This window comes from Micromonospora sp. HB375 (genome assembly GCF_017872985.1).
GTDB lineage: Bacteria > Actinomycetota > Actinomycetes > Mycobacteriales > Micromonosporaceae > Micromonospora > Micromonospora chalcea.
In genome coordinates this window covers 4,086,802-4,143,840 of record NZ_JAGGJO010000001.1, presented here as the reverse complement: position 1 = coordinate 4,143,840, position 57,039 = coordinate 4,086,802, and the positions used below count along the sequence as shown (strand labels likewise).

At 74.3% G+C, this 57,039-nt stretch carries 46 protein-coding genes and 2 riboswitches (2 of these 48 cut by a window edge); of the genes, 14 read left to right on the top strand and 32 right to left on the bottom strand.

All coding sequences use genetic code 11. The features are described 5' to 3' along the window. The 3 genes in view from J3R08_RS19020 to J3R08_RS19010 are tightly spaced (at most 45 nt apart) and all read left to right on the top strand, a layout consistent with a single transcriptional unit that may run on beyond the window. Positions 1–974, top strand: the 3' portion of a protein-coding gene (locus J3R08_RS19020) for an iron-siderophore ABC transporter substrate-binding protein (protein ID WP_043323338.1). 16 nt of this gene lie to the left of the window's left edge; the window shows 974 of its 990 coding nt (coding positions 17–990); the start codon falls outside the window, past its left edge; the stop codon is at positions 972–974. Positions 975–979: 5 nt separating this feature from the next. Further along, complete coding sequence (locus J3R08_RS19015; RefSeq protein ID WP_069088447.1) at positions 980–3,082, top strand: iron ABC transporter permease; 2,103 nt, start codon at positions 980–982, stop codon at positions 3,080–3,082. A gap of 45 nt (positions 3,083–3,127) precedes the next feature. Then, positions 3,128–4,030: a siderophore-interacting protein gene (locus J3R08_RS19010; RefSeq protein ID WP_209962312.1), complete on the top strand. Its 903-nt coding sequence runs from the start codon at positions 3,128–3,130 to the stop codon at positions 4,028–4,030. Positions 4,031–4,076: 46 nt separating this feature from the next. On the opposite strand, the gene J3R08_RS19005 is transcribed toward J3R08_RS19010, so the two are convergent. From J3R08_RS19005 to J3R08_RS18990, 4 genes are read right to left on the bottom strand one after another with little or no spacing between them, the layout of a single operon-like run. Beyond that, positions 4,077–5,861, bottom strand: coding sequence for an IucA/IucC family siderophore biosynthesis protein (locus tag J3R08_RS19005; protein WP_064445629.1), 1,785 nt, complete (start codon positions 5,859–5,861; stop codon positions 4,077–4,079). Then, complete coding sequence (locus J3R08_RS19000; RefSeq protein WP_113972947.1) at positions 5,858–6,442, bottom strand: GNAT family N-acetyltransferase; 585 nt, start codon at positions 6,440–6,442, stop codon at positions 5,858–5,860. Before J3R08_RS19000 ends, J3R08_RS19005 begins: the two co-directional genes overlap by 4 nt. Beyond that, positions 6,439–7,713 (bottom strand): lysine N(6)-hydroxylase/L-ornithine N(5)-oxygenase family protein, encoded by a 1,275-nt coding sequence (locus J3R08_RS18995; protein WP_043323345.1) that lies wholly within the window; start codon positions 7,711–7,713, stop codon positions 6,439–6,441. The genes J3R08_RS19000 and J3R08_RS18995 overlap by 4 nt, the downstream gene beginning before the upstream one ends. A 27-nt stretch (positions 7,714–7,740) precedes the next feature. Further along, positions 7,741–9,294, bottom strand: a complete 1,554-nt coding sequence (locus tag J3R08_RS18990) for an aspartate aminotransferase family protein (protein WP_245254772.1) — start codon at positions 9,292–9,294, stop codon at positions 7,741–7,743. A gap of 228 nt (positions 9,295–9,522) precedes the next feature. On the opposite strand from J3R08_RS18990, the gene J3R08_RS18985 reads away from it, so the two are divergent. Both J3R08_RS18985 and J3R08_RS18980 read left to right on the top strand, forming a co-directional pair. Continuing rightward, positions 9,523–11,559 carry a penicillin acylase family protein gene (locus J3R08_RS18985; RefSeq protein WP_209962311.1) on the top strand — a complete coding sequence of 679 codons (2,037 nt, stop codon included), beginning with the start codon at positions 9,523–9,525 and terminating at the stop codon, positions 11,557–11,559. Then, positions 11,556–12,113, top strand: coding sequence for a GNAT family N-acetyltransferase (locus J3R08_RS18980; RefSeq protein ID WP_064445634.1), 558 nt, complete (start codon positions 11,556–11,558; stop codon positions 12,111–12,113). Before J3R08_RS18985 ends, J3R08_RS18980 begins: the two co-directional genes overlap by 4 nt. 13 nt (positions 12,114–12,126) lie before the next feature. On the opposite strand, the gene J3R08_RS18975 is transcribed toward J3R08_RS18980, so the two are convergent. Next, a complete protein-coding gene (locus J3R08_RS18975) occupies positions 12,127–14,352 on the bottom strand; it encodes a hypothetical protein (protein WP_043323352.1) in 2,226 nt (741 codons plus the stop codon). A gap of 174 nt (positions 14,353–14,526) precedes the next feature. Here J3R08_RS18975 and J3R08_RS18970 point away from each other — a divergent pair, with 174 nt between their 5' ends. Both J3R08_RS18970 and J3R08_RS18965 read left to right on the top strand, forming a co-directional pair. Then, complete coding sequence (locus J3R08_RS18970; protein WP_113972942.1) at positions 14,527–15,444, top strand: redoxin; 918 nt, start codon at positions 14,527–14,529, stop codon at positions 15,442–15,444. Positions 15,445–15,466: 22 nt separating this feature from the next. Next, the gene (locus tag J3R08_RS18965; protein ID WP_051610913.1) at positions 15,467–16,696 is read left to right on the top strand and encodes an epoxide hydrolase family protein; all 1,230 of its coding nucleotides are present in this window, start codon (positions 15,467–15,469) and stop codon (positions 16,694–16,696) included. A 53-nt stretch (positions 16,697–16,749) separates the two neighbouring features. On the opposite strand, the gene J3R08_RS18960 is transcribed toward J3R08_RS18965, so the two are convergent. Together J3R08_RS18960 and J3R08_RS18955 are read right to left on the bottom strand one after the other, a co-directional pair. Further along, positions 16,750–17,715, bottom strand: a complete 966-nt coding sequence (locus tag J3R08_RS18960) for an N-acetylmuramoyl-L-alanine amidase (RefSeq protein ID WP_030499177.1) — start codon at positions 17,713–17,715, stop codon at positions 16,750–16,752. Beyond that, complete coding sequence (locus tag J3R08_RS18955) at positions 17,715–17,867, bottom strand: hypothetical protein (RefSeq protein ID WP_166456009.1); 153 nt, start codon at positions 17,865–17,867, stop codon at positions 17,715–17,717. Before J3R08_RS18955 ends, J3R08_RS18960 begins: the two co-directional genes overlap by 1 nt. A 210-nt stretch (positions 17,868–18,077) precedes the next feature. On the opposite strand from J3R08_RS18955, the gene J3R08_RS18950 reads away from it, so the two are divergent. Further along, a complete protein-coding gene (locus tag J3R08_RS18950; RefSeq protein ID WP_209962309.1) occupies positions 18,078–19,313 on the top strand; it encodes a glycoside hydrolase domain-containing protein in 1,236 nt (411 codons plus the stop codon). Positions 19,314–19,368: 55 nt separating this feature from the next. Here the strand turns inward: J3R08_RS18950 and J3R08_RS18945 are convergent, their stop codons facing one another. After that, on the bottom strand, positions 19,369–20,259 hold the full coding sequence (locus J3R08_RS18945) for an SGNH/GDSL hydrolase family protein (RefSeq protein ID WP_043323357.1): 891 nt from the start codon (positions 20,257–20,259) through the stop codon (positions 19,369–19,371). 411 nt (positions 20,260–20,670) lie between these two features. Between J3R08_RS18945 and J3R08_RS18940 the strand changes: the two genes are divergently transcribed. Continuing rightward, the gene (locus tag J3R08_RS18940; protein ID WP_064445638.1) at positions 20,671–21,744 is read left to right on the top strand and encodes a hypothetical protein; all 1,074 of its coding nucleotides are present in this window, start codon (positions 20,671–20,673) and stop codon (positions 21,742–21,744) included. Between the two features lie 63 nt (positions 21,745–21,807). On the opposite strand, the gene J3R08_RS18935 is transcribed toward J3R08_RS18940, so the two are convergent. The 13 genes from J3R08_RS18935 to J3R08_RS18875 form a co-directional block, all read right to left on the bottom strand. Then, on the bottom strand, positions 21,808–23,661 hold the full coding sequence (locus J3R08_RS18935) for an AfsR/SARP family transcriptional regulator (RefSeq protein ID WP_209962307.1): 1,854 nt from the start codon (positions 23,659–23,661) through the stop codon (positions 21,808–21,810). A 101-nt stretch (positions 23,662–23,762) separates the two neighbouring features. Next, the gene (locus J3R08_RS18930; protein WP_209962305.1) at positions 23,763–24,719 is read right to left on the bottom strand and encodes a Gfo/Idh/MocA family protein; all 957 of its coding nucleotides are present in this window, start codon (positions 24,717–24,719) and stop codon (positions 23,763–23,765) included. Then, positions 24,703–25,548 carry an inositol monophosphatase family protein gene (locus J3R08_RS18925; protein WP_209962303.1) on the bottom strand — a complete coding sequence of 282 codons (846 nt, stop codon included), beginning with the start codon at positions 25,546–25,548 and terminating at the stop codon, positions 24,703–24,705. Before J3R08_RS18925 ends, J3R08_RS18930 begins: the two co-directional genes overlap by 17 nt. Then, entirely contained in the window at positions 25,545–26,078 is a 534-nt protein-coding gene (locus tag J3R08_RS18920; protein ID WP_043323361.1) for a flavin reductase family protein, read from the bottom strand. Before J3R08_RS18920 ends, J3R08_RS18925 begins: the two co-directional genes overlap by 4 nt. Then, on the bottom strand, positions 26,075–27,568 hold the full coding sequence (locus J3R08_RS18915; RefSeq protein WP_209962301.1) for an amino acid adenylation domain-containing protein: 1,494 nt from the start codon (positions 27,566–27,568) through the stop codon (positions 26,075–26,077). The genes J3R08_RS18920 and J3R08_RS18915 overlap by 4 nt, the downstream gene beginning before the upstream one ends. A gap of 61 nt (positions 27,569–27,629) precedes the next feature. Continuing rightward, the gene (locus J3R08_RS18910) at positions 27,630–28,742 is read right to left on the bottom strand and encodes an acyl-CoA dehydrogenase family protein (protein WP_209962299.1); all 1,113 of its coding nucleotides are present in this window, start codon (positions 28,740–28,742) and stop codon (positions 27,630–27,632) included. After that, on the bottom strand, positions 28,735–29,895 hold the full coding sequence (locus J3R08_RS18905; RefSeq protein WP_209962297.1) for an acyl-CoA dehydrogenase family protein: 1,161 nt from the start codon (positions 29,893–29,895) through the stop codon (positions 28,735–28,737). Before J3R08_RS18905 ends, J3R08_RS18910 begins: the two co-directional genes overlap by 8 nt. After that, positions 29,892–30,146 carry a phosphopantetheine-binding protein gene (locus J3R08_RS18900; protein ID WP_064445644.1) on the bottom strand — a complete coding sequence of 85 codons (255 nt, stop codon included), beginning with the start codon at positions 30,144–30,146 and terminating at the stop codon, positions 29,892–29,894. The genes J3R08_RS18905 and J3R08_RS18900 overlap by 4 nt, the downstream gene beginning before the upstream one ends. Before the next feature lie 4 nt (positions 30,147–30,150). Beyond that, the gene (locus J3R08_RS18895; RefSeq protein ID WP_064445645.1) at positions 30,151–31,398 is read right to left on the bottom strand and encodes an alanine racemase; all 1,248 of its coding nucleotides are present in this window, start codon (positions 31,396–31,398) and stop codon (positions 30,151–30,153) included. Then, positions 31,391–32,890 (bottom strand): class I adenylate-forming enzyme family protein, encoded by a 1,500-nt coding sequence (locus J3R08_RS18890; protein ID WP_209962295.1) that lies wholly within the window; start codon positions 32,888–32,890, stop codon positions 31,391–31,393. Before J3R08_RS18890 ends, J3R08_RS18895 begins: the two co-directional genes overlap by 8 nt. Next, positions 32,887–34,131 (bottom strand): acyl carrier protein, encoded by a 1,245-nt coding sequence (locus J3R08_RS18885; protein WP_209962293.1) that lies wholly within the window; start codon positions 34,129–34,131, stop codon positions 32,887–32,889. The genes J3R08_RS18890 and J3R08_RS18885 overlap by 4 nt, the downstream gene beginning before the upstream one ends. A gap of 76 nt (positions 34,132–34,207) precedes the next feature. Further along, positions 34,208–35,422 carry an inositol-3-phosphate synthase gene (locus J3R08_RS18880; protein WP_051610915.1) on the bottom strand — a complete coding sequence of 405 codons (1,215 nt, stop codon included), beginning with the start codon at positions 35,420–35,422 and terminating at the stop codon, positions 34,208–34,210. 39 nt (positions 35,423–35,461) lie between these two features. Continuing rightward, positions 35,462–36,736, bottom strand: coding sequence for a DegT/DnrJ/EryC1/StrS aminotransferase family protein (locus tag J3R08_RS18875; RefSeq protein WP_245254771.1), 1,275 nt, complete (start codon positions 36,734–36,736; stop codon positions 35,462–35,464). Positions 36,737–36,841: 105 nt separating this feature from the next. Here J3R08_RS18875 and J3R08_RS18870 point away from each other — a divergent pair, with 105 nt between their 5' ends. Genes J3R08_RS18870 through J3R08_RS18860 form a run of 3 tightly spaced genes read left to right on the top strand, consistent with a single transcriptional unit; the run spans position 36,842 to position 40,694 of the window. Continuing rightward, entirely contained in the window at positions 36,842–37,966 is a 1,125-nt protein-coding gene (locus J3R08_RS18870; RefSeq protein ID WP_245254770.1) for a glycosyltransferase, read from the top strand. Positions 37,967–37,980: 14 nt separating this feature from the next. Continuing rightward, positions 37,981–39,420, top strand: a complete 1,440-nt coding sequence (locus tag J3R08_RS18865; RefSeq protein ID WP_209962289.1) for a condensation domain-containing protein — start codon at positions 37,981–37,983, stop codon at positions 39,418–39,420. A 38-nt stretch (positions 39,421–39,458) separates the two neighbouring features. Continuing rightward, complete coding sequence (locus J3R08_RS18860) at positions 39,459–40,694, top strand: MFS transporter (RefSeq protein ID WP_064445650.1); 1,236 nt, start codon at positions 39,459–39,461, stop codon at positions 40,692–40,694. Between the two features lie 21 nt (positions 40,695–40,715). On the opposite strand, the gene J3R08_RS18855 is transcribed toward J3R08_RS18860, so the two are convergent. Next, positions 40,716–41,744, bottom strand: a complete 1,029-nt coding sequence (locus tag J3R08_RS18855) for a ribonucleotide-diphosphate reductase subunit beta (protein WP_043323372.1) — start codon at positions 41,742–41,744, stop codon at positions 40,716–40,718. Beyond that, a complete protein-coding gene (locus tag J3R08_RS18850; protein ID WP_209962286.1) occupies positions 41,735–44,131 on the bottom strand; it encodes a ribonucleoside-diphosphate reductase subunit alpha in 2,397 nt (798 codons plus the stop codon). Before J3R08_RS18850 ends, J3R08_RS18855 begins: the two co-directional genes overlap by 10 nt. Positions 44,132–44,243: 112 nt before the next feature. Beyond that, a riboswitch (cobalamin riboswitch) is annotated at positions 44,244–44,460 on the bottom strand. A 120-nt stretch (positions 44,461–44,580) separates the two neighbouring features. On the opposite strand from J3R08_RS18850, the gene J3R08_RS18845 reads away from it, so the two are divergent. After that, the gene (locus J3R08_RS18845) at positions 44,581–45,408 is read left to right on the top strand and encodes a PrsW family glutamic-type intramembrane protease (RefSeq protein WP_209962284.1); all 828 of its coding nucleotides are present in this window, start codon (positions 44,581–44,583) and stop codon (positions 45,406–45,408) included. Between the two features lie 35 nt (positions 45,409–45,443). Here J3R08_RS18845 and J3R08_RS18840 read toward each other — a convergent pair whose 3' ends face one another. From J3R08_RS18840 to J3R08_RS18820, 5 genes are all read right to left on the bottom strand, one after another. Then, positions 45,444–46,070 carry a LysE family translocator gene (locus J3R08_RS18840; RefSeq protein WP_209962282.1) on the bottom strand — a complete coding sequence of 209 codons (627 nt, stop codon included), beginning with the start codon at positions 46,068–46,070 and terminating at the stop codon, positions 45,444–45,446. Between the two features lie 3 nt (positions 46,071–46,073). Continuing rightward, positions 46,074–46,586: an acyl-CoA thioesterase gene (locus tag J3R08_RS18835; RefSeq protein WP_073828221.1), complete on the bottom strand. Its 513-nt coding sequence runs from the start codon at positions 46,584–46,586 to the stop codon at positions 46,074–46,076. A 130-nt stretch (positions 46,587–46,716) separates the two neighbouring features. After that, a riboswitch (cobalamin riboswitch) is annotated at positions 46,717–46,918 on the bottom strand. Positions 46,919–47,113: 195 nt separating this feature from the next. After that, entirely contained in the window at positions 47,114–47,716 is a 603-nt protein-coding gene (locus J3R08_RS18830) for a copper resistance CopC family protein (RefSeq protein WP_209962281.1), read from the bottom strand. A gap of 33 nt (positions 47,717–47,749) precedes the next feature. Further along, complete coding sequence (locus J3R08_RS18825) at positions 47,750–48,976, bottom strand: Dyp-type peroxidase (RefSeq protein WP_209962279.1); 1,227 nt, start codon at positions 48,974–48,976, stop codon at positions 47,750–47,752. Further along, on the bottom strand, positions 48,973–49,539 hold the full coding sequence (locus J3R08_RS18820) for a copper chaperone PCu(A)C (RefSeq protein WP_104113445.1): 567 nt from the start codon (positions 49,537–49,539) through the stop codon (positions 48,973–48,975). Before J3R08_RS18820 ends, J3R08_RS18825 begins: the two co-directional genes overlap by 4 nt. A gap of 214 nt (positions 49,540–49,753) precedes the next feature. On the opposite strand from J3R08_RS18820, the gene J3R08_RS18815 reads away from it, so the two are divergent. Then, positions 49,754–50,155: a Fur family transcriptional regulator gene (locus J3R08_RS18815; RefSeq protein WP_043323380.1), complete on the top strand. Its 402-nt coding sequence runs from the start codon at positions 49,754–49,756 to the stop codon at positions 50,153–50,155. 46 nt (positions 50,156–50,201) lie between these two features. Here J3R08_RS18815 and J3R08_RS18810 read toward each other — a convergent pair whose 3' ends face one another. The 4 genes from J3R08_RS18810 to J3R08_RS18795 form a co-directional block, all read right to left on the bottom strand. Further along, the gene (locus tag J3R08_RS18810; RefSeq protein WP_069088468.1) at positions 50,202–50,594 is read right to left on the bottom strand and encodes an SCO5389 family protein; all 393 of its coding nucleotides are present in this window, start codon (positions 50,592–50,594) and stop codon (positions 50,202–50,204) included. Positions 50,595–50,735: 141 nt separating this feature from the next. Continuing rightward, complete coding sequence (locus J3R08_RS18805; RefSeq protein ID WP_209962277.1) at positions 50,736–56,195, bottom strand: carboxyl transferase domain-containing protein; 5,460 nt, start codon at positions 56,193–56,195, stop codon at positions 50,736–50,738. Between the two features lie 232 nt (positions 56,196–56,427). Next, complete coding sequence (locus J3R08_RS18800) at positions 56,428–56,658, bottom strand: DUF2188 domain-containing protein (protein ID WP_030499192.1); 231 nt, start codon at positions 56,656–56,658, stop codon at positions 56,428–56,430. A 133-nt stretch (positions 56,659–56,791) separates the two neighbouring features. Continuing rightward, positions 56,792–57,039, bottom strand: partial view of an MBL fold metallo-hydrolase gene (locus J3R08_RS18795; protein WP_209962275.1) — the end only. The gene runs 1,132 nt beyond the window's last position; only the last 248 of its 1,380 coding nucleotides appear in the window; its start codon lies beyond the right edge, outside the window; its stop codon occupies positions 56,792–56,794.

Sequence of the window (57,039 nt, the reverse complement as noted above, 5' to 3'; positions counted from 1 at the left end):
TGACCCTGCTCGCCGCCGCCGCGGCGAGCGCGCTGCTGATCGCCGGCTGCGGCACCACCGAGGAGCCCGCCGCCGCACCGTCCTCCTCCGACGCCGCGCCCACCGGCCCGGTCACCGTCACCGACAGCCGGGGCAAGACCATCACGCTCAAGAGCCCCGCCACCAAGGTCGTCGGCCTGGAGTGGGGCGAGGTCGAGATGCTCGTCGGCCTCGGCGTGATGCCGGTCGGCGTGGCCGACCCCAAGGGGTACGCCACCTGGGTGACCGCCGCCCCGCTCGACCCGAGCGTCAAGGACGTCGGCACCCGGGGTGAGCCGAGCGTCGACTCCATCGTCGCCCTCCAGCCGGACCTCGTGGTGATGGAGGCCGAGCGCGGCTCCGCCGTCGTCACCCAGCTGGAGAAGTACGTCCCGGTGCTGGTCACCAAGGGCAGCGACGCCTCCGACAACATCGGCCGGATGCGCTCGGACCTGAAGATGATCGCCACCGCGACCGGGCGCACCGCGCAGGCGGACAAGCTGCTCGCCGACTTCGACGCCGCGCTCGCCGACGGCAAGAAGAAGATCGCCGACGCCGGTGCGGCCGGCAAGCAGTTCGCGATCGCCGACGGCTGGAAGGAAGGCAGCACCGTCTCGATCCGGATGTTCGGCGAGGGCGCGCTCGTCTCCCAGCTCGGCATCCAGCTCGGCCTCAAGAACGCCTGGACCGGCAAGACCGACGAGATGTGGGGCCTGGGCCAGACCGACGTCGAGGGCATGACCGTCCTCAAGAGCCAGGACCTGCACTTCTTCTACAACGCCTCGGACGGCACCGACGTGTTCGCCGACGGCCTCGCCGGCAACGCGATCTGGCGTTCCCTGCCGTTCGTCCAGCAGAACAAGCTGCACAAGATGCCCAACGGCATCTGGACCTTCGGCGGCACGCTCTCCGCCAAGCAGTACATCGACGAGCTGGTCAAGGTCTACACGGCTTGAGCGCGATGACCGCCCCCGCCCCACCGGGGCCGGCCACCCGGCCGGCCCCGGCCGGGCCGCCGCCCGCCCGGCGCAGCCGGGTCGCCGGCGCGTTCGCCCTCGCCGCCGCGCTGCTCGTCGCGATCACCGCGGTGCACCTCACCCAGGGCACCTCCTCGGTCGGGGCGCTGGACCTGCTCCGGCTGCTCACCGGCGGCGACGACGAGACCGCCCGGGTGCTCGTCGCCTCCCGCCTGCCCCGGCTGCTCACCGGCCTGGCCGTCGGCGTCGCGCTCGGCTTCGCCGGCGCGGCGTTGCAGTCGACCACCCGCAACCCGCTCGCCTCGCCGGACACGCTCGCCGTCAACGCGGGCGCGCACCTGGCGATCGTCTCCACCGCCGCGTTCGGGATCGCGCTGCCCGCGCTGCCCGCGGGCGGGCTGGCGTTCTGCGGCGGACTCGCCGCCGCCTCCCTGGTCATGCTGCTCTCGGCCGGCGGCCAGGCCGCCACCACCCGGCTCATCCTCGCCGGCTCGGCCACCGCGATGGCGCTGTCCTCGCTGACCATGCTGCTCATGCTGCTGTTCGAGCAGGCCACCATCGGCCTGTTCGCCTGGGGCAACGGCTCGCTCGTGCAGGGCGACCTGGTCGCGTTCACCCAGCTCGCCCCCGTGATCGCTGTCGCCGCACTGGTGCTCGTGGCACTCGGGCACCGGCTGGACCTGCTCGCCCTCGGCGACGACACCGCCACCGTGCTCGGGCTCAACGTGCGTCGTACCCGGCTCACGGTCGTGCTGCTCGCCGTGCTGCTCTCCGCCGCGGCGGTCACCCTGGCCGGCCCGATCGGCTTCGTCGGTCTCGGCGCGCCGGTGATCGTCCGGCTGCTCGGCAAGTGGGTGCCCGAGGTGCACCGGCACCGCGTCCTGATGCCGCTGTCCGGCATCGTCGGCGTGGTCATCGTGCTCGGCTCCGACGTGCTGCTGCGCGCCGTGCTCGGCGGCCAGGCCGGTGTCGACGTGCCGACCGGCGTGGTGACCACGCTCTTCGGCGCGGTGCTGCTGGTCTGGCTGGCCCGCCGCCACCGCGACGCCGGACCGACCCGGCAGGCGCCGGGCGGCCACGCCGCCGTGCGCTCCCGCGGCTTCGTCGCCGCCGTCGTCGCGGTCTGCGCGGTCGTCGTCACCGCCGCGCTGGTGCTCGGCATGCTCGCCGGTGACACCTGGGTGCTGCTGGGCGACATCGTCAACTGGGTGCAGGGCCGCACCGGACCGGCGTACACCTTCGTGCTGGACGCCCGCTGGCCGCGCGTCGCCGCGGCGCTGCTGGCCGGCGCCGCGCTGGCCCTGGCCGGCACCACAGTGCAGGCGGTCTGCCGCAACCCGCTGGCCGAGCCGGGCATCCTCGGCATCACCGGCGGTGCCGGCATCGGCGCGGTGTCGCTGCTGACGTTCGCGCCGATGGCCGGCGTGCTCGCCCTGTCCGGCGCCGCCGGTCTCGGCGCGGTCGTCGCGTTCGCGCTGGTCTACGGCCTGGCCCGGCGGCGGGGACTCAACTCCGACCGGCTGGTGCTGATCGGGTTCGCGGTCTGGCAGGGCGGCACGGCGATCATCACGTTCATCGTGGTGTCCTCCGACCCGTGGAACACCGGCAAGGCGCTGACCTGGCTGTCCGGCTCCACCTACGGGCGCACCGCCCCGCAGGTGCTGCCGGTGGCGATCGCGCTGCTGGTCGCGCTGCCGGTGGTCGCCGCCGTGCGCCGCGAGCTGGACCTGCTCGCGCTCGACGACGACACGCCCCGGGTGCTCGGCGTCCGGCTGGAACGCGCCCGGCTGGTCGCGCTCGGCCTGGCGGCGCTGCTCACCGCCACCGCCGTGTCGGCGGTCGGCGTGATCGGCTTCGTCGGCCTGGTCGCGCCGCACGCGGCCCGGGCGCTCGTCGGCGGGCGGCACACCCGCGTCCTGCCGGTCGCGGTGCTGCTCGGCGCCACCCTGGTCAGCCTCGCCGACACGCTCGGCCGCAGCGTCATCGCCCCCGCCCAGGTCCCCGCCGGTCTGGTCACCGCCATGATCGGCACCCCGTACTTCGTCTGGCTGCTGTGGCGTTCCCGCGCCGCCGCGGCCGCCCGTTGACCCGTTCGCCGACGAACCACCCCCCGCACGTGAGAGGAATGACGCATGACCAGCACCCTGGCCGTCGCGCCCTGGCGAGTCTTCACCGTCGAGGTCCGCGCGCTACGCCGGCTCGGCCCGTCGTTCCTGCGCGTGACGCTCACCGGCCCGGACCTGGACCGGTTCGCCGACAACGGGTACGACCAGCGGATCAAGCTGGCCCTGCCGCCGGTCGACGGCGCGCCGGGGGAGCTGCCCGACGGGCCGGACTGGTTCCCGCGGTGGCGTGAGCTGCCGGACGCGCTGCGCAGCCCGATCCGCACCTACACGGTCCGCGCGGTCCGGCCGGAGGCGTACGAGGTGGACGTGGACATGGCGCTGCACGGCGACGGCGGCCCGGCCACCCGCTGGGCCCGGCGGGCCCGCCTCGGCGACCGCATCGCCGTGGTCGGCCCGGACGCCGGCTGGGACGGCCCGCACGGCGGTGTCGAGTTCCAGCCGCCCGCCGGGGCGACGCTGCTGCTGGCCGGCGACGAGACCGCCGCGCCGGCGATCTGCGCGATCCTGGAGCGGCTGCCCGCCGACGCGCGTGGGCACGCGCTGGTGGAGGTGCCGGAGACCGGCGACGAGCTGCCCTGCCGGCCCCCGGCCGGCGTCACGGTGACCTGGCTGCCCCGCGACGGCGCCCCGCACGGCAGCCGGCTCACCCCGGCCGTGACGAGCCTGGCCGGCCGGCTGGTGCCGGTACCTGTCGCGGCGGGCGCCGCACCGCTGGCCGAGGTGGACGTGGACCGGGACATCCTCTGGGAGGTGCCGGAGCGGCCCGACGGCGCGGCGCTCTACGCCTGGCTGGCCGGGGAGGCGGCGGTGATCCGCGGCCTGCGGCGGCACCTGGTCACCGAGCGGGGCATGGACCGGCGCGCGGTGGCGTTCATGGGCTACTGGCGGGCCGGTCGCGCGGAGAACTGATCGTCTCGCGGGAGCGGGCCGGCGCACGACGCGCCGGCCCGCTTCGTCATCCGCGCGGCGCGTACGGGGCGAGCGGGTTGACCAGCGTGCCGGCGAACTGCAACGCGGCCGACGGGTCGGACAGGTCCACCATCTGCTGGTTGTTGCGCAGCTGGAGCCGGTTGAGGCAGGACAGCGTGAACTCCGGCGCGAACAGGTCGTGCCGGCGCATCCGGTCGGCCAGGTGCGGCACCGTGGCGGCGTAGTCGGCGGCGCACGCGGCGACGGTGCGCCAGAACTCGGCCTGGTCGAGCACGCCCCGGGTGTGCAGGGTGGCGCTGAGGTGCCGCAGGAAGCAGTCGAAGACGTCGGTGAAGATGGACAGGATCTTCTCGTCCTCGGGTACGGCGGCCCGGATCCGCCGGACCCGCTCCGGCAGGTCCGCGTCCGGGTCCATCACCACGATCTCCTCGGCGATGTCCTTGAACACGACCCGCTCGACGACGCCGTCGCGCAGCACCAGGATGACGTTCTCGCCGTGCGGCATGAACGCCAGGTCGTGGGCGTACAGGCTGTGCAGCAGCGGCACCAGGTAGGCGTCCAGGTAGCGGCGCAGCCAGTCGGCCGGGGCCAGCCCGGACTCGTCGATCAGCGCCGCGGCCAGTGACCGGCCGTCGCGGTCCAGGTGCAGCAGCGAGGCCATGGTGGCCAGCCGCCGCCCGGGTTCCAGCCCGGGCACCGGGCTCTCCCGCCACAGCGCCGCCAGCATCTTCCGGTACGGGGAGTAGCGATCGGTGGCCGCCTCGTACTGCCGGTGCCGGTAACCGATCGCGGCGCGCTCCCGGATGATCGACAGGCCGGTGCGCTTGAGCACCGGGTCGCCCTCGATCAGCCCGGCCAGCCAGTCGTTGATCGCCGGCGTGGCCTCCATGTACGCGGCGGACAGCCCGCGCATGAAGCCCATGTTCAGCACCGACAGCGCGGTCTTCACGTAGTGCTTCGCCGGGTCGCTGACGTTGAAGAAGGTGCGGATGGACTGCTGCGCCAGGTATTCGTCCGGCCCCTCGCCGAGGCAGACCAGCCGGCGCGCGGCCACCTCACCGGCGAACGTGACGGCGAGCTTGTTCCACCACTGCCACGGGTGCACGGGGACGAACAGGTAGTCGGCCGGGTCCAGGCCCAGCCCGGTGAGCGTGCCGGTGAACCCGGCCAGCGTCGCCTCGCCCAGCTCGGCCCGCATCAGCGTGTCGTAGTCCAGGTCGTCGGCGCAGGTGAACGTGGTGTGGTCGCGGTGCGCGGCGAGCCAGAGCAGCCGTACCGGCGCGGCGGCCTCCGGGGCGTACGCGCGGTACTCGTGCACGCCGAAGCCGAGGCGGCCGTTGTTGGCCACGAAGCAGGGGTGGCCCTCGGTCATGCCGGTCTCGATCGCCTGGAACCCGGCGGCGGCCAGCTCGGCGGCGCTCACCGCGGGCTTGGCCAGCTTGTACGCGGTTCCGGCCAGCGTGGAGGTGATCTCCTCCAGGTAGACCGGCAGGATCGCGTCGGTGAGGCCGAGCGCGCCGCGCAGCTCCACGCACAGATCCACGGCGTCCGGCGGCAGGTCCGCGCCGTCGCGGCGGCGCACGATGCTGTCCGCGTCGACCTCCCAGTGGTCCAGCGCCAGCCGCCGCGCGGCGAACCGGTACTCGACGGCGGCGTCGTCGCTGCGGACCAGCCACTGCCCGGGGCCGGTGGGCTCGGGGGTGATCAGGCGCTCGTGGGCGAACTCGGCGAGCGCCTTGCGCACCAGCAGCCGGTTGGCGGTCGCCCACGCCTCGGGGGTCAGGTGGTCCACTGCTGCGCTGGCGTTCACGCCGGTGCCCCTTCCTCGCCTGCGGGCGCGCCGGTGGCGGCCCGGAACTGGTCCCGGGTGCAGACGCTGAGCAGCGCCTCCTTCTCGGGCTTGCGGATCGGGCCGACGACGGTGAAGCCGACGGCCGCGTTGAGCGCGTGCACCGCCGTGTTGCGCACGTCGGGTTCCACCACCACGCGGCGGGTCGCCGGGTCGGCGAACAGCCAGGCCATCACCGTGGTGATGACGGCGCGGGTGAAGCCGTGCACCGGCGTGTCGGCGGGTGCGCAGAGGAAGTGCATGCCCACGTCGCCGGGCTCCGGGTCGTACAGGCCGACCAGCTCGACGTGCGCCGGGTCGTACCGTTCGGCCAGGAACGCCGGGGTGCCGCGCCACGACCCGAGGTACGCGTCGTGGTGCGGGTGGTCGGCGATGCGCCGGTACTCGGCGGCGACCGCGGCCACGTCGGCGTCCTGCATCAGCCAGAACGCGGACTTGGGATGGGTGACCCAGCGGTGCAGCAGCGCGGCGTCGGCGTCCGGGTCCAGCGGGCGCAGCGTGAACTCGCCCAGCGCGTCGTCGACGCGGGTGAACGCGCTCACGCCGGCGCTCCGAACTCCTGGAAGGCGATGCTCTTCTCCACCGGGTAGTGCTCGCGGCCGGTCATCTCCCGGATCAGCCACGAGTTGCGGTACGGGCCCATGCCCAGGTCCGGCGAGGTGATGCTGTGCGTGTGCGTGCCCCCGTTCTGCAGGAACACCCGGCGGCCGGTGTGGTCGACGCTGTAGTTGCGGGCCACGTCGAAGCGGCCGTGCGCGTCGAAGCGCAGCCGGTCGCGTACCGGCGCGAGGAACTCCGGCACCCGGTAGTGGTAGCCGGTGGCCAGCACCAGTCCTGCGGTGTCCAGCGTGAACGCGCGGTCCTGCTCGGTGTGGCGCAGCCCGAGGCGGTAGCGGCCGTCGGCGTACGCCGCCTCGACCAGTTCGGTGTTCGTCAGCAGGCGGGTGGGCGCCGGTCCGTGCAGGCTCTTGGCGTACAGCAGGTCGTAGATGTCGTTGATCAGGTCGGCGTTGATGCCCTTGAACAGCGGCTTCTGCGCGGCCTCCAGCGCGTAGCGGGTCGGCTCGGGCAGCGCGTGGAAGTAGTCCACGTAGTCCGGCGAGGTCATCTCCAGCGTGAGCTTGGTGTACTCCAGCGGGAAGAACCGGGGCGAGCGGGTCACCCAGGTGAGCTGGTAGCCGTACGTGTCGATGTCGCCGAGCAGGTCGTGGAAGATCTCGGCGGCGCTCTGGCCGCTGCCGACGATCGTGATGCTGTCCTTGGCCCGCAGCGCCTCCCGGTGTTCCAGGTAGCGCGAGTTGTGGATCATGTCACCGCCCAGCCCGGCGCAGGCCGGCGGCAGGTAAGGCGGGGTGCCGGTGCCGAGCACGAGGTGCCGGGCCCGGTGGGTGACCGGCCCGTCCGGCGTGTCGGCGCGCACCACGTACCGGTCGTCGGTCGCGTCGTACTCGACGGCGGTGACGGCGTGCCGGAAGCGCAGGTTCGGCAGCTTGGCGGCGGCCCAGCGGCAGTAGTCGTTGTACTCGGCGCGCAGCGGGAAGAAGCTCTCCCGGATGTAGAACGGGTAGAGCCGCCCGGTCTCCTTCAGGTAGCTCAGGAACGAGTACGGCGAGGTGGGGTCCGCGAGCGTGACCAGGTCGGCGATGAACGGCGTCTGGAGCCGGGTGGATTCCAGCAGCATGCCGGGATGCCAGTCGAAGCTGTCGCGGGCCTCCAGGAACAGCCCGTCGAGGTCGTCGATCGGCGCGGTGAGGCAGGCCAGGCCGAGGTTGTAGGGGCCCAGCCCGACGGCGATGAAGTCGTGGGTCGACATGGGGTTCTCGTTCTCCTCGACGGGGGGTCAGCCGACCGGGCAGGACAGCTCGGCGGCAGCGGTCCGGGCGTACCAGGCGGCGTGGTCGGCGATGAGGTCCAGCACGTGGGCGATGTCGTCCACTGTGGTCTCGGGGTTGAGCAGCGTGAGCTTCAGGTGGTGCGCGCCGTCGACCTTGGTGCCGGCGACCAGGGCGGCGCCGGAGGCGGCCAGCGCGTCGCGGGCGTGCAGGTTGGCCTCGTCGGCCAGGTCGGGTGCGAGGCCGGACGGCCGGTAGCGGAAGACCACTGTGCTCAGCTGCGACGGTGCGGCCACCTCGAAGCGCGGGTCGGCGTCGAGCCGCTGCCACGCCTGCGCCGCGAGGTCGACGACCTGGTCGAACAGCTCGCCGACCGCGTCCGGCCCCATGATCCGCAGGGTCAGCCAGAGCTTGCAGGCGTCGAACCGCCGCGTCGTCTGGATGCTCTTGTCGACCTGGTTCGGGATGCCCTGCTCGACGGCGCGGGCCGGGTTGAGGTAGTCGGCGTGCCAGGTGGCGTGGCGCAGCGCCCGGCCGTCGCGCACCAGCAGCGCGCTGGAGCTGACCGGCTGGAAGAACGACTTGTGGTAGTCGACTGTCACCGAGGTGGCCCGCTCGATGCCGTCGAGCAGGTGGCGGCGGGTGGGGGAGACGAGCAACCCGCAGCCGTACGCGGCGTCGACGTGCAGCCAGACGCCCGCATCGGCGCAGATGTCGGCGATCTCGGGCAGCGGGTCGATGCTGCCGAAGTCGGTGGTGCCGGCGGTGGCGACCACTGCCATCACCACCTGACCGTCGCGGTGGCAGCTGTCGATCGTGCGGGCCAGCTCGTCGGCGCGCATCCGGCGGGCCGCGTCGGTGGGTACGGTGAGCACCGCGTCGGCGGCGAGGCCGAGCAGCTTGGCGGCCTTCTGCACGCTGAAGTGCCCGGCCGCGGAGGTGATGACGCGCAGCCGGGACAGCACCTGCGGCCGGTCCGGCCGGGTGGCCGCGCCACCCACCGCCCGGCGGTACGCCTCCTCCCGGGCCAGCAGCATGGCCTGGAGGTTCGACTGGGTGCCGCCGCTGGTGAACACCCCGTCGGCGGTCGGACCCAGCCCGATCCGCCCGGCCGTCCACTCGATCAGACGCCGCTCCATCAGGGTGGCTCCGGTGCTCTGGTCCCAGGTGTCCAGTGAGGAGTTCACCGCGCTGAGCACCGCCTCGCCGAGCAGCGCCGGGATGACCACCGGGCAGTTGAGGTGGGCGAGGTAGCGCGGGTGGTGGAACCACACCGCGTCGCGTAGCCACACGTCGTGCAGCTCGTCCAGGGCTGCGTCGGTGTCGCCGAGCGGCCGGTCGAGGTCGATGCCGCCGATGAGCGGCGCCAGCTGGTCGGGCGTGACGCCGGTGAACGGCGTGTCCACCTCGCCGACCCGCCGGGCGACCCGGTCGACGCCGCGCGCCAGCACGTCCCGGTACCGCCCGAGCGAGCCGGCGTTGAACAGGTGGTCGCGGGCCGTGGCGGCGGCGCGGCCGGTGTCGGTGGGCGCGGCGCCGGTCGGGCTCCCGATCGAACTCATGCGACTTCCCAGCGGTCGTACGGACAGGACGTGCGGCCACAGCCGCGGCGATCAGGTTAGGTTAGGCTCGCCTAACTAGCAAGCGCGACTCGGTGCGCTTTGTCCTGGAACTACCGCCGGTTGGCGCCTGCCGCGTGTCGCGGTAAGGTCGCCCTCGGTTAGGGGAGGTTATCCTAAGTTGACTGTGGAACGGAACCGCCGCCCGGCGCGCCGAGGCGGGCCGAGACGGTGACGCACGTCGATCGCGATCAGTGGGGCGTGCCGCAACTGTGGGCCGGTGACGCCGACGCGCTGGCCCGTCTGCAGGGGCGTGTCGCCGCGACCGACCGGGCGTGGCAGATCAGCGTCGAACGATGGCGTGCCGAGGGCCGCCTCGCCGCCCACGTCGGACCGTCCGAGCTGGCGTGGGACCGGTTCGCCCGCCGCGTGCGGCTGGACGACACCGCCCGGCGCTGCTACGAACGGCTGGACCCGGACACCCGGCGGTGGGTCGAGGCGTACGTGGACGGGGTCAACGCCGGACTCGCCGAGGGCGCCGCCGCCGCGCCCGAGTTCACCGCCACCGGCGCCGCGCCCGAACCGTGGCGCCCCTGGTCACCGCTCGGCGTGTTCCTCGTTCAGCACGTGCTGTTCTCCACCTTCCCGAACAAGCTCTGGCACGCGCACGTGGCCCGCACGCTCGGCCCCGATGCGGCCGGACTGTTCGCCGTGGAGGGACCGGCGTCGTCGGGCAGCAACGCCTGGGTGCTGCCCGCCGACCCGGCCACCGGGCGCGGCCCGCTGATCGCCGGCGACCCGCACCGGCTGCTCGAACTGCCCGGCGTCTACCAGCAGGTCCGGCTGGCCTGCCCGGAGTTCGACGTGGTCGGCCTCGCCTTCCCCGGCGTGCCGGGCCTGCCGCACTTCGGCCATACCGGCCACGTGGCCTGGGCCGTCACCAACGCGATGGCCGACTACCAGGACCTCTACCGCGAGCGGCTGCGCCGCGACGGCGACCGGGTGCTGGCGCGCGACGCCGACGGCTGGACCCCGGTCGCGCGTCACGTCGAGGAGATCGAGGTCCGCGGCGGCGACCCGGAGACGGTCGAGGTGATCGAGACGCCGCGCGGGCCGGTGATCGACCACGACCGGGTCACCGGCGAGGCCATCGCGCTGCGCGCCCCGAGCCGGGTGGAGGCCCGGCTCGGCTTCGAGGCGCTGCTGCCGCTGCTGCGCGCCCGGCGCGCCGCCGACGTCGCCGACGCGCTGCGCCACTGGGTCGAGCCGGTCAACAGCGTGCTCACCGCCGACACCGAGGGCGGCGTCCGCCGTCTGGTCGCCGGCCTGGTCCCGGTACGCGACGAACGGTGCCGCCGGGAGCCGGTGCCGGCCTGGGAGCCGGCCTACCGGTGGCGGGGCGACTACGTGCCGCCGGTGGACGAGCGGGTCGACGGCGTGGCGGTGTGCGCCAACGACCGCCGCGACGACGTCGCAGCGCACGGTGTCGACTTCGCCCCGCCGCACCGGGCGCGCCGGATCCGCGCGCTGCTCGCCGAGGGCGCCGAGGCGTCCACAGTGCACACCGACGACCGGCTCCCGGCCGGCCCGCTGTACCGGCTGCTCGACCGGCTCGACCCGGGCCGGCTCGACGAACCCGCCCGCGCGCTGCTGCGGCGGCTGCGCCGATGGGACCGGGCGATGGCGGGCGGGTCGGCCGAGGCGGGCGCGTACGCGGCCTGGCGGGCGGCGCTGGCCCGGCGGCTGCGCGTACACCCGGGGTTGCGTGCGCTCGACGAGCCGTGCGGGTTCGACGAGTTGTTCGCCCCCTGGACCGACCCGGCGGCGCGGATCGGCCTGGCGCTGGATCACCTCGCGGCCGGGTTCGACCTCGCGGAACCGGCGGCCGAGGCGCTGGCCGAGGTGGCCGCCGGCCCGCCGCCCGGTGAGTGGGGCAGCCGGCACCTGCTGCACCCGGTGCACCTGGGCGTCGCCCCGGCGGTCACCGACGCGGTGACCGCGATGCGGGAGCGGGTGGCGCTGGCCGGTGACACCGACTGCGTGCTGGCCACCTCCAGCGTGCCGGGCGTCTCCGACGCCTGCTGGCGCGGCCCGGTGGCCCGCTACGTGTGGAACCTGACCGACCGCGCGGCCAGCCGCTGGATCGTCCCGTTCGGCGTGTCCGGGCGCCCCGGCGATCCGCACTTCGCCGACCAGCTGACCCACTGGGCCGCCGGGACGCTGATCCCGGTGCCCGCCGGCCCACTGACGGGAGACGAGACGACGTGATCCACCTGGAGTCGATTTCCGGCCTCGGCGCGCTGGCGCTGGAGCCGCTCCGCCCCGAGCGGGACGCCGGCCTGCTGCACGGCTGGGTGATCCGGCCCCGCAACCGGTTCTGGGGCATGGGCTCGCACACCGTCGACCAGGTACGCGACATCTACGCGTTCGTCGACGGGCTGGAGACCCACCACGCGTACCTGATCCGGCTCGACGGCGAGCCGATCGGGCTGTTCCAGACGTACCAGCCGGAGGCGGACCCGGTCGGCGAGCGTTACCCGGTGCAGCCCGGCGACGTGGGGATGCACCTGCTGCTCGACCCGCCCCGGCGGTACCCGCGCGGCGTGACCGGCGCGGTCTTCCCGGCCCTGATGCGGTTCCTGCTGCGTGACCCGGCCGCGCGTCGCGTGGTGGCCGAGCCGGACGTGCGCAACGACGCCATGCTGCGCCGCCTGCGCATCGAGGGCTTCACGTTCGGCCCCGACATCGACATGCCGGACAAGCGGGCGAGGCTGGCGTTCCTCACCCGGGAGCGGTTCGAGGCGGAGCACCCGCCCGCGTGAAGCCATGCCCGCGTCACGGCTCGGCGGCGCGCAGCCGCCCGGCCAGGTCCCGCACCGTCTCGGCGTACGCCGGGTCGTCCTCCGACGGGAGGTGACCCTTGATCGGCGGGGGGACGCTGTCCCAGGGCGGGGCGACCAGGCTCTCCGGATCCCGGAGGCGACGGTCCACAGTTGCCTCCGGGCCGGTGACGCGGGCCGGCTCGTCCGGGCGGTGCGGGGAGAAGATCCATCCGCCCAGCGCGTCGGTGTCCCGCCACAGGTTGCGCCAGCGCCAGCCGATCCGGCCGCCGATCCCGCGCAGCATCTCGCCGCCGACGTAGGCGGGGAACAGGCGGGCGTAGAGCCGGCGCAGCGGCGAGCTGTAGGTGAGCAGGGCGACCCGCGCGCTGACCTCCGCCGGTAGCTGCAGGACGGTCGCGGCGACGAGCACCGAGCCGTGGCTGTAGCCGGACAGCAGCACCCCGTTGCCGCTGTGCACCAGGTACGTGATGCGCCGGGCCAGCTCCGGCACGGCCCGCTCGGCGTAGCAGGGCGGTGCGAACGGGTGTGCCGCCCGGGGCCAGAACGTGGCCAGGTCGAAGAGCACGCCGACGTGGTGCCGGAACCCGGGACTGCGGTAGGCGAAGATCCCGGCGAGGATGAGGGCCAGCACCGCCGCCGAGATCGCCACCCCGCCCACCTCGATGCCGAACATGACCAGCTCCGCCGGGACGTGCGTGCGGTGCTCCAGCGTCTCGCCCGGATCGGGACGGACCAGCGCCATCGCGGTGGTCGCCGCGCCCAGTCCGGCCATGACGGCGAACAGCACCGCCAGCGGCACCAGCAGGTCGGTGAACCGGGCCCGCACGATCATCGTCCGGACCTGCCGCAGCCGGGGCGCCGCCTCGGCCGGCGGCGACGGGAAGTCCCGCTCGACGATCGCCCCGGCGGCCCGCATCCGGCCGCGCCGGGACACCAGCGCCACCACTGCCGCGACCACCAGGGTGACCAGCAGCGCGCGGAAGAAGCCGTAGATCGCCCAGGTGTACGCGTGCGCCGGGCCCGGTATGTCGTCCGCCGGGGACACGCCCCGGTCCAGCAGGTCGGCGGTGCGCTGGACCAGCTCGGCGGAGTACGCCACCGCGAGCCCGCCCGCCGCCGCGGCTACCACGAGCGCCCCGAGCCCGTTCGGCGGCTGGTGGCCGCGGACTCGTAGGCGGTGCCAGATCAGCACCGCGGCCAGGCCGCCGAGCAGTACCGCGTGCGTGACCAGCAGCCAGGTCAGGATCGAGCCGTAGCCGGGCAGCCCGCCGCCGGCACGCCAGCGGGCCGGGGCGAACAGCAGATACCCGGCCACCACGACGGTGAGCCCGATCGCGGTGCCGCGCAGCACCCGGGCGACCCGGTCACGTCGCGGGTCGGTGGGCGCCCGGTCGACGAGCGGCGGCACGCAGACCAGGACCAGGCAGGCGAGCAGCACCGCGCCGGTGACCGCCAGCAGCACCGCCACCGTCGGCGGGACGCCCTGCGCGGCCCGGGCGGCGAGGAGACAGCCATCGAGGGTGGCGAAGGCCGCCGCGATGTGGATCGAACGCAGCCGGCCCATCAGCGGCTCGGTGTCCCACTGGCCGATCGTGCTCAGCGGAGGCCCGGCCGTCGCCCGCTCCGGCGCCCGGAACGCGGTGAACGAGCGTCCCGGCCGCCGGGAGCCCCACCAGACCAGGCTCACCGCGGCCGCCGGGACCAGCGCCAGCACCACCAGCCGCAGCCCGACCGGCCGCCCGCCCATCCAGGACAGCCACTCCCGGTCGGCGACGCACGCCGGGACGGACAGGCACTGCCAGGCCACCAGGTCCAGCGCGACCCCGGCCCCGGCGAGCACGTACAACGCGGTCAGGCTCAACCCCAGCACCCGGCACAGCGCCCGCACCACCGCGCCGCCGACGGCGTCCCCCGGCCGCATCCACACGGCCACGTTGAGCAGCATGAAGGGCATCAGGAACAGCAGCGAGAGGGTACGCAGCGCGGTGCCGGACGGCAGGTCGTTCCACTGGTACGCCTCCAGCGTCACTCCGCTCGCGCCGCGCCCGTCGGCCAGGTCCGGACGGGGACGGTAAAAGCCGGCGCTGCGGTCGCCCGCGACCTGCCGGACCAGCGGCCGGCCCAGCACCTCGGCGGCCCCGCCCGCGGAGACCCCGTGCACCCGCAGCTCCACCACCTCGCCCGGCGGGGCCTGCGCCCGCCCTGGTCCAGCCGTCATCGACCCTCCGCGACGTCCCGGCCGCCCACGCCGCCTGGCACGGCCCGCCCTCGGGTGGCGCAGCGTCCTACCCCGCCGGGCGGCGGGCAAACGCCCGCGCACCTGCCTCGGGCGGCCGTTCGAAGCCGTACCGTCCGGGTAACCGCCGACGGTCCGCCGAGGAAGGGGTCCCGCATGACCGGCGCTTCGCGTGACGACCTTGCCGTGGCGACCCGGCTGCCGCCGATCGACGTCCGCCGGTGGGTGAACTCCGCGCCGCTGACGCCGGAGGAGCTGCGCGGGCGCGTGGTTCTGGTCGACGTCTGGGAGTACACCTGCGTGAACTGGATCCGCACCGCCCCGTACGTGCGGGCGTGGCACCGCGACTACCGGGATCTGGGGCTCACGGTGATCGGCGCGCACGCGCCGGAGTTCGCCTTCGGCCGGCTCGCGGAGAACATCGACCGGGCGGTCCGCGACCACGGTCTCACCTACCCGATCGCGATCGACGACGACTACACGTTCTGGCGCGCGCTGCGCAACGACGCCTGGCCCGCGCGGTACCTCTTCGACGCCGACGGGCGGCTGGCCGACCGCTGGGTCGGCGAGGGCGGCTACGACCGCACCGAGACGGAGATCCGGCGGCTGGTCGAGTCCGCCGCGCCCGGGACCGCGCTGCCGCCGGTCACCCCGGAGGTGACAGCGTTCGTGACGAGCCGGCAGCCCACGTACGCGGGGATCACCCCGGAGACCTATCTCGGCGCCGAGCGGGGCGTGCCCGGCACGTACGCGCTCACCGGCGACTGGCGGGTCGAGGGCGAGTACGTCGAGGTCGCGGGCGGCCACGCCGAACTGGTCCTGCCGTTCACCGCCGGGGAGGTGAACCTGGTGGCCGACCCCGGACCGGCGGGACCGGCCGGGGTTCGCGTGCTGCTGGACGGGAAACCGGCCGCTGACGCGCGCGGCGCCGACGTGGACCCGGACAGCCGGGTCGTCGTCGACCGGGCGGCCATGATCCGGCTGGTCGACGGCGCGCCGCCGGGGGAGCACCGGCTCACCCTGCGCGCCGAGCGGCCCGGTCTCCGCGCGTACGTCTTCACGTTCGGTCCCTGACCCGACCCGAGGAGGACAACCCGTGGCCGTCAAGACCCTGACGCCGACGCGTACCGGCGCCGACATCCGCGAGTTCCGCGTCGACGTGCCGGAGGCGGACCTGCAGGACCTGCGGACCCGGCTCGCGGCCACCCGGTGGCCAGAGCGCCAGACGGTGGACGACCAGTCCCAGGGTGTGCCGCTGGAGACCAGCCAGGCGCTGGCCCGGTACTGGGCGACCGAGTACGACTGGCGCAAGGTCGAGGCGCGGCTCAACGACCTGCCGAACTTCGTCACCGAGATCGACGGCCTGGACATCCACTTCATCCACGTCCGGTCCCGGCACGACGACGCGCTGCCGCTGATCGTCACTCACGGGTGGCCGGGATCGGTGATCGAGCAGCTGAAGATCATCGGCCCGCTCACCGACCCGACCGCGCACGGCGGCCGCGCCTCGGACGCGTTCCACCTGGTGATCCCGTCGATGCCCGGCTACGGCTTCTCCGGCAAGCCGGACGGGCCCGGCTGGGACCCGCAGCACATCGCCCGCGCCTGGACCGAGCTGATGCGGCGGCTGGGTTACACCCGGTTCGTGGCCCAGGGCGGCGACTGGGGCGCGCTGATCACCGACATGCTCGGCGTGCAGGCGCCGCCGGAGCTGGCCGGCATCCACACGAACATGCCGTGCGTGGTGCCGCCGGACATCGACGCGCTGCTGCAACGCGGCATCACCGGCGTGAACAACCCCCTCGCGGAGCTGCCGGCCGGGCTCTCGGACGAGGAGCGGGCCGCCTGCGAGCGGATCGACTTCTTCTGGAAGCACTCCGCGTACGCGCTGATCATGACGACCCGCCCGGAGACGCTGACGGCGCTCGCCGACTCGCCGGCCGGGCTGGCGACGTTCATGCTCGACCACGACGCAGCCAGCCTGGATCTGATCTGCGCCGCCTTCGCCGGCCGGCCCGGCGGCCTGAGCCGCGACGACATCCTGGACAACGTCACGCTCTACTGGCTGACCAACACCGGCGTGTCCTCGGCCCGGCTGTACGCGCAGAACGCGCTGTCGTTCTTCGCCGCGAAGGGCGTCCGGGTGCCGGCCGCGGTGAGCCAGTTCCCGGACGAGATCCTGCTCGCGCCGCGCAGCTGGGCGGAGCGGGCGTACCCGAACCTGATCCACTACAACCAGCTGGACCGGGGTGGGCACTTCGCCGCCTGGGAGCAGCCGGAGTTGTTCGCGCAGGAGATGCGGGCGGCCTTCCGCTCGCTGCGCTGACTGCCGGGACGGATGCGGCCGGGTGGGATGTCCACCCGGCCGCGTCCGCGGATTCAGACCTCGGTCAGCCGGACCGCGTCGGCGATGACCAGGCCGGCGGCGGAGCTCCACCGGCTGACCGCCACCCGGTTGGCGTCCCCGGCCGGCAGCGTGAACGTGCCGAGTGAGCGCCACTGCCCGCCGGTCGCCCGCTGGTCGACGGTGACCGTCCGGTTGCCGGTGGTGGTGGCGACGATGTACGGCGTGGCCGCGTTGTAGCCCGCATTCGCCGGCCACCACGCGTCGACCCGGTAGTTGCCGGTACGGGGGACGTTGAACTTGTACCAGGCGGCGTCGCTCGCGGCGACCGGGTCCGCGTACCGGTAGTCGGCGCCGTAGCGCTGCCCGGAGTAGGTCGAGGTGCCCCAGTTGGCGCTGGCGGTGAACCGGCCCGCGGTGGCGTTGTCCACCGTCGACGTCCAGCCGGTGCCGCCGCCGGCCATCTTGGCGGCCACGTCGGCGCGCATCGTGTTCAGGTCGATGAAGGACGGGTCGATCTTGCCGGTGGTGCTGGTCTCCCGGTGCCCCCGGGCGTAGCTGGAGTCCCGGCCGAGCCGCTTGAGCACGGCGGCGGTGGCCGCGATGCTCGCGTTGTACTGGGCGGTGGTCATCCGCTGGTCGACGCCGTTGTAGTCGATCTCCCAGCCGATCATCAGGGTGTTGCCGTCGCCGGCCGGGATCGGGCCGCTGCCGCCGCTGGTGCCGGCGTGGTTGCACCGGCCGGCCGAGATCACGTGGAACACGCCGTGGTAGTCCACGAGCGCCTGGCAGAGCGGGCCGGGCAGGTCGGAGCGGCCGTTGATGCAGATGTTCAGCGCCGGGTGCGGGTTGGTGGCGCTGGACGTGGCGGCGGTGTGGTGCCAGAGCACGCCGATCGGGTCGAACGAGCCGGAGCGCATCCGGTTGAGCCAGTCGCCCTCGACCACCACCTGCACGCCGGCGGCCCGCAGCACGTCAACGAGCCAGGGAATGGTGGCCATCACTGCTCCCGGAGCAGGTCGGCGAGGCACTCGGCCTTCGGCGCGGCGTGCGCCGTACCGGGACGGACGGCCACCACGAGGGCGGCGGCCGCCAGGGCGGGTACGCCGAGCAGACCTCGGCGTCGCAGACGGGGGGATCGTGACGTGGGCATGGCGCTCCTCGGGTGACGGCGCAGTATCGATCGACGCTCGTGAGTGTGGGCACGCTATCCCGGCGTCGGGCGCTCTGTCGATACCCTTCAATGATCGTTTCCATTGTGAAAACTTTCGCCACCGCCATCTGTCGTCGTTCGTCGATGCGTGGTAGAAATCCTGCCCAAGTCTCGCCGTCGAGCGAGGAATCCTTCACAGGAGGGGCGCCGATGAGAGCGTTCGTCACGGCCCTGACACTTCTCGTTGTGGCCGCGGCCGCGGCCCCGGCCACCGCGGCCGCCCCGGCCGCGGCCGCCGCCACTGTCGCCGCGGTCGGCCCGCAGCCCGGCACCTTCACCGGCAAGGGCTTCGACACGTGCACCGCGCCGTCGCAGGCCGCGATGGACGCCTGGCTGACCGCCTCGCCGTACCGCGCGGTCGGCGTCTACATCAGCGGCGCCAGCCGCACGTGCGCCCAGCCCAACCTGACCGCGACCTGGGTCGCCGACCAGACCCGCAAGGGCTGGCGGCTGATCCCGATCGAGCTGGGCTACCAGGCGCCGTGCGGCACCCGTACGCCGAAGATGTCCGCCGACCCGGCCACCGCCCGCGGGCAGGGCCGGACCGCGGCGGACAGCGCGGCCGCCGCCGCGACGGCGCTCGGCATCGGCGCGGGCAGCACGCTCTACAACGACATCGAGCAGTACCCGTCGAACGCGAGCTGCCGTGCCGCCGTGCTCTCCTTCCTCTCCGGCTGGGTCGAGCGGCTGCACACGCGCGGCTACCTCGCCGGCATGTACTCCAGCGGCTCGTCCGGCATCACCGATGTCTGCGCCGCCTACGACGACACCCGGTACCTGCGCCTGGACCAGATCTGGATCGCCTGGTGGAACGGCGTCGCGGACACCGACGGGGGCACGTACTGCGCCGACGACCGCTACGCCGACCAGCAGCGCCTGCACCAGTACGCCGGGGACGTCACCGAGACGTGGGGCGGCGTGACCATGAAGATCGACCGCAACTACCTGGACGTACGGGCCGGCACCCCGCCCGCGACGTGGAGCGTCACGGTCGACAACGCCACGTCGGGCGGGTTCAGCGCGGGCGCGGCCTGGGGCGCCTCCGCGTACTCCGGGCAGCGCTACGGCGCCGACTACCGCTTCGCCACGCCGGTGGCGGCCAGCGACGTGGCCTGGTTCCGGGCGAGCCTGCCCGCGACCGGCGCCTACGAGGTGTCGGTGTGGTACCCGGCCGACCCCGGCTACAACGACCGCACCCCGTACCTGGTCGCCACCACGACCGGCAACCGGTCGGTGGCGGTCGACCAGCGCACCGGCGGCGGACGCTGGGTCTCGCTCGGCGTGTTCACGCTCGCCGCCGGCGCCGGGGACAAGGTCGGGGTGAGCCGCTGGAGCGCCGGGACCGGGTACGTGGTCGCCGACGCGGTCCGTATCACCCGGGTGTGAGCCCGCGGGCCGTGAGCCGGTTCCGCCTCGGCGGGGCCGGCTCACGGCGTCCGGGTCAGCTCAGGTGCGCCAGCAGGGCGGTGGCCATGCCCTGCTCACCGCGGGCGTTCGGGTGGAACGGCGCGGCCGAGTTCTGCGGCACCAGCCCCTCCACCCAGCGGGTGCCGCTGCTCTTGCACGCGTCCCGGCCGATCGACGGGGTGTAGACGTCGGCGTAGCTGGCCCCGCCCGCCGCCGCGGTGTCGGCGAGCATCGTGTTGAGCGCCTTCTGGACGCCGCGCAGGTACGGCACGTCCTGGTAGGCGATCGGCACCACCGGCCAGCAGCCGTACCCGCTGTCGGGCAGGATCGCCGGATAGCCGAGCACCACCACGCGCGCGTTCGGCGCGGCCTGGCGGACCGCCCGCAGCACGGCCGTCACCTTCGGCGCGGCGGCGGCGATCCGGGCCCGCAACTGGTCGGTGCCGCCCGCGGTGAACCGGTCCTTGCAGGGCGACCCGAGCGGGCTGCTCACGCTCGCCTCGGCGCAGTCGCCGATGATGCCGGAGAAGCCGATGTCGTTGCCGCCGATCTGGACCGTGACCAGCGCCGTGCTGGCGGTGACCGCGTTGACCTGCGGTGGCAGCGCGATGCCCAGCGCGCCGTCGCCGCCGTACAGGATGTCCTCGGTGGTGGCCCCGGAGCAGCTCACGTCGGTGAACGACGACGAACCGGCGGACGCCGCGACCAGGGACGGGTAGTTGCGGTTGGAGCGCAGGCAGTTCAGGTCGACCTGGGTGGGCACGAGCGGGGCGGAGGTGTAGGAGTCGCCGAGCGCCACGTACCGCCCGGTGGGCGCGGCGGCGACGGCGGGCGCGGTGGCCGCGAGCAGCACGCCGGCGGTGGCGGCGGCGACCGCGGCGAGTCTGGTGGCGGTCCGCATCAGCGGCAGGCGGGGACGGTTCATGGGGCCCTCCCGGAGGGGTCCTGGTGGTGGTGCTGGGATTCTGTCCACGCCTATGGCGCACGTCAATATAGACAGGGCTCACTAAAGCGTGTCCCGGGATGTGGTCCGGCACTGCCTGGTGGAGGGTCGCCGACGCGGCCTCAGGTGTTGTGTGCGTCACACTTTTCGGCGTCCCCGGAGTCGGGTGCCGGGAGCCCGTAGACGGGTCGATTCGTTGCGGCGCAACGCTCCCCGGCACTGTCACTCCTGGTGGGTGGACCGGGGCCGGATTCGCGGAGGCACGCACCGGAGCCACCCCGGCACGGCTGGTGAGCGACCGATCGAACGTCGGCGATCCCGGATTTGCGGCCGTCATTACGCTGCGAAGTGGTTGATCGCCGGAACCACGGACGACAGGTGGAAGAACCTCAGATGAGTGACAATCACCCTCCCTACGGAGGCTATCCGGACCCGAACGCCGGAGCGTGGGGCAACCAGCCCGACCCGAACGCCCCGTACGGCGCGCAGCCGGCCTCCGGCGCGCCCTACGGCTCGCCACCGGCGTCAGGTGCCCCCTACGGCTCGCCGCCGGCGTCGGGCGCGCCCTACGGCGCCCAGCCGGCCTCCGGCGCACCGTACGGCGCCCAGCCCGCTTCCGGCGCGCCCTACGGATCGCAGCCGGCCTCCGGCGCGCCGTACGGGGCGCCGCAGCCCGCGGTGTCGTACCCGGGGCAGGCCGGCTTCCCGCCGCCGGCCGCGCCCTACGCGCCCGGCACGCCCCAGGGCGGCGGCGGCAAGAGCAAGGGGCTGATCGTCGGCCTCGCCGCCGGTGCGGTGACGCTGACGCTGCTCTGCTGCGGCGGCGGGCTCGCCTACGTCGCCTTCAACGGCGACGAGGAGGACCCGAAGCCGGTCGCCTCCGGCAGCGCCACCCCCGGGCCGGACGGCAGCCCGTCCGCGACCCCCAGCGCTGACGGGCCGGAGTCGCCCGGGCCGGACGGACCCACCAACAACGACGCGATCACCGCGCGGTACGCCAGCGAGATGTCGGCGGTCTGCGACGGGGGACCGATCCTCAACGCCGCCCCGTACACCGCGCCGGCGGGCTCGAAGGCGTACGTCTTCTCCAACTCCCCGGACCGGCCGACGTTCTGGTCGCAGAAGACGATCAGCTCGGCCAAGCCGTACTACGCCAAGTCGGCGGACTTCGCCACCGTGTCCGTCATCGGCTGCCTCAAGATGGTCGAGGGCAGCGAGGGCACGCCGAAGAAGTGCCAGTACAAGAACAGCGAGGACAAGGTCGTCACCGTCGACTACATCTCCTCGCGGTACACGCTGACGTTCCACGCCGCCAAGACCGCCGAGAAGGTCGGTGACGGCGGCACGGTGAACGCTCCGGCCGCCCGCTGCCCGAGCTTCATCTCCTACAACAAGGTGACGATGAAGTCGTACGCGACGCCGGACAGCGGCACCATCGAGGCCGCGCTGGACCGCTTCCTCAAGTGAGGAGACCCGGATCGGGGTGTGCGCGTCGGCTGACCCGCACACCCCGATCCGGCTGCCGGCGGGTCAGGTGGCCGGCAACGGGCGGCCGTGCGCGTCCACACACTCGCGGGCGAAGAGCCGCAGCAGCTCCGGCAGGTGGAAGTGCTGGCCCGGATCGTCCGAGTCGACGGGCAGCAGCAGATTGTGCTGGACCAGGTGCTCCACCATCCGGTTGGCCTGCTGCCGGGGCAGGCGCAGGATCTCCACCGCGCTGGCCGGGGTGATGAACGAGCCGGCGCGGGCCAGCGCGCGCAGCGCCCGGCGGGCGTCGACGTCCAGCGCCTGGTAGCTGACCGAGAGGCTGCCGCGCACCGAGATGTCCCCGACGGCCAGCTCGGACAGCCGGTTCTCCTCGTCCTCCAGGTGCGCGGCGAAGCCGGGCAGGGCGACGTCGGGCTGGGTGACGAGCCGGCTGCCGACGATCCGCAGCGCCAGTGGCAACAGGTCGCAGGCCGCGGCGATCCGGCCGAACACCTCCGGTTGCTCACGTACCCGGCGCTCACCGGCGATCGTGGCCAGCAGTTCCACCGCGTCGGCGCGGTCGAGCGCGCCGAGCGTCAACCGCCAGCCGACGTCCAGGTCCAGCAGGCGCTGCCGGCTGTTGATCAGCACCAGGCTACGGCCCGCGCCGGGCAGCAGCGGGCGCACCTGCTGCGCGCAGTGGACGTCGTCGATGATGAGCAGCAGCCGTCGGCCGGCGAGCGCGCACCGCAGCGCGGCGGAACGCTCCCGGATGTCCTCGGACACGTCGGCCAGCGGTACACCCAGCTCGACGAGCAGCTCCCTGATCAGTTCGCCGCTGCCGCGGGGTGGCTCGCCGCTGCTGTCGAAGCTGACGAAGAGCTGACCGTCGGGAAAGAGGTCGGCCAGGTCGTACCCGCTGGACACCGAGAACGACGACTTGCCGACGCCCGGCGCGCCGGACACGAGCACGACCCCGGCGTGCTCGTCGGCGCCGGCCGGGTCGGCGATCCCCTCGGCGATGGTGCGGAGCTGGCTGGCCGTGGTGTCCCGGCCGACCAGGGACGGCGGCTTCATCGGCAGGGCCTGCGGGCTCGGCGGCGGGCCGGGCGGCGCCGCGGGCCCGGCGCCGAGGGCCGCCGGCCAGCCGGAGGGTGGTCGGACCTCGGCGGAGTCCCCGTCCAGCGCGGCCTGGAGGGCGCCCTGGAGGGTGGGACCGGGGTCGACGCCGAGCTCGTCGACGATGCCGCGCCGGGCCTGCTGGTACACGGCCAGCGCCTCGGCCACACGCCCCTCCAGCGTCAGCGCGGTCACCAGCTGCGCCTGCCGGCGTTCGTCGAGCGGCTCCTCGGCCACCATCCGGCGCAGCGACGGGATGACCCGGGCCGGTTGCCGCAGTCGCAGGCGCAGGTCGAACAGCTCGGTCGTGATCTCCCGGTGCTGCTCCCGCAGCGCCGTGACGGTCGCGCCCAGGTCGGTGCCCGGATCCGCCAGGTCCTCCAGCGGGGGCCCGCCCCACAGCTCGACCGCCTGGTCGAACAGCTCGGCGGCGACCTCCGGCCGGTCCCCCCGCGCGGCCCGGCGGGCGTCGTCGGTGAGACGCCGGAACCGCAGCAGGTCCAGCTCGTCCTCGTCGACCCGCAGGTGGTAGCCGGTGCCGTCGTGGACCAGCCGGTCGGCCGAGTCGCCGCCGCGGTCCAGCGCCTGCCGCAGCCGGTGTACGTACGTCCGCAGGTTGCGTACCGCCGACGCGGGCGGCGCGTCCGGCCACAGGCCGTCGACCAGCCGGGAGGTGGCGACCGTGCGCCCCGGGCTCAGCAGCAGCACGGCGAGCAGAAGGCGGGGCTTGGTGCCGGTGAGCGTGATCGGGTGATCGTCCACGTGAAGGGCCAGCGGGCCGAGGACACTGAACCGCATCGATGTATTCCCCCGCTCCGCAGGACCGTCCACAGTGTGGTGCACGGCTGGAATTCCCACCTTCGGCTGGGGAATACCTCGATCCCAGATGGTGCAAGTTGTCACCGATCGGTGTGTATCTCGTGACCCCGGGTGAGTTGCGCCGTCGCCCGGTGCGCCGCGTCGAGCACCGCCACCGCGTCCGCCACCCCGGCGCCCGCCGACCGGCCCGCGCGGACCAGCTCGGCGAAGTCCTCCGCCTGGCAGGCCAGGGCCGCGTACATGGTGGCGTCCCCGTCGGCCGGGTCGAGGAAGGCCAGCCGCTCGTGGTCCCGGGTGCCGAACACCTCCACCGTCGCCATGTCGCCGCCCCGGTGGTGCCGGCCGAGCGAGACCAGCGCGGTACCGCCGCCGGACAGGCCGAGCAGCGCCTGCGCGCTGTCCACGTCCCGGCCGCGTACCGCCGGGTCGGTGACCGGACCGGCGGGCTGCGCGGCGACCCGGTCGATCTCCTGCCCGGTCAGCCACCGGATCTGGTCGAACTCGTGCACGCCCATGTCCACGAAGATCCCGCCGCTGCCGGTGCGGAACGCCGCCGCCGGCGGCTCGCCGTCCCACTGCGACGCGGCCACGAACAGGACCTCGCCGAGCGCGCCGCCGGCGATCCGCTCGCGCAGCCGGCGCAGCTGCGGGACGAACCGCCGCCAGTAGGCGACCTGGAACGGGATCCCGGCGGCGGCGGCCATCCGCCCCGCCTGCGCGGCCCCGGCCGGGTCGAGCCCGGCCGGCTTCTCGCACAGCACCGGCAGCCCGGCCTCGGCGGCGGCCGCGACCAGCTCGCCGTGCCGGCCGGTGGGCGCGGTCACCAGGAGACCGTCCGGCGTGGCGTCCGCGAGCAGGTCCGCCACGCTCGGGTACGCGGGCAGCCCGGCCGCGGCGACCTCCGCCCGTGCCGCCGGAACCGGGTCGACCACGTGCCGGATCCGGACCGTCCGGTGGTCGGCCAGGGCCCGCAGGTGGTGGCGGCCCATCCGGCCCGCCCCCACAAGTGCCAGCCGGAACTCATCGCTGCCGGTCATCGTCGGTTCCCTTCTTCTCGTCGGCGTCGTCCGTAAGGTCGGGGCTCAGCCAGCCGGCCAGCGCGGCCACGACGGCCGGCGCGCCGGTGGCCAGGACCGCCATCCCGTCGTGGCGCCACCGCCGGGTCACCCCACCGGCGGCCTCGACCAGCGCGGTGCCGGCCGCGACGTCCCACGGCGCGGGGTCGAAGCTGACGAACGCGTCCAGTTCCCCCCGGGCCACCGCCGCCAGGTCGCAGACCGTGGAGCCGGAGTTGCGCAGGTCCGCGACCAGGGGCGCGACGCCGACGAGCGACTGGTACGCCCGCCGCCGCGGGCCGGGCGCGTTCGGCACCGCGAACGCCACCAGGGCGTGCCCCGGCGCGGCCTCCCGGTCGACGGTGACCGGGACGTCGCCGTCGAGCGCGCCGTCGCCGTCGAGCACCAGGCAGGCGCCGGTTGCCGGTTGCAGGATGGTGGCGGCGACCACCTGGCCGTCGCCGTCGTCACAGCCGGTCGCCACCGCGATGCTCACCGCGTAGCGGCTCGCCCCGTGGCTGAAGTTCAGCGTGCCGTCGAGCGGGTCGACGATCCAGCGCAGGCCGGAGCAGCCGGCGCTGAGCCCGGACTCCTCGGCCAGGACGGCGTCCTGCGGCCGGTCGCGGGCGAGCAGGTCGAGGATGGCCCGTTCGCTGGCGTGGTCGGCGGTGGTCACCGGGTCCTGCGCCGCCCCGCCCTTGTGCATGGTCCGGAAACCCTGGCTCCGTGCCTCGCGGATCGCGTCCGCCCCGGCCCGCGCGGCGCGCAGGCTCAGGTGGCGCAGGTCGCCGGGAGCGGCGCCGATGCTCATCGCGCCACCTGCGCTTCCGCCGGTGCGGCGACCCGCGCGTAGTGGCCGTCCACGAACAGCAGCGGTGGGGTCGGCCGGAGCAGGCCGGCGGAGCGGACCGCGCCGATCAGCACGGCGTGGTCACCGGCCGGGTCGGCGGAGACGGCCTCGCAGCCGAAGTACGCCACCCCGTCGGTCAGGCGCGGGCAGCCGGTCGCCCGCTCCGCGTCGTAGGTGACACCGGTGAAGCCGTCGGCGCCGCTGGGCCGTCCCCGGCTGGCGAACCAGGCCGCCTCCGCGCGCTGGTCGTCGGCGAGCACCGTCACCGCGAAGCGCCCGGTACGCCGGACCGCGCCGAGCAGCCGGCAGTCCCGCCGCAGGCAGACCAGCAGCATCCGGGGCGACAGCGACACGGTGGTGAAGGAGTTGACCGTCATGCCCACTGGGCCGTCGGGTCCGACGGCCGTCGCCACCGCCACTCCGGTGGCGAACCGCCCGGCCACCGAACGGAACGCCCCTTCCTGCTCGTGTCCGTCTCCTGTCCCGGTCATCGTCGTTCTCCTCTCGTCGCGCTGCCGACCAGGTCGGCGGTCCGGCGCCGGTCGGTCTTGCCGTTGGCGTTCGTGGGAAGCGCGGCCACGTGGTGGATCCGGGCCGGCACCATGTAGCCGGGCAGCCGGTCCGCGCACCGGCGGGTCAACTCGGCGGTGATCCCGGCGGCGCCGGTGTAGACGGCGCGCAGGGCGACGTCGGCGCCCGCGCCGAACGCCAGCACCACCGCGTCCTGCACCCCCGGGTGGCCGCGCAGCACCATTTCGATCTCGCCGAGTTCGATCCGGTAGCCGCGCAGCTTCACCTGGTCGTCCAGGCGGCCGTGGTGCACGAGCGTGCCGTGCTCGCGGCGGACCCGGTCCCCGGTGCGGTAGTACCGGCGACCGGCGTACGTGACGAACCGGTCCTCGTCGTCGGCCGGGTCGAGGTAGCCGTCGAACCGCTGCGGCCCGTGCACGCACAGCTCGCCGTCGTCACCGCCGACGGTGCCGTCCTCGCCGCGCAGGATCGCGTCGAGCCCGGGGTGCGCGTCACCGATCGGCACGGTGCCGTTCGAGGTGGCCGGCCAGTCCGCCGGATCCGCCGGCAGCCGGTGACCGGTGCAGGTCACGGTCAGCTCGGTGGGACCGTAGAGGTTCTCCACCACGCTGCCCGGCGCCGCCGCCGCCCACGCCCGCGCCTGCTCCAGCGTCAGCGCCTCGCCGGCGAAGAGGCTGTGCCGCAGACCCGGCATGGCGCCGGGGGAGAGCATCCGCATCCGGCGGGCCAGCGAGACCACCGAGGGCACCGAGAACCAGTGCGTGATCCGTCGTTCGTTGACGAACCGCACCGGCGTCAGCACCTCGTCGGGCTGCGGCACCACGAGCGTGGCGCCGCCGCCCCAGGCGACGAACATGTCGAAGACGGACGGGTCGAAGGTCAGGTCGAAGGTCTGCGACAGCCGGTCGCCCGGGCCGACCGGGTAACGGTCCCGGCAGCACGTGAGGAACGCGTCGACGTTGCGGTGCCGGATCGGCACGCCCTTGGGCCGCCCGGTCGAGCCGGAGGTGAACAGCAGGTACGCCACGTCGTCCGGCGCCACCGGGGCGGCCGGCGGCGGGACGCCCGGCGCGCCGTCGAGGCGTACCGTCACGGCGCCGCCCGCGACCTGCGCCGCCGTCGCGGCGCCGGCGTCGTCGACCACCAGCGCGTCCACCCCCGCGTCCCGGCACAGCCGGGCGGTGCGGGCCGGTGGGAAGGCCGGGTTGAGCGGCACCACCACCGCTCCGGCGCGCAGCGCGGCCAGATAACCGGCGTACGCGGGCAGGCTGCGGGCGGCCAGCAGGCCGACCGCGCGCGGGCGTCGGCCCACCTCGGTGTGGATCCGGCCGGCGAGGCCGTCGGCGAGGTCGCGCAGCCGGCGGTAGGTCACCGGCTCCCCGCCGACCTCCAGCGCGACCGCCTCCGGCACCCGTGCCGCGGTTCGCTCGAACCACTGGTAGAGACTCACGGCGTTGCTCCCTTCGCTGTGCTGTCGTCGATCGGCGTCCCGCCGCCACCGCGGGACGCCCTCAGGTCACCGCGCCGGCCAGCTCGTCGGCGTGGTCGGCGATGCCGGCGAGCATCGCTCCGGTTGCTCCACCGGCGATGCCGAACATGGCCGCCTCGGTGCGCAGCTGCGCCTCCCCGCCGTCGCGGAACGCGTCCGCGCCGCGCAGGCGCACCGCCTCGGCGGCGACCCGGTCCACGGTCTCGGCGGCGCTGACCTTGAGCAGCATCCCGGTGACCGCGGACGGGACGGCCGCCGGCGCGTCCAGCAGCGGCGCGCACAGCGCGTCGAGCTGGTGCGTGGCGACCAGGCACCGGGCGTACCGCTCGCGGACCGCCGGGCGATCCCACAGCGTGCCCGCCCCGGCCGGCCGGCGCCGCAGCCAGTCGCGCAGGCCCGCCAGCATCCGGTGGCACATGGCCCGGGCCCACAGCGCCCCGGCGACCCGTTCGACGCCGACCTGCCGGGCGAACCCGGCCAGCGCCCGGCCGGGGCGGCCCAGTACGGCGTCCGGGCCCAGCGCCACGCCGGCGAAGCGCAGGTGGCCCACACCGGACCCGGCGAACGCCCGGCCGGCGGATCCGACTGTCACGCCGGGCGCGTCGGCCGGCGCCAGCACCCAGCAGAAGCTGGTGAAGTGCCGCGCCTCGCGGTGCCGGGCCAGCACCAGCGCCGCGTCGCAGCTCGTCGCGTTGGTGATCCAGTCCTTGCCACCGTCCAGGACGGCGCCGTCGTCGCCCAGCTTCACCCGGGTCGTGGCGTCGAGCAGGTCCGATCCCGACCCGGCGGCGTCGGTGACGGCCAGCGCCACCACGGTCTCGCCGCGCAGCATCCCGCGTCGCGCGCGCTCGGCCGGCCCGGTCGCGCCGGCCAGCAGCGGCAGCACCGTGGCGACCTGGACGCAGACCGACAGCGTCACGCCGAGCGGGCACCGGGCGTCCAGCTCGGTGAGCAGGGCCGACAGCCGCCGGGGGTCGGGCTGGACGCCGTCGGCGTAGAGCGCCTCGATGGTCCCGGCGGCGCCCAGCGCGCGCCACACCGCACCCGGGTCGGTGGGGTCCACGCCGGACAGCGCGGCGCCCGCCGGGGCGGCGTGGTCCCCGGCCGACGTCGGTGTCGGTGTCGGCTCAGGCAAGACGCACCCCCGGGTCGCGCAGTGACAGCGCCCCGTTCGCCAGGCGCAGCCGGTCGTTCGCGTAGTTCAGCGAGGCCGAGCGCAGATCCCGGAACGTGCGCTCCAGCGCCAGCGGCGAGTCGGTCAGGTAGCCGTGGCGCAGGCCCGCCAGCTCGACCAGTTCGTGCGCGGCGGCGAAGGACTCCTCGGCCGCGCGGATCTTCAGCGTGTTGAGCAGCAGTTGCACCGGCGCCGCCGACATGTCCGGCGCGCCGGTGACCACCGAGACGGTGTGCCGCAGCAGCGCGTGCGCCGCGTCCAGCCGGGCCCGTATCCCGGCCAGCCGCAGCAGCACCAGCTCGGAGGAGGGGGCGAACTGCCGCCGTCCCGCCTCGCTGCGGGCGTGCCGCAGCACCCGGGCGTACGCGCCGGCCGCCGCCCCGATCCAGGCCGCCGCCCAGCCGACGTGCGCCAGCGGCGCGAAGACAGTGGTGGCGATCTCCCGGAACCCGCCGTGTTCGCCGATCACCTGCCACTGCGGCACCGCGCCGCGCAGCCGCATCGGGACGCTGTGCGTGGCCCGCATGCCCAGCGGGCGCCACCCGCCGGTGACCTCGACCTCCACCTGGTCCCGGTCGGCGTAGACCAGGTCCACCTGGGCCGCCGAGCCGGCGCCCGGGGCGCGGGTGGTGATCAGGAAGGCGTCCGCGTACGGGCCGCCGGTGACGATCGGGGCCTGCCGGTCGACGCGCAGCATCTCGCCGTCGTGCTCCAGCACCGACTCGGCGGTCAGCAGGTGACCGCCCTTGCCGGCCTCGGTGGTGACCGAGCCGAGATACCGCTCGCCCCGGGCCACCGACGGCAGCACCTCGGCGCGCAGCTTCTCCCCGCCGTACGCGGTGATCGCGGCGACCTGCTGGCAGTGCATGGCGAAGACCATCGCCACCGACATGTCCACCCGGCCCAGCGCCAGCGTGACGTCGACCAGATCCGGCAGCGTCCCGCCGGCGCCGCCCTCGGCGACCGGGACCAGCAGCCCCAGCAGCCCGGTACGGCGCATGGCGTCCAGCGCCTCGGTGGGGAAGGCCGCGGTCTCGTCGGCCTCCCGGGCGTGCTCCGCCGCGATCTCGGCGACGGTCTCGACGGCCGGGGCGTACCCGGCGACGGCCGTCATCGGGAACCACCGCCGACCGGTGTGCGCAGCTCCTCGACCACGCCCCACAGCCCGCCGGCGGTGGCGAACGTGGAGTCGACCAGCTTGTCGTCGGGCACGGCGACCCCGAACGTCTCCTCGATGGCGAACAGCAGCTCGATCTCGCGCATGGAGTCCAGGCCGAGGTCGCGCAGCCGGGCGTCCTCGGTGATCTCCTCCTTGCCGGCGAACTTGAGGAACGGCCGGAGCAGCTCGGTGAATTCGGTGTTCATGACGTCACCTTTCTTCTCGTGGTTCGTCAGTGGCTCCCGGCGGGTCGACCGGGTGCCGTGTCAGGGTCAGCCGGGACGTCTCGACGACGCGGTCGCCGTCGCAGACGACCTCGACCGGCGCCGGATGGCCGAGGAAGGCCAGCAGGCTCGCCGAGAGCCCGTACGCCCCGACGTTCGGCACGGCGAGCACGTCGCCGGGCCGTACGTCGGGCAGGCTCGCGGCTCGCGCCCAGGTGTCCAGCGGCGTGCACAGCGGCCCGGCGACGATCGCGGCCTCCAGTGGCGCGCCGTCGCGGTCGTCAGCGGCGTGCAGGGCGGGCACGAGCGGCGGCAGCCGGCGCAGGCCGGACATCCCGCCGAGGTGGTTGATGCCGGACTCCAGCACCACCACCGGCGTGCCCTGCGACCGCTTGACGTCCAGCACCCGGGTCAGCAGCGTGCCGGCGGTGGCGGTGAGGAACCGTCCCGACTCGAAGGCCACCGTGGGCGCGCCGTCGCGCCAGCCGGGGAAGAGCCCGTCCAGGGCCGGGCCGACCCGGTCGGCGAGGCCGGTCAGGTCCGCGTTGTGGCCGGGCCGGGCGAACGGCGCGCCGAAGCCGCCGCCGAGGTCGAGCAGGGTCAGGTCGATGCCGAGCAGGTCCCGCAACCGCCGGGCGGTACGCGCCGCGGCGGTGAACTGGGACACCAGCGCGTCCACCGAGTCGACGTTGCTGCCGGTATAGAGGTGGAACCCGCGTACCGGGGCCGACGGGCGGGAGCGGAACCGGTGCGGTTCCCGCTCGATCCAGTCGGCGTCGGCGCCGAACTGGGACGCGACGCCGGTCATGGTGAGCCCCTGACCCGGGTTGGGCACCCGGTCGTTGACCCGCAGCAGGCAGCGCAGTTCGACGCCGTGCGCGGCGGCGATCCGGTCGGCCTGGTCCAGGCCCTCGGGAGAGTCGACGGAGAACCAGCGGACCCCGGCACGCACCGCCTCGGCCACCTCGGCGTCGCGCTTGCCCGGTCCGGTGTAGAGCATGCGGTCACCCGGCACGCCGGCCCGCAGCGCCGCGGCCAGCTCGCCCGGCGAGCAGATCTCCGCGTCGCAGCCGGCGGTGTGCAGCGCCGCCACCAGTGCCGGGTGCGGGTTGGCCTTGAGCGAGTAGAACAGCCGGCTCGGCGCGGGCAGCGCGGCGACCAGGGCGGCGTGGCTGGCGCGTACCCGGGCCAGGTCGTAGCGGTAGGCCGGGGTGTCGAAGGGCAGGTCAGCCATTGTGCTCACCCGCCAGCCGGGCCAGCGCCCGCCGGTCCACCTTGCCGTTGCCGGTGAGCGGCAGGTCGGGTAGCACGACGCAGCGCGCCGGCACCTTCATCTCCTCCAGCTGCTCCCGTAGCCGGCGCAGCACGTCGGCGGGGGTGAGCGCGGCCACCACGAACAGCGTCGCGCCGTCGTGGCCGTCGGCCGGCGGCAGCACCCCGGCCGCGGCCACGCCGTCGACCCGGTACGCCGCGGCCTCCACCTCGGTGGCGCTGACCCGGGTGCCCTTCTCCTTGTAGACGTCGTCGCGCCGGCCGGCGAAGTGGACGTACCCGTCGTCGTCCACGTGGCCGTGGTCGCCGGTGTGCAGCTGCGGGAAGAGCCCGTGTACGCGGCGGAACCGCTGGGCGGTCAGCTCGGGCCGCCGCCAGTAGCCGGCCATCACGTGCGGGCCGCGTACCACCAGCTCGCCGGGAACGCCCGGTGGTTGACGCCGCCCCTCGGCGTCCACTGTGAAGATCTCGGTGCCGGGCAGCGCCCGCCCGCAGGCGCCGGGCCGGCGCAGGTCGGCGTCCGGCGGCATGATCGCCGCGCGTTTGCACTCGGTGAGGCCGAACATGAGCTGGACGCTCAGGCCGGGCAGCAGCCGGCGCAGGCCGGCCAGCACCTCCGGGGGCATGGCGGCGCCGGTGTTTGTGAGCAGGCGCAGCGGCGGGCGCGGCGCGCCCGCGCGGCCGAGCAGCCGCAGCAGGTTGATCGCCAGCGACGGCACGCAGGGCAGCACCGTGGCGCCGGACTCGACCAGGCTCACCAGCAGGCGGCCACCGGTCTCCGCGCTGTCGCCCAGGCGCAGCCGGGCGCCGGCGACGGTGCTGAGGAAGATCTGGTAGAGGCCGTAGTCGAACGAGGGCGGCAGCAGGACGTGCACCACGTCGTCGGGCCGGTAGCGCAGCTCCGACTGGATCGCCCGGACGGCGAACGTGACCTGGGCGTGCGTGGAGACCACCGCCTTCGGCATGCCGGTGCTGCCGGAGGTGTAGATCAGGCAGACCGGGTCGACGGCGAGCGGGGCCGGGCCGGTGGGCGCGTCGCCGATCGCCGTGGCGGACGCGGCGTGCCGCGCCTCGGCCGCCCTGTGGACCGGGACGCTGCGGGCGCGGGACAGGCCGGTCAGGACCGGGTCGTCGGTGAGGACCAGGACCGGTTCGGCGTCGTCCAGCACGTGGGCGAGGGCGACCTCGGGGGCCGGCGTCCGGAGAACGACGAAGACCGCGCCGGTACGGGCGACCGCGTACAGCAGCGCCGGCAGCGTCGCGTCGGCGGGCAGCGCCACCAGCACCCGGTCGCCGCGCCGGACGCCCTGCCCGCGCAGCCAGCCGGCCAGGCGCAGGCTGTCGGCCCGCACCTGACGGTACGTGCGCTCGACGGTCCCGTCCCCGGCGGCGGGCGCGTCGGGGCGCGCGCCGGCGGTGCGGTCCAGCAGGTCGTGCAGCAGTTCGGCACTCATCGGGCACCTCCGGTGGCGGCGCCGAACATGGCGCACAGGGAGCCGACGTCGCGCAGGTCGGCCGCGGAGAGCGCGGTGGCCGGAACCTCGACGCCGAGCCGCCGCTCGACCCGGTCGATGACGTCCACCAGCCGGAACGAGTCGAAGCCGGGAAGCTCCCGGAGCACGTCGGTGGTGCGCAGCGTCGAGCCGTCCAGGTCCAGGGTTTCGCCGAGCGCGCCGAGCACCGCGGCGCGTACGCCCTCTCCACCTGCCGGGTCCGGCGCGGGCCGCACGGCGTCGTGGCCGGGCGTGGCGGCCGGTTCGGCGATCGACTCCAGCGCGTCGAGGTGGTCGGAGATCAGCTCGCCGAGCACGTCCGCCAGTTCCGGCGCGGCCGGCCGGCCCGCCTGGGCCCGCCGCAGCGCCACGTAGCTGCGCGTGGCGAGCTGCTGCCAGCGGGCGGCCTGCCCGGCCAGCGCGGCGGCGGCCTCGGGCCGGACCTCGGCCAGCCAGCGTTCGTGCAGGTCGCGGGCGCGGGCCAACAGCCAGACGTCGAGCACGAAGCGGTGCAGCCCGGACACGGTGTCCAGGGCGGCGCCGGTGCGGTCCAGGTAGCGGGCGATCTCCGGGCGGGCCCGGCGAGCCCGGGCGGCGTTGCCGGCGAGCATGGCGGGCACGTCGATCGCCGGCGCCGGGTGCGCCGTCACCGCCAGCGTGTGCGCGCCGCCGGCCAGCGCCGCGTCGAACGCGGCGATGGGCAGCCGCCACACGCCGGGCCGCGCGGGGCCCCAGGCGGTGTCGTTGTGGTAAGCGTCGACCACTGTGACCTGATCCGGCCCGGCCTCGGTGGCGAGGAAGCTGTGCCGCATGTGCTCGTGCCGGTGGTAGGGACACCACGGCAGGTCGTACGCGTCGGCGGTGACGTAGAGCGGCTGGCCGGGCGCGCACAGCCGGCGGACCTGCGGGCCGTCGAGCTGCATCCACCGGCCCTCGACGCGCAGGCCCAGCAGGTCGACCGCTTCGGCGGCCCGGTCGTCCGAGGTCGCCTCGACGGAGATCAGAGCGTCCTGATCCCGGGTGCGGAACCCGTACCGGGCGCCGAGGGCGAGATGGCTGCCGGACCCGTTCGCGTAGTCGGCGAGCAGAGCGAAGCTCGTCTGGAGACAGTCCAGCGCGGTCGCGTGCAGACCGGTCAGGATCGGCGTCCACACCGGATCCGTGCTCGGCCGGTCCGGCGCGTTCGGGACGTGTGGGGACATGGGAGGCTCCTCGATGCGGATACGTGGGGCGGGGCCGCCGGCGCGGGAGTCGCCGCGCCGGCGGCCGGTACGAAGGTCAGCTGTCGCCGCGGCCGTCCAGCCCGTTGGCCCAGCTGGCGAGCGCCTGCGCCTGCTCGGCCAGCGCGTGCTCGTCGGTGCCGATCGGGTCCTTGAAGAAGAACCCCAGCTCCTCGATCGGGCCGACGTGCCCGGCGCGGTGCGCCGCGGCGGTCAGCCGGGCCAGGTCGAGCACCAGCGGGGCGGCCAGCGTGGAGTCCACCCCGCTCCAGGTGAGCTGCATGGACATCCGGACGCCGAGGAAGCCCTCGAACGAGACGTGGTCCCAGGCGGTCTTGTGGTCGCCGAGGTCCGGCACGTTGTCGATGTGCAGCGGGGCGGTGACGTCCTCACCGAGCAGCGCGGGCAGCACGCCCGACTTCGAGCTGAGCTTGCTGCGGGCGTTGCGCGGGTCCTCCAGCGTAGCCCCGTCACCGCCGCCGAGCAGGTTCACCCCGGCCCAGGAGAGCACGTGCAGGGCGCGGCTGGTGAACATCGGCGCCAGGGCGGTACGCAGCAGCGTCTCCCCGGTCTTGCCGTCGGAGCCGGCGAACGGCACCCGCTCCCGCTGCGCCAGCATCTCCAGCGCGGGCAGCCGGGCGCCGGTGGACGGGGTGAAGTCGACGAAGCCGCAGCCGGCCCGGAACGCCGCGTACGCGACCACCGAGCTGGCCGGCAGCGCCTTGTCGTCCGGGTCGGCCAGGGCGCGGGTCAGCGCGTCCAGGTCGTCGTGCTCGGGCCGGTGGTCGGCCGGCGGCTCGGTGGAGGACACGTTGATGACGACGACCCGGGACAGCCCGTGGCGGGCGCGGAACTCCTCGATGTCGCCGGCCAGCCGGTCGACCACCTCGGCCAGCGGTCCGGTCTCGGTACGCGCGTCGTAGCCGGTGCGCAGGTTCTGCTCGACCTCGGGCAGGCTGCCCCGCACGGCGGCCAGCACCGGCGCCGGGATGACACCGGAGTCGACGAGCGACTCGGCCTTCTTCTCCAGCGGCGTGTCGACGATGTCGTGCCCGCCGACCACCAGGTCGGTCCAGCTCACCAGCGGCGCGTCGCGCAGCATGCCGGTGTCGGTGACGCAGCCGGTCGAGTCGGCCATGCCGGCGCGCAGCGCCAGCAGACCGGTGATCGCCGTGGTGGCGACCGAACCGCGGGCGCCGTTGAGCCACACGCCGACGGGTGCGTCCGTTTCGGGGGACGGGGCGTGCGAGGTCTCGCGTTGGGTGACGGTCACGGGAAGACTCCTTCTCTGGGTGCGCCGGGACGGCGCGGTTCAGCGGGTGAGCACCTTGGTGACGGCGGCGGCGATGTCCTCCATGTCCTGTTCGGTGCCGAGGAAGGTGCTGTGGTGTGTCTGGACGGTGTGTGCGGCGAGCCACTCGGTGTTGGGGTACGTGCGCTCCCGGTGGATCGCCGCGAAGCGTTCGGCCAGCGGCGCGAGCAGCGGCTTCGTCCACGGCTGCAGCAGGCGGCTGCGGTGCAGCGGCTCGTCGGTGCAGTAGAACCGCCGGCCCAGCTCGGCGGTGAGCGCGGCGGCCACGGCGGCGTTGTCCAGGCCGGCCGGCAGCTCGTCGAAGACGATCGTGCCCTCGTAGATCGAGATGCGGGTCTGCCCCGGCGCCGGTTGCAGCAGCCGTACGCCGTCGACACCGTCCAGCAGCTCGCCGAGCAGCCGGTAGTTGTGATTGCGCACGTCGTGCTGGCCGTCCAGGACGGCCAGTTGCGCGCAGGCCACGGCGGCGGAGAACTCGCTCAGGCAGAAGTTGGCGCCCTGCACACCGGCGCTCTCCTCCAGGTCCAGTTCGCCGGCCGGCGTCCGGTCGCCCCGGTAGCGGCGCGAATCGGCCCGCAGCTCCTCGAGCACCGGCGCGAGCGTGTCGTCGTCGGTGACCACGGCCCCGCCCTCACCGCAGGTGAGGACCTTGCCGTGCTGGAAGCTGAAGCAGCCGAGCCGGCCGAGCGAGCCGGCCTGGCGGCCCTGCCAGGTGGCGCCGTGGGCCTGCGCGCAGTCCTCCACGACGGAGATGCCGCGCGGCCGGGTGACCGCGTCGAGCGCCGGCACGTCGGCCATGTTGGAGGCCCAGTGCACGGCGACCACGGCCCGCGGGTCCACGGACAGGTCGAGGTCGTCCGGCCCGACGCAGCCGGTGTCCCGGTCGACGTCGACGAGCACCGGGACCAGGCCGGCGCGCAGCGCGGCGGTCGCGGAGGCGGTCCAGGTCAGCGCCGGTACGAGCACCGTCTCGCCGTAGCCGAGGCCGAGTGACTCCAGGGCCACCACCAGGGCACTGGACCCGTGGTCGACCGGCACGCAGTGGCGGGTGCCGACGTAGCGGGCGAAATCGGCGGCGAAACGTCGCTCGAACAGGACGGTGTCGCCGACGGACGGGCTGCTGATCGCCCACCGGCCGCCGGTCAGCACCGCGGACAGGTTGGCGGCGGCATCCGGCGCGGGGGTCGGCCAGCGTGGCCATGGGCGGTCCGGCGGGCGGACCGGCCGGCCGCCGTCCACGGCGAGCCGCCGGTCGATGGGGATGGAGGTCGTCATGCCTTCGACCTTGATGGCCATCGATACATCAGCGGTACATGTGCGATGGCCGCAACGGCCGGCGCTGTGTATCGGCGCTGTACCCCGGTGGTCGAACCTCGGGGCATGAGCCGATCCGCATCGCCCGTGGGCGAACCGACCGAACCCCGCGCCGTCACGCGCGGCGTCTCCGTGGTCATCCCGGTCAAGGACCGGGTGGCGGAGATGCGCCGCCAGCTCCGCAGTCTGCGCGACGCCGCCCCGAACTGCCCCGAGCCGGTGGAGGTGGTGGTCGTCGACGACTCGGCGCCCGCCGCGGCCGCCGCCCACCGGGCGGCCTGCGCCGAGTACGGCGCCCGCTACGTGCGCGGGCCCCGGCACGTCGGGGCCAAACGGAACCTGGGCGTCCGGCACGCCCGCCACGACCTGGTGCTGTTCACCGACTCCGACTGCCGGGTGCCGGCCGACCTGATCACCCGGTACGCGGTCCGGCTGCGCGCCTCCGGCGAGGAGGTCGCCGGCGTCACCGGCCCGGTGATCGTCGAGCCCGGCGACAGCGCGTTCTTCCGCGTGATGCGCCGCTCCTACCTGCTGCTCGGCGACCTGACCCGGCCGCTGCACTACGAGCGCGTGTCCTGGGGCGCCGGCGCGAACATGGCCGTCAAGCGCGCCGTCTTCGAGGCGGTCGGCGGGTTCCCGGAGGACTCCCCGATGCCGCTGGGCGGGGAGGACCTGCACCTCGGGCTGCTCCTCACCGACGCCGGCTACGTGCTGCTCACCGACCCGGACGGCGTGGTCACCCACGACACCGGCGTCGCCGACACCTTCCGCGCGGTCGCCTACCGGTTCACCACGTACGGGCGCTCCGAGCAGTGGCTCTGCCTGGCCCACCCGCACCGGCGCCGGTTCGTGCTCAACACCGCCAGCACGCTCGCCGTGACCGCGCTGGCCGGGCTGCTGACCGCCCGGCGCAGCGGGGGACGCAGCCTGCTCGCGGTGCCGGCCGTCGCGGCCGCCGTGATCGCCGCGAAGACGCCCGGCCGGCTCGGCGGCGACCGGGGACCACGCGCGGTGGCCGAGTCGGCGGCCTGCGCGGCGATCGAGACGCTCTTCGACGGGGCCGCGTTCGTCACCTCGCTGCGGCTCGGCCGTCCCGACCTGCTCTTCACCGGCTTCCGCGCGCCGGACGAGGCGGACTACCAGCCGGACGAGACGGACCACCGGCCGGTCGCGCCGGTGCTGGCGGCCTGACGGGGGGAGTGGCAGTGCCGACGACGTACCCGCTGGCCCCCGGCCAGCAGATGATGTGGGAGTTCATGACCGCGCTCGACCCGGCCCGTCCCGGCGCCTCACGGCTCGTGGTGGTGGAGTTCCGCCGGTTGCGCGGCACGCTGCGGGTCGACGTGCTGCGGCAGGCGATGCAGGACGTGGTGGACCGGCACGACGCGCTGCGGATGCGGTTCGACCGCATCGGCGTGCAGCCCGAGGTGCGGATCCTGCCGCACGTGGAGTCGCCGCTGGAGTACGTCGACCTGTCCGGACTGCCGCCGGCCGAGCAGCAGGCCCGCGTCGAGCAGATCGCGTACGCGCACCGCAACGACGCGTTCGACCCCGGCCGGGCGCCGCTGTGGCGGGCCGCGCTGGTCCGGCTCTCCGCGACCGAGCACGTGCTCGCGCTCTGCTTCTTCCACATGGTCTCCGACGGCTGGTCGTGCCGCGTCGTGGTGGAGGACCTGTGCCACGCGTACACGGCCCGGCTCGGCGCGGCCGACCCGCAGCCGCCGCTGGGCGTGGACCCGGCCGCGCTCGCCGCGCTCCAGGAGGCGGAGCAGTCCGGCAACGGTGTCGACGCCGCCGCCCGGGCCGCGTACTGGCGGGACCGGCTGCGGCCGGTGGAGCCGTACCAGCTGTTCCCGGCGGCGCCGCCGGCGCCGGACGTCGCGCTCAGCGCCGAGGTGGCCACCCGCTTCGCGTTCCCGCCCGAGATCACCGCGCGGCTGCGCCCGGCCGCACGGCGGGCCCGCACCAGCCCGTACGTGCTGCTGCTCGCCGCGTACCTGGTGCTGCTGTCGCGGCGGGCCGGCCGGTCCCGGGTGGTGCTGGGCACCACCACGCTGGGCCGGGAGAGCCCGCTGTCCCGGCAGCTCGTCGGGCAGTTCACCAACAACGTCTACCTGCCGGTCGACGTCGCGCCGGACGCGCCGATGAGCGCTGTGGTCGGCGCCGCGCACGCCTCGCTGGCCGGGGCCGTCGCGCACGCCACCGCGTACCACCGGCTGGCCCGGGCGGTCCGTCCCGGCTTCGCGGCGATCCGCCCCTGGCCGGACAACCACCTGTTCGACGCCTGGTTCCAGTCCGCCGCGTCGGCGTCGCCGGTGCTGCACTGCCCGGACCTGCGGGTGGAGCCGGTCGACATCACCGCCCGGGCCGCGCCCGGCACGCCGCCGCCCGTGGTCGCCGCGGACGTGCCGCCCGAATGTCTGCCCGTCTGGGTCAAGCGGGGTTCACCGATCGTCGTGGTGGACGACGACCGGGCCGGCGGCGTGGTGATCCGCAACCGGGGTGTCTTCGGCGACGACCTGGTACGCGGGCTGATCGACGACTACGTCGCGGTGGTCTCGGCGCTCGTCACCGACCCCGGCACCACACCGGAACGGGTACGCCTTCCTGACGGTGCGTGCTTCCTCGACCACGCGATCGGGTAGGAGTTCCGACGGACCGATCCCAGAGAGGTACGACGACCATGACGGACACCTCGACGAACCAGCACACGACGGAGCAGCCCGCGCCGCCGGTGCCCCGCTCGGCCGTACGGGCCCGCTGGTCGGTGGCGCTGCTCTTCGTCATCATGGGCCTGGCCATCGGCGGGTGGTCGGCCCGCGTGCCGGAGGTGCGGGACGCGGTAGGGGTCGGCAACACCGGCTGGGGCCTGGCGAACATCGCCACGAACGCGGGGGAGCTGGTCTCCCTGGTCGTGGTGGCGGTGCTGATCAGCCGGATCAACACCCGCCGGCTGGCGCTGGCCGGGGCCGCGCTGATCCTGCTCAACGCGCCGCTGCTGGCCGCGTCCACCACTGTGGTGGCGCTGGTCGGCGGCCTCGCGGTCTGGGGCTTCGCGGCGAACCTGCTGGCCACGCCGATGAACGCCCAGTCGGTCGAGGTGCAGAAGCGGTACGGGCGGCCCATCCTGTCCACGTTCCACGCGGGCTTCAGCATCGGCATGCTGGTCGGCGGCCTCTGCGGCACCGGGGCCGCGGCGATCGGGATGTCCCCGTCGGCGCAGATGGCCGTCACCAGTGTCCTGCTGGGCGCGCTGCTGATCGCCACGCACCGCTGGCTGCCCGACACGCCCCGCCAGGAGACCAAGGACGGCGAGGCGCGGCGCCGGCTGCGTGACCGGTTCACCCCGCAACTGCTGCTGCTCGCGGTGATCGCCTTCCTCGCCTCGTTCATCGAGATGGCCGGCGCCCAGTGGAGCGCGCTGTACGCGACCGAGGTGGCCGGCGCCACGGCGGTGCTCGCCGCGGCCACGTACACCTGTCTCTCGCTGGCCGCGACCGTCGCCCGGCTGTTCGGCGACCGGCTGGCCGGCCGGGTCGGGCGGATCCGCTTCGTCCGGCTGTCCGCGCTGGTCGCGACAGCCGGCGTGGCGCTGCCGGTGGCGTACCCCCATCCGGCGGCGGTGATGGCCGGGTTCGGACTGCTCGGGTTCGGCCTGGCGTGCGTGACCCCGACGGTGCTCGGCTTCGCCGGTGAGCAGCCGGGCCTCACGTCCGGCGAGGGCGTCTCCGTGGTGGCGATGGGCCAGTGGCCGGGCGCGCTGCTCGCGGCGCCGGTGATCGGCCTGCTCGCCGGCGCGCTGGACCTGCGTACCGCGTTCGTGGTGGTGGCCGTGCTGGCGCTCGCCGTGGTGGCGTTGATCGGGCGGGTCCGGGCGGCGGCGCTGCCCGGCGAGAGCCCGGCCCCGCCCCGGCCGTGACGGCCGGGGCGGGGGCGGCGGTCAGAAGTCGTCGTCGAACGTGACGCTGCCGGTCACCCCGACCTGGTACGCCGACACCCGCCGCTCGAAGAAGTTCGACAGCTCCTGCACGTCCTGCAACTCCATGAACGCGAACGGGTTGGCGCTGCCGTACATCGGGGCGATGCCGAGCACCGCCAGGCGCCGGTCGGCCACGTGCTGGAGGTACTCGCGCATGTCGGCCAGCGACATCCCCGGCACGCCCTGGCCCAGCAGGTCCGCGGCGAAGCTCACCTCGCACTCCACCGCCTCGGCCAGCATCTCCTTCACCTGCTTCTCCATCTCGGCGTCGAACAGGTCCGGTTCCTCGGCGCGTACGGTCTCCACCACGTCGAACGCGAACGCCATGTGCATGGACTCGTCCCGGAACACCCAGTTGGTGCCGGAGGCCAGCCCGTTGAGCAGGCCCCGGGACCGCAGGAAGTAGACGTAGGCGAACGCGCCGTAGAAGAACAGGCCCTCGATGCACGCGGCGAAGCAGATCAGGTTGAGCAGGAACGCCCGCCGGTCGTCGCGGGTCCGCAGCTCGCGCAGCTCGAAGATCGAGTCGATCCACCGGAAGCAGAACTCGGCCTTGCGGGCGATCGACGGGATGTTCTCCACCGCGGCGAACGCGGCGAACCGTTCCTTCTCGTCCGGCACGTACGTGTCGAGCAGGTTCAGGTAGAACTGGACGTGCACCGCCTCCTCGAACAGCTGCCGGGACAGGTAGAGCCGGCCCTCGGGCGAGTTGACGTGCTGGTAGAGGTTGAGCACCAGGTTGTTGGCGACGATCGTGTCGCCGGTGGCGAAGAACGCCACCAGCCGCGACACCAGGTGCCGTTCGGCGGGGGACAGCTTCGCCAGGTCGGCGAGGTCCGAGTGCAGGTCCACCTCCTCGACCGTCCAGGTGTTCCTGATCGCGTCCTTGAACCGGTCGAAGAAGCGCGGGTAGCGCATCGGCCGCAGGGTCAGGTCCATGCCGGGGTCGAGCAGCATGTGCCGGGTCGGTGCGGTGGTGGTCACTGGCATGCCTCGCAGCTCTCGGGGTTCTCCAGGGAACAGGCCAGCGCCTCGTCGTCGCTCACGGCGGAGACCACGCCGGGCACCGGGGCGGGCACCGGGGCGACGGTGGCCTGCTGGATGCGGGTGGCGGGACGGGAACGCAGGTAGTAGGTGGTCTTCAGCCCGGCCTTCCAGGCGTACAGGTACATCGAGGACAGCTTGCCGATGGTCGGCGCGCTCAGGAACAGGTTCAGCGACTGGGACTGGTCGACGAACGGCGCCCGCGCGGCGGCCAGGTCGATCAGCGCCCGCTGCGGCAGCTCCCAGGCGGTGCGGAACAGCTCCCGCACCGGCGCGGGCAGCTCGGTGATGTCCTGCACCGAGCCCTCGGCCCGCTTGATCCGGTCGCGGACCTGCGGCGTCCACAGTCCGCGGGCCTTCAGCTCCCGCACCAGGTACGTGTTGACCTGGAGGAACTCCCCGGACATCGTCTCGCGCTTGAACAGGTTGGACACCTGCGGTTCGACGCACTCGTAGCAGCCGGCGATGGAGGCGATGGTGGCGGTCGGTGCGATCGCCACCAGCAGCGAGTTGCGCAGCCCGCCTGCGGCGATCCGCTCACGCAGCGCCGCCCACCGTCCGGCCTGCGCCGGCTCCGCGCCCCACAGGTCCGGGTGCAGGTCACCCTTCGCGGCCCGGGTCTGCGGGTACGCCGGATGCGGCCCGAACCGCTCGGCCAGCCCGGCGGAGGTCTCCAGCGCGGTCAGCAGGATCTCCTCCTGCACGCGGGTGGACAGCTCCTTCGCCTCGGGGGAGTCGAACGGCAGGCGCAGCGTGAAGAACGCGTCCTGCAACCCCATCAGGCCGAGCCCGACCGGCCGCCAGCGCGGGTTCGACGCCGCCGCCTGCTCGGCCGGGTAGTAGTTGATGTCGATCACCCGGTCGAGGAACACCACAGCGGTGCGGACCGTGGCGCGCAGCCGCTCCCAGTCCACCCCGTCGGCGGTGACGTGGGCGCCGAGGTTCACCGAGCCGAGGTTGCACACCGCCGTCTCGGCGTCGTCGTTCACCTCCAGGATCTCGGTGCACAGGTTGGACAGGTGGATCACGTTGCCCGGCTCACCGGTCTGGTTGGACAGCCGGTTCGCGGCGTCCTTGAACGTCATCCAGCCGTTGCCGGTCTGCGCGAGCGTGCGCATCATCCGCCCGTACAGGTCCCGGGCCCGTACCGTACGCACCGCGTTCTTCTCCGCCGCCCGGTACGCGGCGTCGAACGCCTCCCCGTACAGGTCGGGCAGCTCCGGGGCGTCCGACGGATCGACGAGCGACCACTCGCCGTCGGCCTCGACCCGGCGCATGAACTCGTCCGGGATCCAGTTGGCCAGGTTGAGGTTGTGCGTACGCCGGGACTCCTCGCCGGTGTTGTCCCGCAGCTCCAGGAACTCCTCCACGTCCGGGTGCCACGGCTCCAGGTAGACGCAGGCCGCGCCCTTGCGCCGGCCGCCCTGGTTGACCGCGGCCACCCCGGCGTCGAGCGTCTTGAGGAACGGCACGATGCCGTTGGACCGGCCGTTCGTGCCCCGGATCAGCGCGCCCCGGCCGCGCACCCGCGACCAGGCGATGCCGATGCCGCCGGAGAACTTCGACAGCTTCGCCACCTGGTGGTAGCGCTCGTAGATCGAGTCCAGCTCGTCGCGCGGCGAGTCGACCAGGAAGCACGACGACATCTGGGTGTGCCGGGTGCCGGAGTTGAACAGCGTGGGGGAGCTGGGCAGATAGGCCAGGCTGGACATCAGCCGGTAGAAGCCGACCGCCTCGCCCGGGGTGCGGGACAGCCCGCAGGCCACCCGCAGCAGCCAGTACTGCGGCGTCTCCACCACCAGCCGCGACTGCGGGTGCCGCAGCAGGTAGCGGTCGGCCACGGTACGCAGTCCGAAGTACTCGAACCGCCTGTCGCCGTCCGGGTCCACGGCGTCGTCGAGCTTGCGGGCGTGCCGGGCGACGAATGCGGCCGTCTCGTCGCCGATCAGCCCCAGCCCGTGCGCGTACGCGATCGACTGGCTGAAGCTCGCCACGCCCTGACCGCGGACCTCCTTGTCCACGTACGCGGCCAGCAGCCTTGCCGCCAGCTTCGAGTACTGCGGCTCCTCGCCGATCAGCTCCGCCGCGGTCTGGATCGACAACCGGTCCAGCTCGGCGGTGGTCGCCCCGTCGTAGAGCCCGCTGATCGTCTTGGTGGCCACCCGCAGCGGGTCCACCTCGTCCAGGTCGGCGACCCAGCGTTCGACCGCCCGGACGATCTTGCCGACGTCCACCGGCTCGGTGTCGCCGTCCCGTTTGCGTACCCGCATCGCCGGCCGGCGGGCCTCGGACCCGCCGCCGGTGGACGGCGGGCTTTCCTGCACGACAGTCATGACCTCTCCTCGCTGTCACCGTCTGGAGACGGCGGGAGACGCCAACGGGCACGGCGTGGCCGGCCCGGCTGCTGGCGTCGGTCGTCCCGCGCGACCTCCGGCCGCCGTACGCGGAGGCGCACGGCGCGCTGGCAGGTCTTCGGACTCGCGGGCCCGACCGGGGTCGCCGGTCGCCTACCGGCCGTCGCTTCCCAGGCCGGTGGCCCAGTGCTGTTGACGGCTGTCGTTCCCACTCACCGCTGCGGGGCAGTCCCGGATTTCCACCGGGTTCCCTCTTGCCTCGGCCCCGCCCCGGAGGGCTCGGCCGAACCAGCTGCGGCACCACCATATATGGCGGTGGGGGCGGTTGGGCAACACCAGATGTCGTGTCGGGCGTGTCGCATGGATCTCACTGTCCACAGTGCCTACCCCCGATGCCGGCGTTCGCCGCCGGGCGCGATACTCGGCGTATGGGGAATACCGGACGCCGCTGGGCGTGGGTGGCGGTCCTGCTCGTCGGCGTCGGGCTTCACCTGCTGGTGCTGGAGACACTGTCCGGCACCGGCACCGTCACGTTCGTACCGGCGCTGATCGTGCTCGGCGCGTGCGTCGCGCCCGCCACGTTCCTGGCCTTCGCCCAGGGGCGGCCGGCCCGCCGCCCGGTCCCCGGCTCCGTCGTCGGCGTCGCCGCGCTTCTCGGCGGCGTGGTCGGCGTGGTCGCCGCCGGCTGGCTGGAGTACGGCACCCTGCACCGCCTCGGCGTCCTGCCGATGGCGCTCGTCGGCCTGGCCGAGGAGACCGCGAAGCTGATCGTGCCGGCCGGCATCCTGCTGCTGTGGCGGCGGCACCGGTCACCGGCGCAGGGCCTGGTGATCGGCGTGGCCTCCGGCGCCGGGTTCGCCGCACTGGAGACCATGGGGTATGCGTTCGCCGCGTTCGTCGGGTCGGAGGGCAACCTCGGCGCCGTCGAGCGGACGCTGCTGGTTCGCGGTCTCACCGCGCCCGCCGCGCACCTGGCCTGGACCGGGCTGACCGCCGCCGCGTTGTTCACGTTCGCCGCCGCGCCCGGTGGCCGGAGACTGGCGGCGTTCCTGCTCACCTTCGCCGCCGCCGTCACGCTGCACACCTGCTGGGACACGTTCGGCACGCAGCCCGCGTACGTGTTCATCGGCGCCGTGTCGCTGGGCTGGGTGCTGCTGCGCCTGCACCTGGACCGCGAGCGGCCCGCCGCCCCGCCCCGGGCGCCGGAGCGTGATCCTCACCAGCTCGCCGAGGTGGCGGGGTCGGAGCCCTCCTGATGCCGCCATCTCGGCGAGCTGGAGTCGAGCAAGCGTCAGCCGGCGGCCAGCCGGACACCGAGCGCGACGAAGGCGACAGCGCAGAGCCGGTCGACCCGCCGCGACCAGCGGCTGTCGCCCCAGCGGCGGGCGAACCGCCCGGCGCCCACGCCGAGAGCCAGGTCCACGGTGAGCTGCACCGCGACGAACAGCGCGCCGAGCAGCACCAGCTGTGCCGCCACCGGGCCCGCGTCGGGCCGGACGAACTGCGGCAGGAACGCCACGCTGAACAGGATCATCTTCGGGTTGAGCAGGTTCGTGAGCAGCCCGCGCCGGAACGCCCGCCCGGCGCCGCCGCCGTCCGCCCCGTCCGCCGCGCCGCCGGGCCGGCCCGTGCCGCGCAGCGCCCGCAGGCCCAGCACGATCAGGTACGCCGCACCGGCCCACCGGATCGCGGTGAACAGCACCGGGGACGCGGCGATCACGGTGGCGAGTCCGGCCACCACGGCGGCGACGTGCACCGCCTCCCCGGCCGCGACCCCGAGCGCCGCCACCGCCCCGGCCCGCGCGCCGTACCGGGTGGCGTTGGCGAGCACGAACATCATGTCCGGCCCGGGGGTGAGCATGAGCACCACGATCGCGGCCAGGTATCCCGCGAGCGTGGCCGCCGACAGTCCGAGCACGCCTCAGCCCTCCTCGACGCCGTCGAGCAGCGCCCGGCGCAGCGCCAGCCGGTGTTCGCGCCGGATCTGCGCCTCCCGGTAGCGCCGCCGGTCACCGTCGGTGCCGGGCAGCAGCGGCGGCACCGGCCGGGGCTGGCCCTCGTCGTCCACGGCCACCATCACCAGGTGCGCGGTCGCCACGTCCACCGGCGGCACCGCGCGGTCCCAGCGGTCCGCGCTGACCTTCACGGCCACCTCCATCGAGCTGCGGCCGGCCCAGGTGATCCGGGCGTCCACGTGCACCACGTCACCGACGCGGACAGCGCGCAGGAAGGCCGTCTCGTCGATGGCGGCGGTGACGGCCGGTCCGTCGGAGTGGCGGGCGGCGACCACCCCGGCGACCGAGTCGATCAGGTTGAGGATCCGGCCGCCGTGCACCGTGCCCATCAGGTTGGTGTGGTGCTGGTCCATGATCTGCGACAGGGTCAGGTGCGACGCCGACGGTGGTCGGCCGGTGAGGGTGATGGCATCGGTCACGGTGCGGTTCCGTCCTCGCAGAAGCGGACCGCCGACCGGACGGGGGAGTTGCACGTCGAGGCACGCCGACGGCTCCCGCCCGGCGTGTCACCCGCCCGACCCACCCGCGAGGTCGACGGCAGCGCGCACCGGTGGTACGCGCGACGCGGGCAGGTCTTCGGACTCGCGGGCCCGACCGGGGTCGCCGGTCGCCTACCGGCCGTCGCTTCCCAGGCCGGTGGCCCAGTGCTGTTGACGGCTGTCGTTCCCACTCACCGCTGCGGGGCAGTCCCGGACTTCCACCGGGTTCCCTCTTACGACACCCGGCCGTCGCCGACCGGGTGAACCAGCGCTCCCGGCAGCCTAACCCAGCCCCGACCCGCCCTCGCCGCGACCCGCGTTCCGCCCTTCGGCGCCCTGCCCCCGGCCGTCCCACAGGCACGCAGGCTCCGGCACACCCGGTGCCGCCCCGCACGCGCCGTTCGCATGGCGGGACGTCTCTCCCGCTCATCAGGAAGCCGGGCGGACCCGCGTCAGCGGGCGACGGGTCAGGCGGCGCGGCGGCGTCGAAGCAGTAGCGCGGTCACGCCGGCTGCCGCCACCGCGGCGACCGCTCCGCCGACCAGCAGGCCCACCGGCAGACCGCCGTCGGCGTCGGCCGAAGCGTCGGCGCTCGCCGGAGAGGCGTCCGCGCCTGCCGCAGCGCCCGCCGAGACGTCTGCGGAGGCGGCCGGCGAGGGAGTGGCCGGGGACGGGGCGGCCGCCGGGGGAGCGGCCGGGTCGGCGACGGTGAAGCGGTACGAGCCCTGGACCGGGTGGCCGTCGCGGGAGACCACGCGGTAGACGACGGTGTAGGTGCCGTTGGCCAGCGGCTCCTCGATCGTCACCGTGCCCGTCGCGCCGTCCACGGCGGGCGCGCTCGCGGGCACCTGACGGTCGGTGGCGTCGCGCAGCGTGATGGTGGTGAAGGCCGGGTTGAGCCGTTGCAGGAACCGCAGCGTCACCTGCGTCGGCGCGGTGGTGAGCCGGGCGTCGCGGGCCGGCGTGGCCTCCTGCAGCGAGTTGTGCGCCGCCGCGGGCGTGGCCGGGACCAGCAGCAGCGCCGTGGTGAACAGCGCGGCGAGGAGTGCGGAGACGGTACGGGTACGCATGACGCGCCTTCCTGGTCGTGGTCAGCGTCGTGGTCAGCCGAGCAGTTGCTGACCGATCCAGCCGCCCTCGGGGCAGCCGGGCGGTACGGCGAACACGGCGGAGCCGATCGGGGTGGTCCACTCGTTGAGCAGGTCCCGTTCGGCCAGCCGCCGCTGGATGGGCAGGAACTGCCGGGCGATGTCGGCCTGGTACGCGGCGAAGACGAGCCCGCTGTCCGCGTGTCCCTCGGCGGTCGGCGCGCCGTCGTAGTTGTAGGGCCGGCGCAGGATCTTCTGCCGGTCGTCGGTGACGCGGGCCCGGGTCAGGTGCGAGAAGTCCGGGATCACGGTGAGCCCGTCCGGTCCGAGCGCGGCGAAGTCGGGCTCGTCGTGCTCCGCCTCGCCGGTCAGCGGCGCGCCGGTGTCGAGGCGCCGGCCCACCGCGAGTTCCCGGTCGGCGCGGCCGAGCAGGTCCCACGTCTCCAGGTTCATGCTGATCCGGCGCACCACCAGGGTGGTGGAGTCGCGGAGCCAGTCCGGCCCGTCGGTCACCCAGACGGCGGTGTCCGCCGGTACGCCGGGCTTCGGGTTGGCGGTGCCGTCGAGCTGGCCGAACAGGTTGCGCTGGGTGCGTCCGGGCTCGGCGCCGGCGGCCCGGCGGAAGCCCTGCTGCACCCAGCGGACGGTGGCGAACGGGCGGGTGTCCTTGGTCAGGACCCGTTGGGCGTGCGCGACGGTGAGCGGGTCGTCGGCGCAGATCTGCAGCAGCAGGTCGCCGCCGGACCAGCGGGGCTGCAACCGGTCGATCCGGAACGCCGGCAGGTCGGCCACCGACGTGGGGCGGCGGTCGTCGAGCCCGGCGGCGGCGTAGAGCCCGGGGCCGAAGCCGAACGTGACTGTCAGCCGGGCCGGCAGCAGGCCCAGTTCCGGCTCGGTGTCGGCCAGCGCCGGGCGACCCTGGGTGAGCCGGGCGGCGTCGTCGGAGAGCAGTCGCAGCATCCGCCCGAGCGCGGCCCGGTCCGTGCCCGGGCGCAGCGTGTACGCGACGAACGCGGCGTGCGCCTGGGGCTCGGTGGTGACACCGGACTGGCGCGCGCCGTGGAACGGCTCGACAGCGCTGCCGACCTGGGCCACCGGGACGGCGTCGTCGGGGCGTACCCCGTGGGAACGGAGGGCGGCGAGGGCACCCGCGCCGGCCAGCGCGCCCCCGGCGGCCGCCGCGCCGCCGGTGAGCAGGCCGCGCCGGCTGACCCGGCGCGCGGGCGCGCCGGTTCCGGTCATGACGCGGGGCTCGCGCCGTGTCCGGGCGCGTACGTCTCCTGGGCGCCGGTGAACGGCTTGGCCACCGCGGTGAACGTCTGGGTGCGCCCGTCGGCGAAGGTGAGCGTGACGTCGAGCTGGTCGCCGGGGCGCACCGGGCGGGTCAGGTCCATCAGCATGAGATGGTCGCCGCCGGGCTCCAGCGCGGCCTGGGCTCCGGCGGCGACCACGACGCCGCCCTGCTTCTGCCGCATCGCCATCTTCCCGTCGGTCATGGCCATCTCGTGGATCTCGGCCCGGGACACGTCGGTGGTCACCCCGGTGATCGTGACGTCGGCGTCGCCGTCATTGACGAGCGTGGCGAACGCGGCGGTCATGCCCTTGTCGGCGGCCTTCACCCACGGGTCGCGGATCGTCAGCACGCCCGCTGCCGCGCTCGCCGGGGCCGAGGCGGGCGCCGACGCCGACGGCGCGGTTGTGGGCGTGGCGTCGGCGGAGCCGCAGGCGGCGACGGACGCGGCCAGGACGGCGGCGCCGATCAGGGCCGCCGTGCGTGGGAAGCGGCGGCTGGTGGTGCTGGGCATGCGGTCGTCCCCTCGAAGATCCGGTGTTCGTACCGTTGGTCGGGGCGGCGCCGCGGATAGTTCCGGCCCGGGGAGTCGGTCGCGTCACATGCCGGCCGGGCTCACCGCGACCGGGGACCGGGGAGCGCCCGGAAGGCATAATGGTTCCGGGTGTCACGTGGCGCGCCGGGCGCGGCCGTGGCCGGAGAGGGCGCCCGGACGAGGGAGGCGGACGGTGACGGCGACGACCGGGGCGACCCGCAACACCCGGCAGCGCGCCGAGGTGCTGGCGCTGCTGCGGGAGCTGGACGGCTTCCACAGCGCGCAGCAGTTGCACCAGATGCTCGTGCAGCGGCAGGCGAAGGTGGGTCTGACCACCGTCTACCGGACGTTGCAGCTGCTCGTCGACAACGGCGAGATCGACTCGGCGCGGCTGCCCGGCGGCGAGCACCTCTACCGGCGGTGCAGCCAGAGCCGCCATCACCACCACCTGGTCTGCCGCCGCTGCGGCCGCGCGGTGGAGGTGGCCGGCCCGGCCGTGGAGCGGTGGGCCGACCAGGTCGCCGCGCAGCACGGTTTCACCGACGTCGGGCACACCCTGGAGATCTTTGGCACCTGCGACCGCTGCGCCGCCTGAGCCACCGCCGCGGGCGGGCGGTGACCCGCCCGCGCCGGGCCGCCGGTCAGCAGTTGCGCAGCACCGGTGACTGGTTCAGCAACTGGCCGCGGCTGGAGGTGAACCGGCGGTACGCCTCGGAGCCGGCCGCGCCGGGGCGGAAGGCTGCCACCCGGTGGCAGTTCTGGAACGCCAGCGTGATCCCGAAGTGCCGCTCCAGCCCGGCGCGGATCGCGTCGCTGGCCATCGCGCGCAGCAGTTGCCCGCGCTCGGCGTCGCCGGGCGGCGGCACGACGTTGTCGGCGAACTCGGCGTCGGTCGCGGCCAGGTCGGCGGCGACCCGGCTGACCGTCTCCCAGGCGTACGGCAGGGAGTCGCGGACACAGGCGACGAACGCCTCCTCGTCCACGGGACCGGTCTCGGCGGCGTGCAGCAGGGCGGGCGGAACGGTGAGCGACATGGGTCCTCCGGCAGCTCTAACGAACACGGTTTCCATTACCATCTGAGCACACCACGTCACCAGACGACCGTCAAGGACCGGCGCACGCGAAACGGCGGACGGACCCGAAGGCCCGTCCGCCGTGTGACGTCGCGGAACGTGTCAGCGCAGGTGCGCCTCGATCGCCTCGATGACCCGGGGCCGCAGCTCGGCGGCGCGGATCACCGCGTCGACCGAGCCGACCTCGACCGCCCGCTGGATGCTGTGCACCCGGTCGAACTCGGCGGCCACCTCGCCCAGCTTCTCCGCCCGCACCGACCCGCGCAGCTCGTCCAGCTCCGCGCTGAGCGTGGCCCGCTCGGTACCGGTGGCGGACGCCACCCGGCCCTCCAGCTCGCGTACCCGGGAATCGGCCGCGGTGCGGGCGGCGACCTCACCGGCGAACACCACGGCGGCGGCCGGCGCGCCACCGAGCACCGAGGCGAACGACCCCTCGATCGCCAGCACCGTCATGTCCGGGTTGAGCGCCTTGGAGAAGACCACGAACGCGCCGCCGTGATAGCGCGAGATCACGCAGAACACGATCGGGCCGCGGAAGTTGACGATCGCCCGGCCGATCTCCGCGCCGTACTCCAGCTGGAGCTTGCGCATCGACTCGGGTGAGCCGTCGAAGCCGGACAGGTTCGCCAGCACGACCAGCGGCCGGTTGCCGCTGGCCGCGTTGATCGCCCGCGCGGCCTTCTTCGAGGAGCGCGGGAACAGCGTGCCCGCGGTGTAGGTGTCCGGGCCGTCGGTGGGCGGGAAGCCGTGCCGGGGCACCGACCGCGACTCGATGCCGAGCAGGCACACCGGGATGCCGCCCAGGTGCACGTCCTGCACCACAGCGGTCTCCGCGTCGGCCATGCCCGCCCACCGCTCCAGCACCGGATGGTCCTGGTCGGCGAGGGCCCGCATGACGGTACGGATGTCGAACGGCTTCTTGCGGTCCGGGTTCGCGGTGGCGGAGAAGATCTCGCCAACCGTGGCGAAGTCGCTTCCGGCCACCGCGTGCGGGTAGCCGCAGATGTCCCGGTCCACCGGGTCCATGGTGACGGCCCGGCGCGGCGCGTGCTCGCCCGGCACGACGTACGTGTGGTCGTAGTGCGCCATCAGCACGTCCCGCGCGCCCGGCAGGTCCGGCGCCCAGTACTGCGCCTGCCCGTTCGGGCCCATCACCCGGTCGTAGCCGCCGATGCCGAAGTTGTCCTCGGCGGACACGCCGCCGGAGAAGTCCAGCGACTGCTTGCCGGTGAGCACCATCGCTGAGTCGGGCGTCATGACCAGCACGCCCTTGGTGTGCATGAGCATCGTCGCCTCGGCGTTCCAGTACGGCTGGGCGCCGACGTTGATGCCCGCGACCACGATGTTGATCTCGCCGCCGTCCTGGGTGAACTCGACGATCCGCTTCAGCGCCGCGGCCACCCAGTCCATGTTCTCGGTGCCGGAGGTCATCGAGATCCGGGCGCCGGCGCTCAGCGCGTACCACTCCAGCGGCACGCCCATCCGCTGCGCCAGGTCCAGCGCGGCGATCACCCGCCGGCACTCCGGCTCGGACAGCGCGCCCAGCGACTTGGTCGGATCGCCGAGCAGCACCACCCGGGTCACGCCCTGCGGGTGGCGGGGCGTCGGCGTGGTGACCACGCCGGCCACGATCGCCGCGCTGTTGCGGCCCTTGGGCCGGTCCACCGGCACCAACTGGTGGTCCGCGTCCAGGTCGTGCTCGACGAAGTCGCCCAGCAGCCCGGTCAGCTCGTACGGGTAGACGGTGTTGCGGCTGGCAGCCCGCAGCACCTTCAGCCGGTACTCGTCCAGCGGCTCGACCGGCTCGCTCGGCGGCTCACCCACGTCGAGCCGGGCGTGCCCGGTGACGTCGAAGGTGATCCGCACGCCGACCTTGGTCAGCTCGCCGGTACGGCGGTCGCGCTGGCGCGCGATGAACAGGATCTCCTCCAGCTCCGCGCCCACGGTGGTGGGGCGTACCCGGCCGGCGATCAGCTCCATCTCCTCGCGGGTCAGCTCGCTGGGCGGCCACACGTAGATGACGATCCGGTTGGTCGGGAACCGCGACTTCGACGGCCGCCGCGACTGCGCCCGGCGGATCGAGTCGATGCAGGCCGCCACCGTGTCCTCGGTGGTGGGCAGCGACACCAGGCGGCCGTCCTGCTCCCGCAGCCCGGTCAGGTCGCGTACCTGCGCGAACGCGACCAGCCGCTGGTCGGACGGGTTCTGCCGGGCCACCGCCTGGAACAGGTAGACCTCCTCGTCCAGCGACGGCAGGCGGGTCAGGTCGAACTCGCGCAGCCGCTCCAGCTGCATCCGCTGCGCGATGTGCGGGTGCAGGCCGCGGATCAGGCGCTCCTCGGCCATCCCGTTTTCGCCGGGCCGGAACGTGAAGTGGTGGTGCATCACCGCGCCGCCGCGCCCGGCGACGGTGGTGGTGATCCGGCGTACCGCCGCCGGCAGCGGGTGCGCGTTCAGCACGTCGAGCAGCGCGGCGGCGGTGGCGTCGAAGTCCTCGGGCTGGTTCTCCCAGGACAGGTAGACGTCCGCGTCGACGGCGTCGCGCTCGCCGGCCACCTCGGCCAGTCCGCGCAGCGCGTCGCCGAGCGCGTCGAACCGCACCGCCGCCGACACGACGCTCGAACCGTCCCGCCCGGCCACCACGAACGTGCAGCCACCGGTGGCCCGGGTGGTGACCTCGGTGAGCGCCTTGTTGCCGTAGTAGCGGCGGGTCAGCACCTCCAGCATCGTCGCGTTGTCCAGGTCGTCGCGGACCAGGCGCTGGCCGAGCAGCCGGACCAGCGGCTCGGTGCTGCGTACCATCTCGGCGACCCGGTCGGCGCGGTCCGGCGCGTCCGGGTGCGTGTCGAGGTGCCGCAGGTGCGCGCGGACCCGCGCGTAGACCCGGGCCCGGTTGCGGCGCAGCAGCGGCTGGGCGAACCAGGCGAACACCACGCCCCGCGCCAGGTCGGCGACGACCGGGAAGCGGACCTGGGTGGCCGCGACGAGACGCTCCAGGGTGAGGCCGGCGGGCTCGCGCAGCGCCTCGTCCGGCGGCGGCTCGCGCAGCCACGAGCGCAGCAGCGCGGCGATCACCGTGGCGTCCGCGGCGGCCCGCTGCAGGGCCAGGAAGATCCGGAAGACCGCTGCCTCCAGCTCGGGGGAGCGGTCCAGCTCGGTGACGCCGTAGTGGGCGAGCGCCTTGGCGAGGCGGGCCCGGAACGAGTCCGGGGAACCGGCCCGCTCGACGTCGAGGCTCTGCAGGTAGGTGTGGAAGTACTCGCGGGCGCTGTGCACGTGCCCGGCCGGCCCGTCGTCGCCGGGACGGTTGCGGCTCAGCTCGGCCAGGTCGGCGAAGACGCCGACCAGTTCCAGCTCCTCGGCCAGCGGCCGGTGCCCGGCCTCGGTGGCCGCCCGGCGCGCGTCCAGGTAGTCGTCGAGCACCCGGCGCTCGTCGTGCGGGTCGACGTCGTAGCCGAGCAGCAGCGCGCACAGGTCCTCCTGGCCGCGCTCGGCCCGGGACCGCGCCGGCACGTCCGCCGCAGGCGCCGGCAGGTCCAGCTCGACAGCGGGACCGGCCGGGCCGTCGGCGGCCTCGGCGCCTTCCTCCACGAGCGGCTCCAGACGCAGCAGCGGCGCACCCGCCTCCACCTGGGTGCCGACCTGAACCGACGACTCCTTGAGGCGGGCCCGGAACGGCGCGCGCAGCACCGTCTCCATCTTCATCGCCTCCAGCACCAGCACCGGCGCGCCGGCCTCGACCTCCGCGCCGACCGCAAGTGGCGTGGCGACCACGAGCGCCGGCATGGGGGAGCGCACCACGCCGCCCTCGTCGCGGCTGATCCGGTGCGTCACGCCGTCGACCTCGACCAGGTGCACCGGGCCGTGGGTGTCGGTGAGCAGGCGGAACCGGGCGCCGTTGACGGCGATCTGGCCGGTGTGCCGGTCGAAGCGGTCCAGCTCGACGTCGGCAGTGCGCACGTCGCCACCGGCCTCGACACCGACCCGGAACCGGTGCGCGCCGACCCGGGCCACCCGCATCCGGTAGGTCACGCCGCGCAGCTTCAGGTCCAGCGGCCGGCCGCTGCGGTGCTGCACCTGCGGGCGTCCACCCGCCGCTGTGGACAGCAACCGCTGCCGCTCGGCGGTCTCGTCCTCCTCGTACGCCTCGATCGCGGCCGCGGCGAGCGCGACGGCGGAGTGCCGGTGCGCGACCAGGCGGCCCTCGCCGCGTACCCGGTCGATCCAGCCGGTGTCCGCGCTGGCGTCGATCACCTCGGGCTGGTCGAGCAGGTCGAGCACGAAGCTCTTGTTCGTCGCGCCGCCGGCGATGACCACTGTGGTGTTCGCCATCGCCCGGCGCAGGCGGCCCAGCGCCTCGTCCCGGTCCCGGCCGTACGCGATGATCTTGGCGATCATGGAGTCGAAGTCGGCCGGGATGGTGTCGCCCTCGCTGACTCCGGTGTCGACCCGGATGCCCGGCCCGGCGGGCAGGTCCAGCCGGGTGATCCGGCCGGGGGAGGGCGCGAAGTCGCGGTCCGGGTCCTCGGCGTTGAGCCGCGCCTCGATCGCGTGCCCGCGCTCGACCGGCGGCTCGCCGGTGAGCCGGCCGCCACCGGCCACGTGCAACTGCGCCTTGACCAGGTCGAACCCGGTGGTCGCCTCGGTGATCGGGTGCTCGACCTGAAGGCGCGTGTTGACCTCCAGGAAGGCGAACAGCCGGTCGCCCGGGTGGTAGAGGAACTCGACAGTGGCCGCGCCCCGGTAGCCGACCGCCACCGCCAGGCGCTCCGCCGAGGCCTTCAGCTCCGCCGCCTGCTCCGGGGCGAGCACCGGCGACGCGGACTCCTCGATCACCTTCTGGTTGCGCCGCTGCACCGAGCAGTCCCGTACCCCGAGCGCCCACGCGGTGCCCTGGCCGTCGGCGATCACCTGCACCTCGACGTGCCGGGCGCCGGTGACCAGGCGCTCCAGGAACACCACGCCGCTGCCGAACGCCCGCGCCGCCTCCTGGCTGGTGCGCTCGTAGGCGTCGGCCAGTTCGGCGTCGCTGCGGATCACCCGGATGCCGCGCCCGCCGCCACCCGCCGTGGCCTTCAGCATCAGCGGGTAGCCGATGTCGGCCGCCGCGCGCAGCGCGTCCTCCAGGCTCTCCACCGCGCCGCGGCTCCACGGCGCGACCGGCACGCCGACCTCCTCGGCGATCAGCTTCGCGCCGATCTTGTCGCCGAGCTTGCGCATGGCGTCCGGGCTCGGCCCGACGAACGTCACGCCGATCTTCTCGCACAGCTCGGCGAACGCCGGGTCCTCGGCCACGAAACCCCAGCCGACCCAGGCGGCGTCCGCGCCGGTCTCCACCAGCGCGCGTTCCAGCGCCTTCAGGTCCAGGTACGGGCGGGCGGACGCGGGGCCCAGGTCGTAGGCGACGTCCGCCTCGCGGACGAAGGTGGCGGTACGGTCGACGTCGGTGTACAGCGCGACGGTCTCGATCCGGCTGCCGGTCTCCGCGGCCAGTTCCCGGACCGCGTGGATGAGCCGCATCGCGGACTCACCACGGTTGACGATGGCGACACGGGTGAACACGTGACCGTCCCCTTCGATAGAACCACGGTGGCGCGCCGGGTGGCGACGATGCCCCCGGCTTGCCTCACCCTTCCGCCTGCGCGCGTACGGCGCCATGTCGTAACGGCCGAAGCCTGAGCGGGAGCCGTTGTAGGAACCGAACAAAACTTTTTAGCCAGCCACTCACTACCCGCCGGTACGCGCTACGGCGCCGGACCCGTGCGGGTCCGGCGCCGTGACGTGCGTGCGGGGCTCAGCCCGGAATGTCCCGGGGGTCGCGCTCGCGGGGGTACGTGTTCTTCTCGCCGATGGTGCCGTCCTGCTTCTTGATCACGTGCTCGGCGCCGCGCTCGACCGCCATCTCCCGGCCGGCCGCCTCCGCCTCCGCCTTGGTGTCGTGGCGGCTGCTCGCGCGCTCGTTGCCCTCCGGGCGGTTCTTCCACTGCCCGTCCTGCTGGTAGGTGTCGATGTCGCCCTTCGCCATGCCGTCAGCTCCCTCGATCGCGTGTCCGATGACAAATGTCTGCCCATGCGAGGGGAGTGCTAATCCTGGCGGCACGATCGGAGAGCCCGGGCCGGGCGGGCGAGGGGACCCGCGCCCGGCCCGGGCCCGCGGTTCACGCCGTGGCGTGCAGGCCCTGCCAGGCGCCGTAGCCGCCGAGGAGGTCGGACACGTCGGCGTGACCGGCGTTGCGCAGCAGGCTGGCGGCGACGGAGGAGCGGTAGCCGCCGGCGCAGTGCACGACGACGGGGCGGTCGGTGGGTACCTCGTCGAGGCGGTGGGTCAGTTCGGCCAGCGGGATGTGGCGGGAGCCGTCGATCGCGCCCTGCTCGCGCTCGCCGGCGTTGCGGACGTCCAGCACGA

What these genes read in the sequence shown, in the direction of transcription:
- J3R08_RS19015 (WP_069088447.1), top strand. Translation starts at nt 980, where the DNA reads ATGACCGCCCCCGCCCCACCGGGGCCGGCCACCCGGCCGGCCCCGGCC.
- J3R08_RS19010 (WP_209962312.1), top strand. Translation starts at nt 3,128, where the DNA reads ATGACCAGCACCCTGGCCGTCGCGCCCTGGCGAGTCTTCACCGTCGAG.
- J3R08_RS18995 (WP_043323345.1), bottom strand. Translation starts at nt 7,713, where the DNA reads ATGTCGACCCACGACTTCATCGCCGTCGGGCTGGGCCCCTACAACCTC.
- J3R08_RS18990 (WP_245254772.1), bottom strand. Translation starts at nt 9,294, where the DNA reads ATGAGTTCGATCGGGAGCCCGACCGGCGCCGCGCCCACCGACACCGGC.
- J3R08_RS18975 (WP_043323352.1), bottom strand. Translation starts at nt 14,352, where the DNA reads ATGACGGCTGGACCAGGGCGGGCGCAGGCCCCGCCGGGCGAGGTGGTG.
- J3R08_RS18970 (WP_113972942.1), top strand. Translation starts at nt 14,527, where the DNA reads ATGACCGGCGCTTCGCGTGACGACCTTGCCGTGGCGACCCGGCTGCCG.
- J3R08_RS18960 (WP_030499177.1), bottom strand. Translation starts at nt 17,715, where the DNA reads ATGGCCACCATTCCCTGGCTCGTTGACGTGCTGCGGGCCGCCGGCGTG.
- J3R08_RS18955 (WP_166456009.1), bottom strand. Translation starts at nt 17,867, where the DNA reads ATGCCCACGTCACGATCCCCCCGTCTGCGACGCCGAGGTCTGCTCGGC.
- J3R08_RS18950 (WP_209962309.1), top strand. Translation starts at nt 18,078, where the DNA reads ATGAGAGCGTTCGTCACGGCCCTGACACTTCTCGTTGTGGCCGCGGCC.
- J3R08_RS18945 (WP_043323357.1), bottom strand. Translation starts at nt 20,259, where the DNA reads ATGAACCGTCCCCGCCTGCCGCTGATGCGGACCGCCACCAGACTCGCC.
- J3R08_RS18940 (WP_064445638.1), top strand. Translation starts at nt 20,671, where the DNA reads ATGAGTGACAATCACCCTCCCTACGGAGGCTATCCGGACCCGAACGCC.
- J3R08_RS18935 (WP_209962307.1), bottom strand. Translation starts at nt 23,661, where the DNA reads ATGCGGTTCAGTGTCCTCGGCCCGCTGGCCCTTCACGTGGACGATCAC.
- J3R08_RS18930 (WP_209962305.1), bottom strand. Translation starts at nt 24,719, where the DNA reads ATGACCGGCAGCGATGAGTTCCGGCTGGCACTTGTGGGGGCGGGCCGG.
- J3R08_RS18925 (WP_209962303.1), bottom strand. Translation starts at nt 25,548, where the DNA reads ATGAGCATCGGCGCCGCTCCCGGCGACCTGCGCCACCTGAGCCTGCGC.
- J3R08_RS18920 (WP_043323361.1), bottom strand. Translation starts at nt 26,078, where the DNA reads ATGACCGGGACAGGAGACGGACACGAGCAGGAAGGGGCGTTCCGTTCG.
- J3R08_RS18905 (WP_209962297.1), bottom strand. Translation starts at nt 29,895, where the DNA reads ATGACGGCCGTCGCCGGGTACGCCCCGGCCGTCGAGACCGTCGCCGAG.
- J3R08_RS18900 (WP_064445644.1), bottom strand. Translation starts at nt 30,146, where the DNA reads ATGAACACCGAATTCACCGAGCTGCTCCGGCCGTTCCTCAAGTTCGCC.
- J3R08_RS18895 (WP_064445645.1), bottom strand. Translation starts at nt 31,398, where the DNA reads ATGGCTGACCTGCCCTTCGACACCCCGGCCTACCGCTACGACCTGGCC.
- J3R08_RS18890 (WP_209962295.1), bottom strand. Translation starts at nt 32,890, where the DNA reads ATGAGTGCCGAACTGCTGCACGACCTGCTGGACCGCACCGCCGGCGCG.
- J3R08_RS18885 (WP_209962293.1), bottom strand. Translation starts at nt 34,131, where the DNA reads ATGTCCCCACACGTCCCGAACGCGCCGGACCGGCCGAGCACGGATCCG.
- J3R08_RS18875 (WP_245254771.1), bottom strand. Translation starts at nt 36,736, where the DNA reads ATGACGACCTCCATCCCCATCGACCGGCGGCTCGCCGTGGACGGCGGC.
- J3R08_RS18870 (WP_245254770.1), top strand. Translation starts at nt 36,842, where the DNA reads ATGAGCCGATCCGCATCGCCCGTGGGCGAACCGACCGAACCCCGCGCC.
- J3R08_RS18860 (WP_064445650.1), top strand. Translation starts at nt 39,459, where the DNA reads ATGACGGACACCTCGACGAACCAGCACACGACGGAGCAGCCCGCGCCG.
- J3R08_RS18855 (WP_043323372.1), bottom strand. Translation starts at nt 41,744, where the DNA reads ATGCCAGTGACCACCACCGCACCGACCCGGCACATGCTGCTCGACCCC.
- J3R08_RS18850 (WP_209962286.1), bottom strand. Translation starts at nt 44,131, where the DNA reads ATGACTGTCGTGCAGGAAAGCCCGCCGTCCACCGGCGGCGGGTCCGAG.
- J3R08_RS18845 (WP_209962284.1), top strand. Translation starts at nt 44,581, where the DNA reads ATGGGGAATACCGGACGCCGCTGGGCGTGGGTGGCGGTCCTGCTCGTC.
- J3R08_RS18830 (WP_209962281.1), bottom strand. Translation starts at nt 47,716, where the DNA reads ATGCGTACCCGTACCGTCTCCGCACTCCTCGCCGCGCTGTTCACCACG.
- J3R08_RS18825 (WP_209962279.1), bottom strand. Translation starts at nt 48,976, where the DNA reads ATGACCGGAACCGGCGCGCCCGCGCGCCGGGTCAGCCGGCGCGGCCTG.
- J3R08_RS18820 (WP_104113445.1), bottom strand. Translation starts at nt 49,539, where the DNA reads ATGCCCAGCACCACCAGCCGCCGCTTCCCACGCACGGCGGCCCTGATC.
- J3R08_RS18810 (WP_069088468.1), bottom strand. Translation starts at nt 50,594, where the DNA reads ATGTCGCTCACCGTTCCGCCCGCCCTGCTGCACGCCGCCGAGACCGGT.
- J3R08_RS18800 (WP_030499192.1), bottom strand. Translation starts at nt 56,658, where the DNA reads ATGGCGAAGGGCGACATCGACACCTACCAGCAGGACGGGCAGTGGAAG.